The following is a 57671-nucleotide window of genomic DNA, read 5'->3' as shown; positions in this document are numbered from 1 at the left end:
GAAAATAGCATTACCAACAATAGAACCTTTCGCTAATTGAATCTCTTTTGTTGCTTCGGAAAGTGTTTTTTCCTCAATTTCTTTATTAGTATAATAGTCTACTTTTATCGTACTATCTTTTTTTATTGTGTCAAAAAAAGTTAAATTACCGTTGCTGTCAATTTGTACCTCTCCCGTAGCTGCTGGCGCTCTGTTTACCACCTTATAAGCTTTGCCATCTACTTTTACCACAATATCATCTAAAATGCCATCAGAATCTCCATCATCCAACAAGACTGATTGTCCATCTGCAGTTTTTATATTATTCAAATTAAACGTCTTTGAATCTGCCGTAACAGCTATTGTTTCGCTTTTCACGCTCCCCGTTTTCCAAGTAAGAGTTTTGTCAAAATCACCAGTTATAGAATGCAATCCCTTTGTTACATCAATTTTTTTTGCAGGGTCTTTTGATATTCCTTTCGCTGGATCAATATCATCGGTACTTACCTTTGTCGCAGCCGATGCTAACTGTTTTACTTCTGTTATGGTATAGGAAGCCATGCTTGCTGAACTTGTCGCTGTAGCTGTTACTTTCGCTTCGTTAGACGAAGTTGCTGTTCTTACACGGTACTTTGATGATAATTTCATGTTAAATACTTCATTTCTTAAAGCAAAAAGAAGAGAGTTCATCTCCCGATAATCATCGCGCTGCCACTCTAAAATTTGCTTTTTCTGTTTCAACTTATCGAGCGGCATCCGCTCCGCTTTCATCAAATCGCTGACGATTTGGTCGATATCCATCCCACTCGCTAGGCCGCCAATGCGCATGTTGCTTGCCAATTCCACTCACCACCATTAAATTTTTTTATCGACAATCAACCCGACAAATTCCATCATCGCCGCGTACATATCCAACAGCTTTTTCGGCGGAATTTCGCGAATCACTTCATGTGTCCGTTCATCGACAATTTGGACGTAATATTCCTGCAGTTCGTCATGCAGTTCAAACTTGATAGACGTATGGCTCGGCTGCAAGAATTCGTTTAAGCCTTTCACGACTTCTTCCAGCTTTTCTTTCGGGAGGTCTTGCTGCAGAGTTTCTGAAGTGCTGGCATAGTTCTGCGTTTGCGATTCTATCACGCTACTTGCCTTTTCATTGCGAATACGTTCATAGAAATAAGATGGAGAATGCGAAGATACCCGTTCCACCGACATAAACGCTCGCTCCTTTGCATGAACACTATCTATGTTTTATATCGGATGGAGATGGGGAGTTGTGAAGGGGGAAAGAAAATAAAAAAGCAGGGGATTATTTCTTGTGTACAATATATTCATACTCTCCCCCAAATCCCTATAAAATATTGCTCTTCTACCTCTATTTGTTCCTTGCTTGTGTGAAAAATATATAATTCCTTTTCCGGAAAAGTTTTGTGCTGCTGCTTATAACCATTCCATGCATCGGACACACTATGATACCGATCGATCACGACCATTTCCTCAATGATACGTTTTCCATTTTGCGAATAAGCCGAAATAGCCTCTACCAAAACAAATTGATTCGGATATTGCTTACGTACCTCTGACCATTTCATTTGTTGGCCTCCATTTCTTTTTATTTATTTTATCGCTAATCACCTTACACACATATAAAAAACAACATCTTTAATTTAAACGATGACAGTTTTAACCCTAAAAGTTTCCCTCCTTCAGTAACAATGAGAACAATGAACATTAAGCTGTATCCCATTACTAATCAAAAGGGACACAATTCTACGAAATCCATTTTCCCGAAAATCATCAGGCATGATCGCAATCAACGTATAATCGGCGATCGAATGGTAAAACTGCATTTTTCGGCCCGCCTTCTCCGTATACCACTTGTAACGCGTCGAACCATATAGTCCGAAATACTCGACAATCCACTTTCTGCCGTTTTGCTCGATCACCCAGTCAGGGATGTATACTTCGTCATATTCATGGTTCACAAAACGACATCCTTCTCTTTCCACTTTCCCATCAACGACCGCGCGAATCAAAAAGTTATGGATTTCTAGTTCTTCTTTTGAATCGCACAATTGCCCGTCCACGCCTACAAGCAAGCGAAACTCCTCAGGGGAAAACGTGTATTCCGGGTAGGATTCCATAATCCAACGGTAAAATTTGCTGTCGTAATGGCGATCGACCATGCTGATAAACCGCGGGAAATGCTTGCGAAAATACGCCCGGTTTAACCGCGGCAACTCCTCGCGGCCGATCCCTCGTTTGACACAAAACGTCCGCAGCGCCTGCGCCCGGTTTTGCGGCGAATGCCAATGTTGGTTTGGCACACGCTGAAACTCTGTCACATCATACTTACCCGGAAACACCGCCTCTATAATCTCAATCGGCGAACCGTGATATTCATGCAACAGACCAGTCAACCCTTCCTCCATCAGCCGCTGTTTCGTCATAAAGCGCGGGACATCCTGCTCGGCTACTTTCTCTCTGTCAATCAAATCCATAATTGCCCGTTTTACATTGTCGATATCTTTCCAGTAGCCATTTGGTTTGGTGTGAAAATCATCAAGTGAAAACTGATCGGGGAAAAGATATTGTATAAACTCTAGAGGCGAATTACGGTGATGTTTTAAAGCTGCGCTAAAACGATGCTTGATGAGCATTTGCTGCGTCACTTTCTTCGGCACGTCTTCGAACTGAATCTTTTCCTGACGAAGCATGTCCATAAACTGTTCTCTTAAAAATTCGCGGTTCATTGCATAACCTTGAGGAATTTTTTTAAAATCCGTTTCTTTAAAACGGCCGGGGTATAGGGCGCTTATCAAGCGAAATGGGGAGTAACCGTATCGCTTTAAAGGATTGGAAAATCCCCATTCGACAAGCACATATCGATTTACTTTTTGAGGGATCTCCTCAATCTTGATTCCCTCTTTATCCAAATACCACTCCAAACGTTTACGTATATTTTCAACATTACGCCAATAATCAACCGGAACACGGTAGAAGTCGAATTCATTATATTGGTTAGGGTAAACAAACTCAATGAGCCGACGGGGAGATTTAAACCGATTCAAAACTCCCCAAAGTTTTTGTTCTCCAATAATCTTTTTATTTATCTTCGGAATTTGTTCCCTTGATAAACCAAGTTGTACTTCTAGCACATAGCGTACCAAGATGATGACATTTTCGTCCTTTTCCCATGTCCCTGCCGGAAGCGCCTTTCTCTTTCCAGCTAGCAATTCTTTGTACACACCTATAATCGGGAATTGTTCCAATTCGCAACAAGGAATTGTCCGATATTCATTTGTATCCGTCACTTAAATCACCCCCTTCGATTATAGCATATATACAAACGTATGTTCTATATGCTTTTAAAATTTTTTGTCTTATCATCCTAACAAAAAACATACCGAGGAAGCCAAATGTCCCTCGGTATGTTTTCTCGTATTAACGAAGCAATTGCAATACTCCTTGTGGTTGTTGGTTGGCTTGCCATGCCTCAACGTCTTTCGAACGTTGTGTAGACTACATCTTCACCTTTCCAGCTTGTCGCTGGCGAAGGGCTGGGCGCTTCGGTTCGGCGCTTGCCTCCCCTACGGACTTCATCACCATAGCGATTCGCCTTAGGTGGTATGTCCTAGTCGTTGAACCTTCTCCACCCTTTCGGGACAGGAGCTTGGCTGCTGATTGCCCATTGTTCCATCTTTCCTTTTTTCAAGCCATCACGCCTGCCGTTTCCAGCTTCGTTGTGGCAAGGAAAGCTTTAGGGCTTCCCAGCAATTCACCCAGTGATCCTCTTAGCCGTTTCCAGCTAAGACGCCCTTCCAATCAAATTACCGAAGCAGTTGCAACACCGCTTGCGGAATTTGACTAGATTGAGCCAACATCGCTTGTGCTGCTTGAGAGAGGATGTTGTTCTTAGTGAACTCCATCATTTCTTTGGCCATCGTGCCACCCTCACTTTCGTGACGGGACCAGACTACATCTTCACCCTCAGCTTTACCTGTTAGGGGCCGGGCGCTTCGGAATGATACAGGACGATGAAGGAATCCTGTTCACCCTACGGACTTCATCGCCATAGCTGCTCGCCTTAGGCGGTATGTCCTAGTCGTTGAACCTTCTCCACCCTTTCGGGACAGGAGCTTGGCTGCTGATTGCCCAATCCTTTGGCTTTTTTCGCCGTCACGTCTGCCGTTTCCAGCTCCGTTGTGGCGCCAAAGGCTCTAAGGGGTTTCCAGCAATTCACCCGGTGATACTCCTAGCCGTTTCCAGCCAGGACGACTGTGCCTGTCGCCATTTAAGCGGCTAAGGCATAATCAACGTCACGGATACGAGACTCAGCTGCAGTTAAGTTCTCAGCTGATGTACCTAAGTTGTTGATAGTGTGCTCTAAGCGGTTTTGAACAGCACCTAGTTTTGCACGTTCAGAAGATACAGATTTAATAGCTGCGTCTAATTTTGTTAAAGCTTCTTGAGCTCCCACTTGTGTTGAAATATCAACTCCAGAAATTCCGAGAGCTGTTGTTCTCATGTCATTAATAGAGAATGAAAGGCTTTGCCCTTTGTTAGCACCAATATGGAAAGTCATCGCCCCATTTCCGGCGCTCTCCATAGAAGCTTTGTCAAGCCCTAGTTTACTTAGTGTATTTCCATTTGTAACGTCTTCCAACTGTACTGGACCACTTGGGCTTGTAATTACTAATCTTCCATTATCCACTTTTACTGTTACGTTTTTAATATAATCAGGATCACTTGATGTCCAACCTGCATTTGTATTATAGTTTGCAATTTCAGTATTTATAGCAGTTTCTAATGCAGCAGCATAAGTATTAGCATCACTACCTGCTGCTCCTGCAGGAGATGTGATTTCCATAGTATGTCCGTTAATCGACAGACGGAATTTATCAGTTCCCGCAATTGCATCAAGGATCTGATTAGTTCCATTATTAATAATTACGTTTCCATTCATCTCTGAACCGGCACCAAGGAATAAGTCAAACACAGAGTTTGATCCTTGTGCATTAGTAGTACCATCTGCTAATAAAGCATTACCTGAACTATCTCTATATAAATCAATTTTCGAGTTATTACCTTTTGTGCCACTTTCAATTTTAAAAGTACCAGCTGTTGCATCAGTAATTTTAATGTGCGCAATACCAGTACCAGATTCATCGATAGCTTGGTTGATTACGCGTTCCATGATGTCACGAATTTGACCACTCTCTGCTTGCGTCATAGTAGCAGAAGAGAAATCTTTTTGTAGAACAGCTTTATCAGCATCTGTTAAATATTTGTCCCAATCAATGTCAATTCTTGTTCCATCAATGACTAATGAATCAATTTTTGTAGTATCTAAACTACTAGCATTAACACTAGAAGCGTCTACACCCGTTAATGAACCAGTTGTTTGTTTAAAAACTTGGGCACCTGATAAGGTGTTAATACTATTAGTTCCTCCAGCACCTGATAAATTACCATTCAATAGTTTTTTAGTGTTAAACTCGGTTGTATTACCAATTCGATCAATTTCTTCTTTTAATTGTTTTACTTCGTCTTGAAGAGCTTTACGATCATCATCTGTGTTTGTACCGTTTGCAGATTGAGTTGATAATTCACGCATACGTTGAAGGATAGAATGAACTTCGTTTAAAGCTCCTTCTGCTGTCTGGATGAGCGAGATTCCGTCCTGTGCGTTGCGAGCTGCTTGCTCTAATCCACGAATTTGTCCACGCATTTTTTCAGAAATAGCAAGACCTGCTGCATCGTCACCAGCGCGGTTAATGCGAAGACCAGAAGATAATTTCTCCATTGATTTGGAAGCAGCATTCGTACCAGCAGCTAACTGACGGTACGTATTCAAAGCCGCAATGTTGTGATTAATTCTCATCTTCTTTTCCTCCTTGAAATTTTTTTATTCCACGTCCTTGTGGAAACAATTTTTTAGATTGGTAGATAGCAGATAGATAGAAAGTCGGCCGCCTTTCGTCTCTATCCTGCTTTCACCTTTATTATCGTCAGTCAGTTGTCCTTGTTTAATAGTTTTATAGAATTTTTTTATAAAAAATTGCCCATTTTTTATAAAAGCAAAAATCCCTCTAAGTGCTGTTTAGAGGGGGGCGTTTCATTTGCTCATTTAATTTTTGCAATAAATCCCTAGAGGTGAGAGACGCTTCACTATTTTCTTTTTGGATGGCGAGATAGACTTCTTTGCGATGGATTTCAACATGTTTCGGCGCGTTGATGCCAAGCTTTACTTGATCGCCTTGGATGGCGAGGACGGTGATTTCGATGTCATCGCCGATTTGAATCGCTTCTTTTAGTTTGCGTGTTAGTACAAGCATGTCTCCCGCCTCCTTTATTTCGCCTCGACCTTTTCAGGGAATAGCCGATGTTTCGTTTTGTACGGTGTATTCGTTAAAATCACTTGTTTGCCGAGTTTCTTTTCATAGTTCAACACAATTGGCGCCTGCAAATTAGCCGTCGTTTGTTCAAACGGATCGGCCACCGTGAGAATGACATATACTATCACTTCTTTTTCTGAAGAAAGTTCAAGCTGCGTTACCGTTTGCTCATCAAGTTCGATATCGTAATCTGGAAAATACACGAACGGATCAATCATCGCAAATCCGAGCGCTGGTGTTTTTACTGACTGTAAAATAACAAATGGCGTATCCTCAAGCGGCAATAAAACGAATTGTTTTTCGTCTAAAAAGCCTGGAATACCGTGCTCGAAATGAAAAATATCCTTTTCGCTAATTTCAATTTCACCATGATATTTTGTACGAAGTTTCATCGTTTCACACCTTTTTACTAAATGGAAATTTCAAAATTAGTACCAACAAACCGTAAGTTGACGAAATCGATTTTTAATGAATTGCGCTGTGCAAGATCTATCGTCACTTTTCCCGGCGTATAGTGAATCATCGGCTTGTTTATTTTGGCGCGAATAATCGGTTGATGGACTTTTACATCTATGTGCACTTTCGCTGGTTCAAAATTCGTTTTCACACTGAAAAGAGAAGGAATCCAGCCAATATTGAAATCATATATCGGGCCTTCACTGTTTTCTTTTGCCTGCTCAGCAAGCGGATTGCCGCCGTCTTCAATCTTCATTAATTCATCTCCCTGTCGAGACACGCGAGCAATACCTTCCAGCCAGTCTTCATAACCTTGTTGCGCAAATTCTTCAATGCGGCGGAAAATATGTTTCAAATCCATGTCTTCCCATGCTTTCGTTTGGTCAATGGTTAGTTTGGCTGGTATTGTTTCAATCTTCATTTCTGCCGGTGGTTGTCGCAGGTCAAGCTCTGCTGGCGGCTGTTTAATTTCCTGCACAGGCGGCGTCGTCTTGATAGAAATTTTCGCGACTGTAGATTGTAAACGAATTTGCGGCAACTGCATATTTTTCTCCCTCCTAGAGGAAAAGCTATCTTGTCCTCACAAGATAGCTTAACGCAAAAAGTCAAGAAGCGTCGGCTGAATAATGCGGGCACCGACACCTAGCGCGGCGCGATGCACGCTTTCTTGCGTTTTTAAATCAGTGATAACGCGTTCAATGTCGACATCTTCATTATCGGAGAGAATCTGATGGGCGATGACTTCCTGCTGATCTATTCTCTCTTCCATTAACTCTACTCGATTCAACCGAGCCCCCAATTCCGCACGAGTACTAAGTAAATTATTAATATGCTGATCAATATAACTAAGGTACTGGCTTATATCTTTTCCTGATTTTGTCGCATCATTTAAGTCGCTATTTAAAAATTCTAAATCACTAAATAATCCGTTTCCTTTTGCCGTATTGTCGTAATCAAATACTTTTGTCGGATTCACGTTTACTGGAATATAAATCCCTTTGGACAATTCGATTTTTATTTCATCAGTGTTCTTCGATACAACTGGTGGAGTTTGGCTTAAATCTACTGGTTGTTTTAGTGTATCCGTACCGTTGAAAATATATTTATCTCCGACTTTTGTATTGGCAATAGAAGCTAAGTGTTCTGTTAACTGTTTAATTTCCTCCGAAATTGCTGCACGTTGGCTTACTTCATACGTATCATTGCTCGCTTGGACAACAAGTTCGCGAATGCGTTGCAACGCTTGCGTCGCTTTATCAAGTGCTGCATCTGAGTTTTCAATCCAGCTGTATGCTTCAGAGAAGTTTCGCTTATACTGCTCAACTTCCGTCAAGTTAGTGCGATATATCATCCCTTTCATTGCAATAACCGGATCATCTGAAGGACGATTAATCTTCTTTCCTGTCGCTAATTGATCCTGATATTTTCCAAGTCGCGCATAGCTGGCACTTAAGTTCCTAAGAATATTCCCTGTCAACATCCCTTGCGTTACGCGCATCTTAGTTCACCTACCTTCCTACGACGCCCATGTCGTTAATAATTTTATCTAACATTTCATCGATGACGGTAATTTGACGTGCCGCCGCGTTGTAAGCGTGCTGGTATTTAATCATATTTGTCATTTCTTCATCTAGTGATACGGAGCTGACCGATTGCCGACGTTCCTCTACAGACTGACGTAACACTTCACTGTTATTTTTCAATCGCTCAGCTTGCTGTCCATCAACACCGAGTTTGCCAATCCATCCTTGGTAATTGGATTGAATCGTACCTGATGTTAAAGGAAGCGAGGACGGCAAACTTATTGATACATCTATTAAGTTCACTGTTCCAGACGACAGTAGTATTTTTCCGACACTTGCTAAGTTAAGAGCATTGTTTCCATTTCCAGAGACGCCCTGTTTGGTGGAAGCTGCAATGTTAGAAAGATCATCAATTGCCGATGATAACTTAATGTTCTTAGCAGCTCCTGGAACTGTTAATGTTGATTCATCGAAGAATGCAGGAGCTTTTGAAGTGCTGTTAAGTCCGTAACCCTCTTTATGAATAGCGTTGAATACTGTTCCAAACGTATACGCTAGATTATCCAAGTTGCTAATCGCCTCAGGGTAAATCCCTTTATTAACGATAGTTCCTCCACCACTATCATATTTATAGCCAAATGCCTCTATTAATCCACGTAATTTTCCACTTGGAAAAGTAACCCCAAAAGTAGGAGAAGGTGCAAAAAAAATGTCATTCCCTGCTAGTACTAACTTTTCAACATTACTTTCTGGAACATTATCTCCATTACTATCTTCAGCAATTGGAAAAGAAAGAGAATTAGCTGTACTTCCTTGGACTAAGTAAATTATATTGCCGCTACCATCCTTAATAGGATTGCCATTGCTATCGACAAGGTAAATATTATACATTCCTTCTGCAATCTTTAACGCGTTTCCACCGCTTGGAATTTTCTCAACCTGTACGTTCACTAATTTTGACAATTCGTCAACCAAGCGATCACGCTCATCGTATAAATCATTTGGCAAGTAGCCGTGTGGCTCGATTTCGCTGATTTGCTGGTTGATTTTGCTAATTTGCTGTGCCAGAGAATTGATTTCTGTAATCGTGACACCAATTTCGCTACCTAAATCCCTTTTAATTTGCGATAATGAATCATGCAAATAATGAAACGTTTCCACAACTGCCAATCCGCGTTGGCGAACGACCGAACGCGCTCCTTCGTTTTCTGGATTTGTACTCAAATCTTGCAGCGCTTGCCAAAACTGATCCATCGTTTTCGCTAAGCCATTGTCAGATGGCTCGTTCATGATATCTTCCATTTTTTTTAGGGCGTCTGCCCGTGCTTCCCAGTAGCCAAGCTTATTGTTTTCCCCGCGATATTGCAGGTCTAAAAAACTATCACGCACCCGCTCAATGGAACCGGCTTCGACCCCTGTCCCCATCTGTCCCGGAATTTGCGGACGGTTCATCGAAGCTGGCGGATACGGTTCTGTTTGCACAAAATTAACGCGCTGGCGTGAATAACCAGGTGTGTTGGCGTTAGCAATATTATGCCCAGTTACATATAACGCTGATTGTTGCGTAAACATCCCCCGTTTGGCTACCTCTAAGCCATGAAACGTTGATCGCATCACATGTTCCTCCAATGCTTTAAACTAAGCTTTTGAATCGAATAACGAACGCCCGCTTTCATATGGATTCGGCACTTTGTTCGGTGCTGCATAATTGATAGTTGGCGGTTGCGGCATAAACATATCTAACATTGCATTGACGAACTGTAATGACTGCTGAGTAAGTTGCTGGTTTAATAGATTGATATTTTTCAACTCAGAAATGACTGCTGTTAAATCATCCCGCAGTCTCTCAAGCATTGCCCGTTCCGTTCCTTCTGTTTGCGAAATGCACGCTGTTAATGTCGGTTCGTTCGATTTGCTTACCATCTCGTTAACAACGCGAATTCGTTCCCGCTCAACTTGATTAACTGCGGCAATATATTTTTGTTCCTCTTTCACAATTTCATTCAGTGCTTCCATATCGCCTTTCTTTAACACTTCTGTTTTCTTGTTCGCTAACTCCAACAAGCCTTTATGCAGTTTCACATGCTTTTCTAGCAACTCTATTAATTGTTTGGCAGACAATCCAATCTCTCCCTAAAAGTACATAAAAATTAAACCAGTATGATGTGAATACTGATTTAATTTTCAAAGTAAAATTTGTATATACTTTTCGCGATGGCCTTCACATCAATTTGATATGTTCCGTTTTGCACTTGTTCTTTTAACTTGCGCACTTTCTCTTGACGTTCGACCGTCGATTGAGAAATTTGCTGCAACTCTTTCGCCGCCGCGGAAATTTCCACTTTATCTTGATCTTGCTTAGCTACAGGCTTTTTCGCCTGCATCTCTTTATCGAACTGACGTCTATAAGGATTAACGCCCATCAAGCCGAATTTGTCAATTCTCATGAAAATCCCCACCCTTTTCCATGTCTCTATGCCGCTTCCATATCTCCTACCTATATTATCGGCAACCGAAAAAGATTGTTTACAAAAAATCGAAATTAATTCCCGTCATCCTCTTTCGTCGTATAATAAACTTTTTCTACATGACGCTGTTTTTTCATTTCTTCTTCCTTTTGCAGCAATTCTAATTGTTTATTTAAGTCTTTTGAACAGTTTGCGCACATTCTTCCTTCACGAATCAGCGTACCGCAGCGGTCGCAAGGGTATCCTAAATTCGGGAATTGGGCGAGTTGTAGACGTCCGCTTTTAATGAATTTAATCAGCAGCGATTCCTTCACACCTGTTGCATCTATAATTTGCGCCATTGTCGCCATGCGATTTTCCCTTTTGCGCAAAAAGCGATAAACTTTATCGAAAGCCTCTTCTTCTTCTCTATAACAGCTCTCGCAAATATGGCGAAACTGATTTTTTACAAATAGGCGTCCGCAGTTTAGGCAATTTTCTAGATTCATTGTTTCCCCTCCCAATACTTCTCTCTTTCCTTGATTATAAGACAAATAAAGAACGCTTACGTATAAATATTGATAATTAATCCTTGAATTTCCCCGATGGTGCTTAAAAGGTCAATTCCTGGTTTTTCTTTTTGCAATACGGCATTCGTTAAATCAATTAGCCTTTTGTCCACTTCCTTCACAATCTTATATAGCCGCGAACGCCCGCTCCAATTGAAACCGTGCTGTTCGGATAATTGCAAACCGTTTTTCACCACGTCATCCAGCAACTTTTTCACAAGCTTTTTATATTTCCGCAAATCTTCCACCGAACGGGATTCTGCTAAAATTTTTCCTTGTTCTTCAATTTCTTTTGCAAGTTGCTGAAACCGTTCGAGTGCGAGTTCTTCGTTTTTCTTTGCTACGACTTCGGCAAACGATACAGACGCTGAAGCAGTTGCTTCTTTTTTGCTTACGTTTATCATGTTTGCTTTTGTGACTTTTTGAATTTCCACATGAATCTCCCCTATTGTTGTTCAATACTCTTAATTAATTTTAAAATTTCGCCAATGACTGCATAGAGCTGGGAAGGAACGCGATTTTCCGGATCAGCTAAATGCTTGACAAGCGATGAATCGGTTTGCATGGGAATGTTTTGTTGTTGCGCCTGCTTAATGATTTCGTTTACAGTATTGGTTTTAGACTCCGACAGTTGATCAGCCCCTTTTTGATAACTTGTCAACGCGGAAAAATATTGTGGATAACCGTTTTTCATACCGTCCAATCATAACCTTTCTCTCTGTTGGTTTCTTTCGCTTCCGTTGTTTCTGCCGCTGTTGTTTGTTCTTCTTGTTCATTCATTTTCGCAAAAACAATTCCTTTTACATTGTAGCCGATTGCCTCTAGGTTTTCTTTAGTCATCTCCGTTAACGGCTTCAAGCCTTCGACAAGTTTTTCATTGTCCGTTTTAATGGTCAGCGTTAAATTTCGTTCCAATGCCTGAAGCAAAATTCCGATTTTCCCGTATTTTTCTGTATCGAGTAAAAAGTATAGGCTGCAATTTTGCCAATCAAGCTTTCCTCCATCATTTCGGGAGTTTAAATAAACATGGACTGTTTCAATTTGATCATGCAATAACACCGGCAATTGATAAAACATTGTTTGCATATGATTGTTTCCATCAAATTTGCTTAACAGCTGCTGGCCCGTTATATTCGCTAAAGCGTGCTCGGCTTGCTGTGCGATCATGCCAGGTTCTCCTTGGCTTAATTTCATTAACAACGACTTTATATTTTGCGGTTCCATGGCTGGCTGCTTCAACCATAAGGCGCGGGAAACATCTTGTTCATGCTGAAACCCTAATTGCCGAAATTGCTCAAACATATTTCTTGCTGAAACTTCTTCGCCTAGCGGAAGCTTTAATGTTCTTGCCAGTTGTGAAAAAAGCTGCTGCTTCGGCATCTCTTCTTGCGCATTGAAATGAAAAGCGGAAACAAAATGCTTTATTTTTACATCCGCCGGTTGAAAGCGAATCCCTCCAAGCAAATTTTTTACTTCATTTACGACTTTTAAAGCATCGCTCTGCTTTCCCTCCGTAAGCAGCTGCTTCGCTTCCGCCAATTTCGCACTTGCCTGAAGCATTTGCTTCTCCGTTTTCATGTCGGTAAAAAGCATAAATTCTCCTTGCAAAATAGCGCGGTCTAACGTATTGATCACGGCTTCGACGAATTGTTTTGCTTGCTGGCGCGCCAATGTTTGTCCGCTGTTCAACAAAAATGCTGCGTTTTCTAGCTTCTTATTCATCTCTATTTGCAGCTTTTTAAAATCAAGCGCCGCTTGCGACAGTTTTTCCGTAATCGTCTTAACAATTATATCTTTTGTTTGGGCGGGGATAGTTTGAAACCATTCCTCATTCCAATAAGGCAGTTCCGTTTGTTGTCCGTTCGTCGCTTCTGTTCCTGCAGAAATGCGATCTTTTTGCGAAATCCTTTGATCTTCTAATAAGTCTGTTTTCGTTTGAGAATCGAAAATCTCCTCTCCGCTGTTATTGTCCTCCTCCAAATACGGCAAATGTGGCAAGAGATCGAGATGATCTGCCAACTTCGTTAATACCTCGCCGAATGGCCCGCCGTGCAGCACTTCATGGATGGACTGTAAATGCAATTCGGTCACTTCCAACTTTTTATGCGCAAGCGCCTGTATCGTTTCCAATTTTTCATTCAGCGTTCCCTTTGCTTTTTCGAAAAAACGCCTTAATATCGCTTTCTCTTCCTTAGATAGGCGAATTCCTTGCGACAGCAAGATTTGTTTCGCTTTCTCTAATCCGCTGACAGGAAGCAACCCGGTAGCTGCGTCATTCGTTTCCGCTGTTTTCGGTACGGCTTGCACTTGTAAAACATGATCTTTTATGCCGATAATTTGCACAGCAAATTGATCTTCATTCGGGATTTCGCCTTGAAAGCGAACGTGCACATCCTGTCCTTTAATAGTGATAATCGCTTCATTGTTGCTTAATTTTTCCTTCATCGTCGCGAAAAATGTTTCTCCCTCTTTCAAGGAAAACGGGAATGTATTTGCCATTGGCTCGTTCATGATCAAATTGTTGCGAATTTGCATTCATTTCACGCTCCGCTCTATCCTTGCTATTTTTTATATCGGCATGTTTGCCCTCGATATTAACCTCTTGCCAATGTGAACGAAGAAACAGAAGCGGCGCCCGCCTTGAGCAGTACCTTCGCCGCATGCCTTAAGGTCGTTCCAGTTGTGTAAATATCGTCGATTAACACAATTCGCTTGTCTTGCAAAGATGTTTTTCCCGAAAACTGAAAGACGTTTTCCGTCCGCAACCGCTCACGGCGCGATTTTTTCGATTGTTTTTCTAGGTGATGACGTGTGAGGATATCGTGGATGGGGAGATTCAATAGCTCGGCAAGCGCCTTTGCTTGGTTAAATCCGCGTTCGTATAGCCGCTCGGCGCTGAGAGGAATCGGAACGATCAGAAAGGTATGGTCAAAATGACGATAAAATTCATGGCAAAACTCTTCTTGAAACGCTTGGACAATCGCATAGTCGCCGCGAAATTTCCAAAGTGCAACCACTTCTTTCATCACTTCATTGTACATATACACGGACCGATTTTTCGTTAACACGTCTTTCCACTCGCCGTCCTCTTGCCAGCGAACACAATCCGTGCATAATTGTCCTTGACGATGCGATGGTTCCAAACCAGCGAACGGACGGCCGCAAATATCGCAAATTTCTCCGTTAATTCTCATAAACGCATTGCGGCATTTCGAACAAAGACAATCCTCTTCTTTTAATGTCAGCAAATACCGCCAACTCAGCATCGGATTGTACGGCGTATGACAAATTAAGCAATTCATTTCGCTTTCAACAGCCCCCTTTCCGCCGCCTCCTTATTCATTCTCTCAATCTGCTTTTTCGCCGCGACCATCTCCCGCGTCTTTCCATAATGGAAAAAGCGGACGTCGCCGCTCGGATGCTGGGCGCTCCTCCCGACGCGGCCGGCGATTTGCACGAGCGCGCTTTCCGTAAAAATGTTGTCTTCGGCGCCAAGCACGGCGACATCGATGTTCGGAACAGTCACACCGCGTTCTAAAATGGTCGTCGTGACAAGAAGCGGAATGCGTCCGTCGCGGAACGCTTGCACTTTCTCGGCACGCTGCGGATCTTCCGCGTGAACGCCTTCAATCCGCTGGTCCAATTGCTTTAGGATACACACGACTTGTTCGAGCTCATCGATATGGGGGACGAATAAAAACGCTTGTTTGCTTGCTTCGATGCGGGATTGGACCCAGGCCATGACATTGCGGGGAAGACGCCTGCGCTTTAACTGCTTGCGCCAGTTGCCGCACCATTCGAAGGACGGGACAGGAAGGGGAAACCCGTGGTAGCGGGCGGGAATCGTCACCGCTTGGCGCTTGCCATGGCGGACGTCTCGCTGCCAGGAGCGCTTCGGAGTCGCGGTTAAATAAATGAGGCTGGACGTCTCTTTGCACGCTTTTGTGACGGCATATTCCAGCATCGGTTCGACGGAATACGGGAAGGCATCGACTTCATCAATGATCATCACATCAAAAGCGCGGTAAAACCGTAAAAGCTGATGGGTGGTGGAAATAACAAGCGGGGCGAATTTGCCGCGGTCGTCGCTGCCGCCGTACAGGGCGATCAATGGAACGCTTGGAAATGCTTGTTTCAAACGAGGGGCAAGTTCGCGCACAACATCGGTTCTTGGCGTGGCGATGCATACGCGCTTTCCCATCTCCAGCGCCCTCGCGATTCCTGGAAACAATACTTCCGTTTTGCCGGCTCCGCAGACCGCCCATACCAACAATTCGTCATCTTGCACGACCGCGTCCTCCACCGCATCGGCAGCTCGCTGCTGGCCTTGGGATAATGATCCGTTCCAGGAGAGAGGGGAAAGATAGCGATCCTGAGGGAAAGAAAAACGGGATACGACTAGCGCGGTGCATGTGCTGACACGCCCCATCATAATGCATTTGCGGCAATACGTACAAACCGTTTGGCAGCGGGCACAGGGAAATGAGGCGAAAAAATGATCCTCCTCGTTGCCGCATCTCATGCAGCGCCATCCATGTTTTGTTTTCACTATCCCTTTTTCGTAAGCAAGATAGCCGTGTTCATAATGTGCTTGAATAATATCAAGGGGAAATGGAAGTTCCTCAAGGAGAAGCTGTTTTCCTTCCAGAAAAGAAAGAAGTTCTAGGGAGTAAGGAAACCCGGGGTGCAGCTGGATAGAAGACGTGACATCAATATGGCTAATCGGTTTAGCAGCTTGGTCATTGGTGTTGGCTAATACTTCGGGGACCAACCTTCCTTCGTCCACGATAAAACGCATACATTCCCTCCACTTTCATAATTGTTGATCCCTATGCCGCATAAGGCTTTGCGGCATAGGGATCAACAAAATTACGGCTGATACCACGTTAACCCTAACGCGCCTTCGCCAAGATGGGTGCCGATGACAGGTCCGAAATAGCTAATGATAAACTCCACATTCGGATAAAGGCTCGATAATTGCTGCTTCCATTGTTCCGCCTCGTCTGGACGATTCCCGTGAATAATCGACGCTTTGAGCGGCACTCCTTTGGCAGCGTCTTCAGCAAACAATTCTTCAATGCGTTTCACTGCTTTTTTGCGCGTGCGAATTTTTTCAAACGGAACGATCACTTTATTTTCAAAACAAAGAAGCGGCTTAATTTGCAGCAGTCCGCCGATGAACGCCTGCGCTCCCGTCAGCCTCCCGCCGCGCTGCAAATGCGATAAATCGTCGACCATAAAGTAAGCGCGTAGCGTTTTTTTCACTTCATCGAGCCGTGCGATAATTTCCTCAGGTGTTTTCCCGTCCAGCGCCATCTTCGCCGCTTCGATCGTGTAAAAGCCTTGGGCCATGCAGCTGATTTCCGAATCGTACGCGTACACTTGCAGACCATCGACCATATTTCCTGCCGTTAGCGCACCTTGGTATGTCCCGCTAATGCCGCTCGAGAGATGGATGCTAATAACCGCATCGTAGCCTTCCTCACGGAGCGATGTAAATAATTCGACAAATTCGCCAACCGCTGGCTGGGATGTCGTCGGCAGCTCCTTTTGTTGCCTCACCTTTTCGTAAAACTGCTCGGTCGTAATATCGATTTCCTCGCGATACGTCTCTGCGCCAAACACAACGCTGAGCGGAATTATATGAATCTTGTATCTATCGCGCACTTCTTTCGGAATATAAGCCGTGCTATCAGTGACAACAGCAGTTTTCATCCGTTCCTACCTTCCCCGTCTACATAGTCTTTAATGCCTATTATAGCGAAAAATGGAACGAATTTCATTATCGAATGGCAATAAACCAATGACAATCTTCACGGGCAACTAACGAACTTCGACCCAGCCATTTTTGATGGCGACCACTACTGCTTGTGTGCGGTCATTCACGTTTAGTTTTTGCAAAATATTGCTAACATGATTTTTCACTGTTTTTTCGCTAATGTATAGCGCTTCGCCAATTCCACGGTTGCTTTTTCCATCCGCTAACAGCTGCAACACCTCGCATTCGCGGCGCGTTAACAGATGGAGCGGCCGGCGCACTTCCTGTTTTCCAGTTTTGCTTTCGCCCTTTCCTAAGGCCAAGCGGCGGTATTCGCGAATTAAATTATGGGTCACTTTCGGATGCAAGTATGATCCGCCTTCTGCGACGATTTTCACCGCTTCAATTAATGTGTCAGCATCCATCTCTTTTAATAAATAGCCTGTCGCACCTGTTTGCAGCGCGCGCATGACATAATTTTCATCGTCATGAATGGAAAGAACGACGACTTTCGTCTCAGGATACGCTTCAATCAACTGTTTCGTCGCCTCAACCCCATTCATGTTTGGCATATTAATGTCCATCAAAACGATGTCTGGCCGATATTGCTCGACAATGGAAAGCACTTCACTGCCATCCGCACCCTCGGCGACAACTTCAAATTCTTCCTCAAATTCTAAAATGCGTTTAATCCCTTCACGAAATAGTTGATGATCATCAATGATTGCGATGCGCGTTTTCATTCATTCCTCTCCTCCCTTTTTTCATCCCTCATCGGAACATTTAGTGGAATGCGAATAAATACCGTCGTGCCGAATCCAACTTTGGAACGAATCGTTAACGTTCCTTCTAGCAATTCGACGCGTTCTTTCATGCCGATCAGCCCAAAGGCGTTTTCTTTTTTGACCGTTGTATCAAATCCTTTGCCGTTATCTTTTACCATAACGAGCAGCTGATCGCTATTGATCTCCATCTTTACTTCAATGTTTGTCCCCTCCGCATGCTTAAGGGCATTTTGCACTGATTCTTGGACAAGGCGAAACACCGCCACTTCCATACGGGACGGCAGTCTTATTTCTTCGCCGATGTGAACAAAGGAGACGGTAACCCCTTTATTATACTCTTCGATAGTTTGTAGGTATTTTTTAAGTGTAGGCACTAAACCTAAATCGTCAAGAGCCATTGGTCTTAGATCATAAATAATCCTGCGCACTTCGGAAAGAGCGGAACGAACCATCTTTTTAAAATCGCGAATTTCGGCAATCGCCGCATCGATGCCCCGGTCTTTTAATACTTTCTCTAGCAGATCGGAACGAATCATGACATGGGCCAGCGTTTGCGCAGGACCGTCATGAATCTCGCGCGACAACCGCTTTCTCTCCTCTTCTTGGGCCTCAATAATTTTAAGACCAAACTCCTGCTTTTGCTTTGCTCCTTCAATAAATTCTCCCACTTGGCGGAAATCGCTGTCTAAGTAATGAAGCACAACGGTAATTTGCCCGACTAAATGTTCCGCGCGTTCAATGATCTCTTTCAATCCTGCTAAGCGCCGCTCAAGCTCATCGCGCCGCAGCCGCAGCTGTTTTTCCCGTTCGCGAACCATTGCCAATTCCATGTGTAATGCATGTGCCTTTTCGTATGCTTCACGAATTTCTTCCTCGGAATGAGAGGAAAAATTTTGGCTCACTTCGGAAAGATGACGGCGGGAAAGACGCGCTTTTATTTCGAGCTGGTCCGCTTCTTCAATCGTCTGTTTGATCTTCCGTTTCAGTTCGATTAGCTCCTGCAGCAACTGATCATGCTCCTGACGTGACTGTTCACCTATGCGAAAAATTTCATCCTTGCTATGTTGAACCGTGTCGATCATTTTTTCGACAATTTTATCCAATTGTTTTACGTCTATATGTTTATCTGTAGCCATATCAAATCCCCCATAAATGCCGCGTTCTGTCGCTGCCAAGTTTTATGTACCAGCGCCAAAAAAATTTATTTGAAGGAAAAATGTTGTCGATTTATAATAAGAAAAGCATCTACTTTATGTATGAATATTTTCTCTTTATCAATCTATTAAAATTAGTATAACATGTTTTTGTGATAAATTAGCCAAACTTTTATGGAAAATTACAGCTCGTTCCTCTTCCAGTGAGGTGATTTTTGTTTTGTTGCAAAAATATTATACCGTAAAAGGATATGGAGAAAACGAAATTATTATTGAGAAATCCCGTTTTATCTGTTATATCAATAGAGCAACAACGGAAGAAGAGGCCGTTCAGTTTATTCAACAAATCAAAAAGAAGCATTGGGATGCGACCCATAACTGTTCTGCTTATATCATCGGCGAGCACGATCAAATTCAAAAAGCAAACGACGACGGCGAACCGAGCGGAACGGCGGGCATCCCAATGCTTGAAGTACTGAAGAAAAAAGGGCTAAAAGACACTGTTGCCGTCGTCACCCGCTATTTTGGCGGCATTAAGCTTGGCGCTGGCGGTCTTGTCCGCGCTTACGGAAGAGCCGTATCCGAAGGATTGAAAGCTGCGGGCATTGTCGAACGCCGCCTTGTGCGCGTCATGCATGTTACCATTGATTACACATGGCTTGGAAAAGTGGAAAATGAATTACGGTCTTCGGTGTATGCTATAAAAAACATCCATTATGCTGAAAATGTGGAACTGGAAATTTTTGTGGAAGAGGCAAAAAAACAACTGTTCGAGGAATGGATGACAGAACTCACCAATGGAAGAGCCGAAATAAAAGAAGGCAAGACGGAGTATTTAGAGGAATCAATCGAAATATAACTGAATATAAAGAGCCTGTTAGGAACGGTGAATGTTTGACAAAAATTAACTGAAAAGAGGGTTACTGTATGATGGAACCACGGAATATGAGAAAATTAATAAAAAAAAAGAAGAAGAAAAAGAAAAGAATCCGTCTACTTTTACTCATGCTATTTTTCCTGTTCATTGGATCATTGAGTGTGTTCGGATATAACATATATTCGGCAACAAAAAAAGCTTCGGAAAAAATATATCAGGAGCTCAATTCGTCTAATTTATGGAAAAAACGTGATAAAAAAATTGAATTTCGAAAAGACCCTTTCACCGTTTTATTGGTTGGAGTAGAAAATCAGTACAAAGATGAAGAAGGACGTTCCGATGTCATTATGCTTTTAACCGTGAACCCAAAAACAAAAAAAGTTTATTTATTAAGCATCCCTCGTGATACGCGCGTTTATATTCCTGCAGAAGGCAGAAAAGATAAAATCACACACTCCTACAGCCATGGCGGTGTAGAGTCCACCATCGCTGCTGTCAACGAATTAATTGATGTTCCAATTGACTATTACATCACAACCGACTTCGAGGGTTTCGAAAAAATTGTCGACTCTCTTGGCGGAATCACAGTGGATGTTCCTTTTACGTTTAAAGCTCAACTGACCGGCTCTTTAAAATGGCACACCTTTCATAAAGGCAAACAAAAACTGAACGGAAATGAAGCACTTGCTTATGTACGAATGAGAAAATCCGACCCAAGAGGCGATTTTGGAAGAAACGAACGTCAGAAACAGGCCATCAAAGCAATAATCGAGAAAAGCACTTCTATCACTTCCTTGCCGAAACTCGACGATGTTATTTCGGACTTAGGAGATCACGTACGTACAAATATTCCGCCTTCTGATTTGTTATCTTTTATTTATATTTATCAAAAAATGAATAACGCTCATGTCGAAAATCTCCATCTAGAGGGCTACGATGACACGATCGACGGAGTATATTACTATATCCCAGACGAACAATCTGTCAGCGCCATTACAGAAACGTTGCAACAAGCGCTAAACAGCGAGGAAAACACTTCTTTGACCAAAAACGACTCCGATTCCGATACTGCCACGCCAAATTAATGACAAAGCTTCTCTCGTCAGCTGATGAGAGAAGCTTTTTTCATAAACATTTCATCATATCACCTCGATACCCCCTCGTAAGGGAAATGCCTCCACATATCTTTTTCTGCTCATATCCATGATTCTTCCATTCTAGTGCATCCCTCCACTTTTTTATTTTCCTAAGTATATAGCACTTTATTCGTATTGGAAATTACGACAAAATTCGCTATTATAGTATAGAAAATACCAAAGCACGGGGGGATACCATTCGTGAAAAAACTCATCATTTCTACTATTCTCGCAACTTATTCCCTATGGCCCACGGTTTCATTGGCTGCGGAAAATGCTTCAGCCAATCCGTATCCAACGCAAATGGTGGCGGAAAAAGATTCTTTGCTAAGAAGGGGAGCGACTCAATCCTATTCCATTGTAGGTTCCATTCCAACGGGACAGGAAGTTACTGTTATCGATGAATTTAAAAACACATTTGGCGAAGTATGGTATCGTGTTCAATTTGGAAGCATGTCAGGATGGTCATTAGCGGAAAACTTTACGGCGAAAAAAGACGCCGTCATCGGCAAACAGGCGGTTATATCCGAAAATAATGTTGCGATGCGAAAAGGTGCTTCTTCTAATTACAATCTTGTCAAAACATTAAATAATGGTGATATCGTAAAAATTGTCGATGTGTTCACCAACTCTCTTCATGAAAAATACTTCCAAGTAGAAACAGCGGGAATCAAAGGATGGGTAAAAGCCGAACAGGTGCACATTGCCGAACATCTTCCCGCATTTTTACCTACGTCCATGAAAGTGACACAGCCTTCTCCTGTACGCCGCGGCGCAAGCATCTATTACAGTACGGTAGCAACATTAAAAAGCGGCCAAGTGGTGACTGTTATCGATATATTTGTCACGAAAGAGAAGGAAATTTGGTATCGTGTGGACCTCGGAAAAATAAAAGGCTGGGTTCCGGAAAAGGTATTAACCAATACAGTTGCCGTTTCTCCGCCAAACTTTTTATCGGACTCTTCTTCGCAAAAAGAAACTAAAGTTTCTTATCAGCTTGTCATTAATGTTTCTGTTGCCAATGTCCGCGAAGCACCTTCCTTGAACGCGAAAGTGCTAACGCAGCTAAAAAAGGGCGTGCTGCTGCAAGGAATTGCCAGCACTACGGATAAAACAGGAGCAACATGGTATAAAGTTTCGTTGCCAAATAAACAAATTGGCTGGGTTCATGCAACTGTCGTTAAAAAAGTGGATAGTTCTACACCCGCACCATCGGGAGTGAAAAAAACTGTCACAACGAATAACGCTGCGTTATATTCAAAGCCGTCTTTTAGCGCGGCGGTGATTGAAAAAGTTGCAAAAAATAAACAAGTTACAGTCAAACAAACGACCTCAAGCTCGCCATTTAATTGGATACAAGTAGTATCCCCGTCAGGAAAAACAGGCTGGATGCCAGAATATGAAGTAAATACTACATTCAAATACGTATATGCTAAAAGTTCAGGTACCCCATTACGGCGCGGGGCATCCAACAATTATAAAACGATTAAAACATTAAGCGCCAATGAACGTTTAGTATATCTTTACGAGTATAACGGATGGATCAATGTCGAAACGTCCTCGGGATTACGGGGCTGGGTAGAGAAATCTGCCACTTCTCCAACCGCGTTAAACAGGTTGGCAAGCCCGACTAAGCAAATGGTTGGTACAGATACTTATTTAATTTGGAAGAAAACTTCTAATTTCACGGTGTCATATACGATTCTTTCTGAAAATCGTTTAAAAATTACTGGTTCTTTCTCGGACGCAGAGATTCCATCTTTTTCTATTCAGGGCATTCAATCCATTGAACGAATCAACAACTCATTAATTATTACATTTGCCCCAGGGTATACATTTACGATTCGCAACTATACTGATCGGCTGTCCATTAAAGTTATTGAAAGAGGCTTAAAAGGGAAAAAGATTATTATTGACGCCGGACATGGCGCTCACGACACAGGGGCAATCGGTCCGACTGGTTTGAGAGAAAAAGATGTTAATCTTGACACTGCTCTGTTGCTGAAAGAGGAGCTGGAAAGAGCAGGCGCCATTGTGAAATTAACGAGAAGCACCGACGTATTTTTGGAACTGTCAGAACGCACCTTTATTGCAAACAGCTCCGATTATGATGCGTTCATCAGTATTCATGCTGATTCGTATTCCAGCACATCCCGCGGAACGACAACTTACTATAATGTTTCTACCAACTTTAACGGACCAAAAAGCGAGCAGCTGGCCAAAATTGTACAGAAGCATCTCGTCGCACAGTTGGGTACATACAATAGAGGCTACAAACAGCAGGAATTTTATGTAAACCGCAAAAACGAACTGCCTAGCATTCTTGTAGAATTAGCTTATATATCTAACCCAAATGAAGAAGCCCTTTTAAAAACAAAAGCGTTCCGGCAAAAAGCAGCGGTAGGCATTCGGGAAGGGTTGGAAGAGTACTTTAACAATTTCTAATTATTTATGGTTTCCAAAAGAGAATAATAGCTATTAAAACCAAACAATGGCTATTATTCTCTTTAATTTTAATAAACGGAGGGAATAAAAATCATGAAAACAAAAAAATGGGCCATCTCTATCGGACTGACTGCTGGAATGATTGCAGGTTCGGTTCTTTTCACTCCATCAGTGATGAAAGCGTCCGAAGAAGTCATTCTCGCCAGCGTGGACTGGGTAACATCACAGCTAACCCCTATTAGATCGGACATCAATGCCTTAAAAGCGAAAGTCGAGCAACAGCAAAAAGAGATCGATAGTCTAAAGCAACAATTAGCCAATAACCCCCCAGCTGTCTCATCGCCGTCCACCGTATATGTTAAGAAAAATCATGTCGCTATTCGCAGTGGGGCATCGGTGCAATATAAAGTAATTGCCTATAAAAATGCTGGAGACGCGTTAAAAGTCATTCAGGTATTTACGTCTGCTCAAGGGTTATGGTATCGTGTTGAACTTTCTTCTACCTTAAAAGGCTGGGTGTATTCCGGCGATGTTTCCACCTCCCTTGTCAGCGGTAGTACCACCAAAAAAGTCATTACTACCGATAAAGTAAATATTTACAAAGGAGCTACGACCGCATATCCAATCATCGCAACTTTAGAGCGCGGAACAAGCCTGATCTATATACAGCCATTTACCAATAGCAAAGGGGAAGTATGGTATAACGTCCAACTAGCAAACGGTCAGCGCGGCTGGATGCCCGCCAAGTTCGGTGAGGTGAAATAATTCGTGAAAAAAATATGTTTCTTTTTATTTCCTGTTATCTTCTTTTTGTTTTTTCCCGTTTCTTCAAACGCTATGGAAATTATCACCTATGAAAACCCTGTCAATGTCCTAGTATACAAAGGGACGAGTGTCACAGTTTCTGTGAATGGAAACTATCAAATTTTAAATAAAGAAAAAACGACAATTACGCCATTGGCAAGTGGAACAACATTAACTTTCCAGTATTATCCGTCGAAAGTTTCTGTCACATACAATTCCAAATCTGATTTTTCTAGCACTGGATTTATTATTCAGGAAGCAAAGGGGGCCGCGCCGCTATCCTTAGTAACGGTTAACAAAACCCGTTATCGCGGCGGACTAGATATCAGCACGCAAAACAGCTCCCTTCAAGTAGTGAATATTTTAGGGATGGAAGACTACTTAAAAGGTGTCGTTCCAAGCGAAATGCCTTCTTCCTGGCCAATGGAGGCATTAAAGGCACAGGCGATTTCTGCTAGAAGCTACGCTTATGTAAATAGAGACAAATTAACTACTAAACCAAATACCCAAACGTATAAAGGGTTTGACGGTGAAAACCAAAGAACGAATCAAGCCGTCGAAGCGACGAAAGGACTGTATGTCAAATATCAAGGCAAGATCATCGAGACAATTTATCATTCTACCAGCGGCGGGAGAACAGCTAATGTTGGCGATGTATGGGATTCAAGTCAAAGTGCCCATCCTTATCTCGCCAGCGTTGATGATCCATATGAATCATCGCCGCATAGCCGATGGTCTTTTACCTTTTCTCCTAGCACGATTTTGCAGTCGTTCGGCATTCTTAATCCATCAGCCGCTTTATATAACATGTCCATCACCAAAACTGGGGCGAATGGGGAAGTAGGCGCCGTAACGATTGAGACTTCGGAAGGCGCAAAGACAGTCAAAGGAGACGAAATGCAAATCCGCAAGCTGTTTCCTCTTGGCAGCGGATCATATTACGGAATACTGCCATCTAGTTGGTTTGATATCCAAGTAAATAAAGAAGGCAAGCAATTATATATACAAACATCGCAAGGAAAAAAAGCCGCTACCTCTTTAAAAGGACAAACGGTGCAGACTGCCAACGGCACAGTGACGATATCGGAAGACGTAAACGTACAGACTGCCACAGGGGTCACTTTGGTTTCTTCTGACCCGGCAAAAGTCACTTCCATTACGGTAACGGGAAAAGGCTGGGGACACCGTGTCGGCATGAGCCAATATGGAGCGAAGGCATTTGCAGAGAAAGGCTGGACAGCAAAACAAATTCTTGAGCATTATTATAAAGGAGCAAAAGTTTCTTACTAAAAGACGGAAGCATGCTTGGCTCTATTTTATAACATTTACAGTTCGTACGGATGAAGCGGCAAAAAAAGAAACCAGTGTGACCGGCATGGACACGCTGGTTTCTTTTTTATCTTTTATTCGGAAAGATGTTTTAATAAATCGTCTACAATACGGCTCCATGAATATTCCTCTACCGCCAATTTCCTTCCGTTTTCCGACATAGTACGGTATTCCTCTTCAGAAATTTGCATTAGCTCACGTATAACGGCAGCAATTCCTTCTGGTTGCTCTGGAGGTGCAATTCTTCCACAATAATACGTTTCCAAAATTTCAGCGCTCTCTCCGGCTCCACAATAAAGAACCGGCGTTCCTGTAGCGATAGCTGGGAAAATCTTGGATGGCCGCGCCCCTTTAAATAAATCAATATTACGCAGCGACACAATACTGTAATCCGATATAGAAAAAATGTCAGGCATTTTCGATACAGGCACGGAACCGTAAAACGTAACATTATCAAGACGCAGCTCTTCTTTTAACTGGATTAATTTTTCCCGCTCCTGGCCATCGCCGACAAAGAGAAAGTGAGCGTTTGGATATTCGTCTTTAATTAAAGCGGCCGCCTGCAAAACGGAGTCCAATCCTTGTGCATATCCCATCGTTCCGGCATAAGTAAACACCACTTTGTCTTCTAATCCTAACTCCCTTAATAGCTCTTTATTTTTTGGCAAAGGTTTAAATACATCTGTGTTTACCCCGTTTGGCAATAAAAAGACATCGCGCGGCGCTTTCCCTTGTTCAATCATATAATCGCGAATGCCTTCTGTCGCTGCTGCGATTTTCCATGACTTTTTGTATAAAAATAACTCAAGCCATCTTGCCATCCGGATAAATGCTTTATTTTTTAATATTCCTAGCTCTACCGCAGATTCCGGCCAAATATCGGCAACATTAAATACAAATTTTGCCCTTTTTAGCTTTGCCCCAAGATAGCCGGTAATTCCCAAAAACAAAGGCGGGGAGTTGCAAATAATAACATCTGTCGGCTTCGATTTAAAAAGGGAATAAAACGAGCTGAATGTAAAAGAAAAGTAAGAAGCCAATCTTTTCCAAAAACTCCCTTTTGGTGATGGATAAATCCATGTGCGATGAACAGGAATACCGTCCCATTCTTCAAATAAATAAAACATTCCGCGGTATTCTTCTGGAATGACTCCTTTCGGATGATGTGGAAACGCCGTCAACACTTCCACTTGATGACCTCTTTTGATCAATTCCTTGCTCACTTCATATACTCGAATTTGCGGTGCGCCCGTCTCAGGTGGAAAGTGCTGGCACAAATAAATGATTCTCATAATTGCTCCAGCTTTTCCTTTAAGTATTGTTGTAACTTCTCTTTTAAATCCGGGCGCTTTAACGCAAAATCGATGGAAGCTTGGAGAAATCCAAACTTATCTCCCACATCGTAACGCATCCCTTTAATAATGCAGGAATATACTTTTTCCTTGGACAATAATCGATCAATCGCATCCGTTAACTGGATTTCCCCTTTCGAATCGGGAGACACTTGCTCTAGCATATCAAAAATCGCTGGAGTTAAAATATATCGGCCAATGATTGCCTGGGTGGACGGTGCTTCTTCGACCGATGGCTTTTCGACAAGACCTTTAACCATGAATAAATCCCCGTCTTGTCCATTATAATCAACAATTCCGTACTTATTCACTTCGGAACGTGGCACTTCTTTTACCCCTAGAATGCTTGACTGAACGCGTTCATACTGTTCCATCATCTGTTTTAATGCTGGAACATCGCTGTCAATAATATCATCGCCTAGCAATACAGCAAACGGCTCATTTCCGATAAACTTTTTCGCACATAAAACAGCATGTCCAAGACCAAGTGGTTCTTTTTGGCGAACGTAATGAATGTCGACTAAATTCGAAATCGACTCAACAATTTTCAGCATATCATGCTTTCCTGTCCGTTCCAAAAGCAATTCTAACTCGACTGATTTATCAAAATGGTCTTCAATCGCTCGTTTGTTTCTCCCTGTCACAATAATGATATCCTCAATGCCTGAATGGACAGCCTCTTCTATAATATATTGAATGGTCGGTTTGTCAACAATTGGCAACATTTCTTTCGGCTGCGCTTTTGTAGCTGGTAAAAAACGCGTACCAAGACCCGCTGCTGGAATTACTGCTTTTTTAATCATCCTTCACACCTCATTTAATGTTTGCTTGTATAAGCGAAGCATCCTCATTGCATTCTCAGTCCAATCGTAATGTTCTTTCACATGAAGAACCCCGTTTTCTCCCATTTTCACGCGCAACTGTGAATCACGTAAAAGTGTTTCAAACGCTTCTGCCAACTTTTCTGGATTCTCTTTCGGTACCACGTATCCAGTTACTCCATCTCTCACCACTTCCGGCAATCCTCCTACATCAGATACGACTACCGGAACGCCGCAAGCCATTGCCTCTACCGCTGCCACACCAAAACTTTCGCTATCTTCCGTTGATGGTACAGCGAAAATGTCCATTTCGTTAATGTAAGTTGGTACATCTGTATTCGGAACACGTCCGGTGAATGTCGTCACACCGCTAATCCCCAATCTTTCTGCCAATTCTTCGTATTCTTGACGCTGTGGACCGTCACCGACAATGACTAAATTCGTATTTGGATAATCTTTATGAACGATCGCAAATGCTTTGATCAAATCAGCGATACCGTACTTGTCCGAAAGCGCTTTGACCGTGCCGATTGTGACAACGTCTTTTTCGCGCTTTTTTAGTGGTTTAAACTTTGTTAAATCAACGCCAAATGGAGTTACTTCAATATGTTTGTTCGTATATTTTTTCGTTTCAATCGCCATGACATGGCTCGTCGAACAAATCATGTCTGCTCGCTCTAAGGCAAGCTCGACAATACGTTTATTTATATTGCTTTGTTGCGGAAATTGATAAATATCTCTTCCCCATACGGAAACATAAAATGGATGATAATTGGAAAGAGCACCGACAAACCCATAACTCGACACATAATGAGCATGTAAAATGTCAGGTTGAAACGATGTCAATAGTCTTTTTAGCGCGAATATGCTCGAAATATAGGATAATTTCCCGGGTAACAATTTCGGTAACACTATTGTTTCGACTTCTTTCGCGTTTTCTGGCGAATAGTGGTCTTTAAAAGTGACCACTTTGACATCGATACCATTTTCTTTATAAAACAATGCCCATTTATGGGTGTGGATCGATTTGCTCGGGGCTAGCAGCAGTACTTTCATTCATCTTCCCCCATTAACGTCTTTTTCACTTTTTCTACTCTTGCCTCCCATGAATGCTTTGCTACAAACGTTCGTACAATATTGTCACGGTAGCTATCCAGCGATTTCATCATCGTTTGAATGGCCTCCGCCATGGAATGTTTATTATCATCACAAATAATACCGTACCCATCCGCTTCAATAAAACGCTTTTGCGCCAAACAGGATGTAGCCACAATTGGCAGTCCATTTGACAAATATTCAACAAGTTTGACAGGCACGGAAAAATCATTATATTCGCTGCGAATTCTTGGAATAAACGCAAAATCCATCTGTGCATACAAACGATCTAATTTTTCTCCACTAATATGTTTTACCTCAACTTTCAATTGCTTGATGCGTTCCTTTTTCGAAACAGGTAAAGCATCATATTCATTTTTACGACATACGACAGTTAAATGAACAAGCGGTTTTTCCCGATTTACTATTTCTAATGCGTCAAGAAGTAAAAACAATCCGTAGTCATCATTGTTAATGCCGCCAACATAAATCGCTTTGGAAATGTTGTTATCGCGCTGTTTGAGTGGAATCGTTTTTCGCTTTCCTCCCGGCGGCAAATCTGTCATCGGACGCCGGATGGAAACGTACTTGCCCATCTCTATGCTAGGTAAAAAAATGACATCACAATATTTTTCATAAAACCGCTCTTCCCACCGATAAACAGTTTGCATAATTTTTTTCTTCCAGCCTTTGAGCGGGTAGAGCTCATCAAACTTCCAATACACATCACGATAAAAAACACCTACGGGAACATGATGTTTCTTCAAATACCGTAATACTTTCCAATCAATCAACGGTTTTTGCGGTTTATGTCCCGGGTCGGTCAACCATAAAGGAATCGTTTGGTTTTCCATATAGCAGAACAAAAGATTTGTCAGCTTCCCTTCGTTCTGAAGCTGACAAAATTGCTTTTCCCGCTCTGCTGACGTACCAGAAATAAGAATCACTTCAATTTCCTCTTTGACACCCCATTCACAAAACGCTTTATACATTTCGTGTGGTCTTAACTTAGAACCGCTATTCGGTTGTTTCGCGAGCGGAAAAGGATAGTAAACAAGGACCTTTTTCATTCTAAATCCCTCATCGACTGTTAAATTTTTTTGTAAGCATTAACCGTATATCGTCCTTTATACGCATAAACAGTGCCAATCCCCCAAACAGGGTTATAAGCAATATCCAAATCGGATTGAATAAGAAATCGGTAAAACCTCCAACAATTGTTCGAGGGATGTTGATCGAAAAGTAAACAAACAGACTAAGAAATATTGGATTTTTCGGCAGACGGAGAAAGAGAATATACAAAAGCTGAATTACCGCTCCTACGTATAGGGTGCCAATAATGATACCTAAATAACCAAAGTTAGCGTATGCTTCCGCGACAAAGAGCGTATTCAATACTCCCCCTGTTCCATCTTCAATCCGCTCTGGAAATACGTGAGCCATTACCATTCGCGCGGAACGAACATTGTCGATATCAAACAATCCGGTTAAGGCTGAAGGTAAACTTTTTCCATAAAGAAACGGCAATGCTTCTCCAAATATATTCAAGTGCAAAAATGTTGGCGCGATTTGTGCTAGGATTAATCTGCCAATCGGTCCTTTATTGTAGGATAAAAATGTTTCAATATTATTGACTCCTTGAATGACAACATACATCCCGACAAGAACAGCGCCGCCAATGATTCCGTATACTGCTAATTTTACAGGAGAAAATCTCATTTTCCCAATATATATACGAACGAGGAAAAACATAATAAAGTAGAAAAAGATCGGAGATTTAGCTAAATCATATACATTAACAAACACGGCGCCGGCAAACAGAAACACAAAAAGCAGCTTCCATCTAAGTTCATTGGTCAACACAGCAAAAAGATAAACAATAATCGATAAAACAGGAGTAAGAGTGAGAGCAAAAACATTTCGAAACAATACGTTTCCATGAAAATGACGCGATGCTTCCACGCGTAACTCCGCCAAACTTTCGTCCGTACCTTTTAACAACTCAAAAATCGGAATATCAGGCGTCTTCCAAACCATATAAATAATAGCTAAGAAACTAATCGCTGATAAGGTAGAAAACAAATAAAATATTTCGTTGCGATTGGCAGCCATATTCTCAATTGGTTTTTTTAAATAATCATTAAATTCTCGCTTCGCCTCAAACCCGCACAGTTTCGAAACAAAGAGCATCGATAGCGGCAGAAACACCATGACAAAACAAATAACAACAAATCCAATCATGCGGTATTCATCAGGGCGAAAAAGTTTCCTCGTCATATAATAGTCGTCTATACCTAATGCAATGAACAACGCACCGATAAAACTAGAAACTAACAGTGAATAGTAATAGACAATGGAGACAAGGTTCGGCTTCGTAAAAGAAAGTGTTCCTGCCACATAACGAAACAGTAAAGTCGATATACATAATACGATCATCCAAAAGAGCACATAAAGCATAGAATCGCACCCTTACACTTGTTCAATCGCCGCAGCAATTTTTTCTGCCGCTTTTCCATCACCAAATATATTGGCATACACAGGGTTCACCACTTTTTTTACCGCTTCCACAATCTTCTCTACATCCGTGCCAACCAAAATATTCGCTTCCGATTCTAATGTTTCTACCCATTCCGTTTGTTCACGGACAGTTACGCAAGGCACTTTCATAAAATAGGCCTCTTTTTGCACACCGCCGGAATCAGTAATAATTTTTTTGGCATTGCTTTCTAGCGTTAACATATCTAAATAACCGACAGGCTCAATGATCTTCAGGTTAGGAATGGATGCTGCATCCAATCCGTATTCTGCCAGTTTATGTTTTGTCCGTGGATGAATCGGCCACACTTTCATTTCATCGATTTGCGCAAACGCCTCTAATATATTTTTCATATTATTGATATCATCAGTATTTTCTGCACGGTGAATCGTAATTAAATGATATTGTTTCGACTGCAGCCCTAAATCGGCAAGAATTGTCGATTTTTGTTGTGCCAATCCTTGATTATATAGTACCGCATCGTACATGACATCCCCAACATTGATCACGTTTCGCGTAATGTTTTCTTTTTTCAGATTTTCTACCGCGGTATCCGTCGGACAAAATAAAAATTCTGATACATGGTCTGTCATAATTCGGTTAATTTCTTCCGGCATTTTTTTGTTAAAACTGCGCAATCCCGCTTCAACATGAATAACAGGAATGTGCAATTTCGCAGCTACGAGCGCGCCGGCAAGAGTGGAATTAGTATCTCCGTACACTAATACATAATCAGGCTTCTCACGCAACACGATTTCCTCTATCTTGATTAACATTTCCCCGGTCTGCTTTCCATGAGTACCAGAACCAACACCTAAATGATAATCAGGTTTTGGAATGTTTAACTCTTCAAAGAAAATATCAGACATATTCGCGTCATAATGTTGCCCAGTATGGATAATTAATTCTGTATGTCTTTGACGCAGCACACGAGAAACAGGCGCTGCTTTAATAAATTGCGGTCTTGCACCTAAAACGGTAACAATTTTCATCGTAACACCTCCTAAAAAATCGGTTCCCATTGATATTATCTTTTTCGGTGATTACCCGTGTTTATTCGGCGGTACCCCCGTGAAAATGTGACGGCTTAGCGCGAAAATCCGCATCTACGCGGCTAATCAGCACTATGAGCAGAAAGTAGATCCATCCAAGTATAACCCATCCGTCATGTATTTTCGTTTCTTGAATATACACAATAGCCACTAGGCTAATCAGCGCGTTTACAAATAAAAAGGACATTTTCCCAAATGAAACTGGCACATAATAAACTTTTTGGCTTTTTCGGAAAATAAACCATATCGCAAAAGCGTAAGTAAAAATATTTGCGACAACCGCTCCCCATCCAATCCAAAAAGGAACGAGTGTCAAATTTAAAACAATATTGAGGAACGCCGCGATCATAAACACACGGGTAATGTACGCCGTCTGCTTTGTAAAAAAGAGACCGGCAGAAATAATTAGATAATAAAAATTTAAAAACGTGACACACGAAAGAAATGAAACATAAGGATATGCTTCGTAATACTCTGGAGCAAAAAACGTTTTCATAATCCATGGACTAACCGTTGCAACCGCTATAATTCCGAAAAGCCCCAACAGCAATAAAGCCATATAAATTTTTGCAAACAGCCATGGGCTGTTTTCTTTATCTTTCATTGACATAGAATAAGGACGCCAAGCCATTTGTACGCCGCTTGTAATCAACGTAATCATCATTGCTAAGCGCAATGCTACCCCAAATACCCCCACTTCCTCAAGGGAGGCGAACTTTTGAATAAAAAATGTACTCGAATTGGCAATTACCCAAAACGCTAAAGAGGTTGGCGCCAATGGAGCGGCGTAAGCGAGCAGTTCTTTAAGGACGTCCCGTCTCACATGAAACTTTAAATACTTTCCCGTAATATACAACATAAAAAAGAAAATAATGCCGCTGCTTATTAATCTACCGAGAAACAACCCTTTCGGAGTCGGTTCAAAAAATTTCAACGCTGCATAGGAAAGAACCGCAACGAGAAGCATTTTTATCAGCGTAAATAAAACAACTTTTTTTGTTTGAAATTCAAATCGCATGACGGTCGTCACAACAACAAAAATGGTATCCAAAAGCAGCGTAAATAAATTAATATACAATAAATCAACATAATGAGGATTTTCTAGTAGCGCTTTGGCAATCCATGGCCCGGCTAACAGGACAAGCACAAATAGCAAAAAAACGACAAAAAGCCGGAAATACATGACATTTCGTACATACACAAGGCGCTTATTCTCATCCTTTGTGTCGTAGTAATAAAACGATAGCGCCGAATCTGTGCCAAAAATAACAAGGAAAGTCAACATCGATGTCCATCGATCTAAAATATCGACAATCCCATATTGGGCTCTCGATAAAAAGCTCGTGTATACCGGCAACATAATAAACGCGATAAGTTTTGTTCCCACGTTCATAAACGCGTAAAGGAGCGAATCCGCTCCTAAACGCTTTAATTGCGAAAACAATTATAACAACTCCCGTTCATCTACCATTTTGCTGAATCTCGCCGGGAAGCCTTTCACAACCGTTTTCGGCTCTGTATCTTTCGTTACGAGCGCTCCTGCTGCCACAAATGTCTCCTCGGCGATTGTAATTCCAGGCAGAATGATAACTCCGCCTCCGACGCGGGCTCCCCGCTTAATCGTCGCACCTTTAATTTTCGAGAAACGTTCTTCCGTACGTCCCATATAGTTATCATTCGTCGTTGTCACGCAAGGCGCAATAAAGACATGGTCTTCCAATGTCGAATATGCTGTAATGTAAGAGTTGGATTGAATTTTTGTGCGGTCGCCAATTTCGACATGGTTTTCAATGCAAACGCCACGTCCAACGATGACGTAATTACCGATTTTTACGTTTTCCCGCACGCTTGCAAGGTCTGCAACTAACGTGTTTGCCCCAATGGTTGCACCGCGGTAAATGACCGCATTCGCGCCAATGGTACAATCTTCACCAATCACAAGGGCAGGAATGTCATCTGAAAGCTTCACCGTACTTGTTTTCGCCGGTTTTGGCGGTTTACCAAGCACAGCACCATCGGCGATGGTCGTGCCATCACCGATGATGGTCCCTTCATGAATCGTTACGCGGTTGCCGATTTTTACATCATTGCCGATTTTTACGTTTTTTTCGATCACGGTAAAATAACCAATTTCGACGTTTTCGCCTAACACGGCAGACGGATCAATAAAATTCATGTTTCCTTCTCCTTCATCACAATTTTACATATTTATTCGGCTTGTGAACATCTTTCATGGCGTTGCGTGTATCGAAAATAACCGGGCTGTTTTGCGCAATCATTTCATAATCGAAATTAGAATGATCCGTTGTAATAAGCACAATGTCCGATTGCTGCAGTAGCTCCGGCGTCAGTTCCACCGTTTCGATCACACGGTTGCAAGCGCGGAACGAAGGAACATATGGATCGACTACGGTAAATTGAGCACCGTATTGCTCTAGCAATTCTACAATTTTCAAAACAGGGGATTCGCGCACATCATCGATATCTTTTTTATATGCTACCCCTAACACCGTCACTTTAGAGCCGCGGAGCGCTTTTCCTTCTTCGTTGAGAATGAGCATCGTCCGATTCACTACATACTCTGGCATCGCATTATTAATTTCCCCTGCGAGCTCGATTAAACGGGTATGATAGTTATACTCACGGGCTTTCCAAGTCAAATAAAATGGGTCAATAGGAATGCAGTGGCCGCCTAATCCCGGGCCTGGATAGAAAGCCATAAATCCATATGGTTTTGTTTTCGCTGCCTCAATTACTTCCCAAACATCGATTCCCATTCGTTCACACAAAATGGCCATTTCATTAGCCAATGCGATGTTAATATGGCGGAACGTATTTTCAAAAATTTTCTCCATTTCCGCAACAGCTGGGCTTGATACTTCATGAACATCGCCTTCGAGAACAGAACGATAAAGAGCCGCTGCCACTTTCGTACATTTTTCTGTCACACCGCCGACCACTTTTGGTGTGTTTTTCGTTTTAAATATTTTATTACCAGGGTCAACACGCTCTGGAGAATACGCAACAAAGACGGTTTCTCCTACTTTTAGACCTTTTTTCTCAAGCGCTGGTTTCACGATTTCTTCTGTTGTGCCAGGGTAAGTCGTTGATTCAAGAACAACTAACATTCCTTCGTGCGCATATTTGGCAATTTCGTTTGCAGAGTTCTCTACATAAGATGTATCTGGCTGATGATGCTCATCTAATGGCGTTGGAACGGCAATTGCCACTGCATCGACTTCCGCAATGCGCGCATAATCTGTCGTCGCTTGTAAATAACCTTTTTTCACCATTTCATGAAGGTCTTCATCTACGACGTCACCAATATAGTTAATTCCGCTATTTACTTGATCGACGCGACTTTGTTGAATATCAAAACCGATCACTTTAAAGCCAGCTTTTGCTTTTTCCACCGCAAGAGGCAAGCCAACATATCCTAACCCTACGACACCAATAACCGCTTCTTTATTTTCGATTTTCGCTAATAAACTTTCATAAAAGTTCATCGTTGATGTCTCCTTCCATTACGATAATGTGACTTTTTTACCCGTCTCCGCCGATTCTAAAATCGCTAAAATGAGCTTAACAGGAGCCAAGCCATCTTCGCCTGTCACAATTGGTTCACGATCTTCACGAATCGCTTGCACCATATCTTCGATAATCCATTGATGCCCAGGCTTTCCAAACGGATCTGCGTTAATTTCATCAATCAGCTTCGCCTGTTCTTCTTCCGACACGCCTTCTATATCCCATGTTTCAATAAAATTAGCCGTTCGGCCGCCAATTTTAACAGAAGCTTTTTCGCCAAAAATAGCGATGGATTCTTCCAAGTTTTTCGGATAAATCGTCGTTGCCGCTTCAATGACGCCGAGCGCACCGTTTTTAAATTGAACTACTGCCGCTGCAACATCTTCTGTTTCAATGTTTCGCAATCTTGTCGCCGCCATGGCTTGCACCGCTTCAACTGGTCCCATTAGCCAAAGCAATAGATCCAAATTGTGAATAGCTTGATTCATCAGCACTCCGCCATCAAATTCTTTCGTCCCCCGCCACGCAGCTTGGTCATAGTAAGCTTGGTTGCGATTCCAGCGCACAGTGGCGTTTGCATGGCTTAGCTTTCCAAACGCTCCTTTTTCCATTGTTTCTTTCAGCTTTCGGATCGCCGGACGAAACCGGTTAGGATGAACTACTGCCAATTTTACTCCGTTCTCTTTGGCAACGCGAATCATCTCTTCCGCATCGCTAACTTTTAAAGCCATCGGCTTCTCTACAATAATATGGCGCTTGTAATTCGCGGCTATTTTCGTTAATGGTGCATGCAACCCGGAAGGGACGCATATATTAACAACGTCAATATCTTCATTTTCCCTTAACATCGCTTCCATATCTGTATATGTTTTTACTTTACCAGCAAAATCGCGCAAACGTTCCGGATTGGTATCGCACACAGCAGCCAGCACGGCCCCTTCTGCTTTTTCAATCGCCTCAATATGTTTTTTGGCGATATGGCCCATGCCGACGACAGCAAATTTAATCATGTTGATAGTACCTCCTAGCATCGAGTACGTACTTCATCAAAATTAACATGATAAACGTAAGGAAAATTCCTAAGACAACGCCAATCGCGATGAGTTGCCCTACATACGTTTTCGATTTAGAAACGCTCTCTGATAATACAGATGGCTTCTCATAAAACACCAAATCACTGCGAATCTTATTCACATCTTCCATCGCATCCGTTAAATTGTCTTCTGCCTCCACAAGCAAATCGATTATGCTCTCCTGCTGATCTAACGTTAATTGTGGTGAATCCAGTTTTTCGTTACAGTACTTTATTTCCTGCTGCAAAACGCTTATTCGTTCATTCAGTCCATGTAAACGTTCATTTGTAACATCTAGGCGCTGCTTAGAATGATGCTGCAGTTCATGATTATATTCGGAAACAATCTTCCGCAGTTCGTTTTGTACACTAGTTTTATCGTCGCCTTTTAAGGTGATCTTCACATATTTTTCCTCTGGCACAGCAACATCTAACGCATTTTTGACGTGAGGAAACTTTGCCTCAATATTTTTCGGATCTGTTAAATCCTTTAGGTTGATAGAACCTGTAAAGATAAGCGCCTTGCCCGTGTAATTATACTTATGCAAAAAAAGCTGCCCCACCAGCACAGATATGAGCGCCATTGCTAGCGGTACAATCAGAAACCAAAATTTCTTTTTCCAAAAAAACAGCAAGTATTCATAGAGCACAAATTTTTGCTTCTCTACTGTCAAAAATGCCACCATCCTTTAAAATACCAAAGTTTCATCTATAAAACAAATAATACCAAAGAAAACGCCCCCTGCGCATACGCGGCGACGTTTTCTTTGTACAGCGCCATGATACATTATTTTTTGTAAAACTCAGCGATTTTCGCAACAACATATTGTTGCTGTTCCTCTTTCAGTTCAGGGAACATCGGAAGGGACAATGCCTCTTTCGCTGCTTTTTCCGCTTCCGGTAAGTCTCCTTCCTGATATCCTAAATCTTTAAACACCGGCTGCAGATGCAATGGAAGAGGATAATATACCATGGTCGAAATACCATTTTCCTTTAAAAATGCCTGTAATTCATCACGTTTTGGCACACGAATCGTATACTGATGGAAGACATGATAACAATCGTCAGCTTCCACCGGTGTAACAATCATATCGCCTACTGCTTCGTTTAACAGGCGTGTGTACGTAGCCGCATGTTTTCTTCTTAATTCCGTCCACTTATCCAAATGCGGAAGCTTAACGCTTAAAATCGCTGCCTGCATTTCATCCAAACGGCTGTTATAGCCTAATATGTGGTGATAATATTTCGGTTTGCTTCCATGGACGCGGATCACCCGGCATTTTTCTGCCAACTCATCATCGTTCGTAACAATCATTCCGCCGTCTCCATACGCGCCTAAGTTTTTCGTCGGGAAAAAGCTGTATGTAGCCGCAGTTCCCAGTTCGCCAACCGTTTTCCCTTTATATTTGGCACCGATTGCTTGCGCTCCATCTTCGACAACTACTAACCCATGCTTTTTAGCGATTGCCGCGATCGCATCCATATCTGCCATCTGTCCATATAAATGGACTGGAACAATCGCTTTTGTCTTTTCCGTAACAGCGGCTTCTACTTTTTCCGGATCAATATTAAAAGTGACAGGATCAATATCTACAAACACCGGCTTTGCCCCGGCGCGAACAATCGATCCTCCTGTGGCAAAAAAGGTAAATGCCGTAGTAATGACTTCATCGCCAGGCCCTACGCCGGCAGCCTGCAATGCAATATGTATTGCGTCACTTCCATTTCCGCATCCAATTCCATGCTTAACATTGCTGTAGGACGCTATATCATTTTCTAGTTTCTTTACATAATCACCTAAAATAAACCTTGATGAACTCATCACTTCGTCTAAAACGCCAAATATTTCGGATTTTAGCTGCTGATATTGTTCGCTTAAATCCAACATAGGTACTTTCATCAAAAATTCCCCCAAATCATAAAGAAAATTAATATTGAACATGTTTAGTTTATCACATTTTTACAAAGATATTATTACGCTTTTTTGACAAAAGCAACGCAAAAGCGTAAAGGTAATGAAAAATTTTTAAAAAATAATGTATATTACCAAACAAACAAGGAAATAAATTTTCAATAGTAATTTATTATTCCCCAAAAAAGCCGTTTGTACCTTTTCGACACAAACGGCAGGAAAAACAATGGAGTTGTTGTTCATCGATCATTCCCATATACTTTTCTTCCTCCGCGCAGCAGTTTGCGGATGAATGTCATAAACGGTTTATACTGATCGTTGACAAGACCGATCAGTTCCGCCAAAAGCTCTCCGACAACGACAAGAACAAAAACAATCAGGATCGATTGCCATAACGTCGAAGCGGAGAATAGAATGGCACTCACCCCAAAAACAATGCCAAACGCATAAATCAATAACACGGTACCGCGGTGAGAAAAACCAAGCGCCAGCAGACGATGATGCAAGTGTGATTTATCCGGCGCCGAAATAGGCTTTTTGTTGACAATCCGGCGGATAATCGCAAAGGTGGTATCAAAAATGGGAACACCAAGAATAATGACCGGAACGACAAAACTAAACAAAGTTACACTTTTATAAAGGCCTAAAACCGACAGGACGGAAATCGCATAGCCTAAAAACAGCGCTCCTGTATCGCCCATAAAAATTTTTGCCGGATGGAAATTATAGAATAAAAAGCCAATCACGCTACCCAATATAATAAGGGATAAAGTAAAGATCAGCATTTTACCCGCCATACCGGCCATCGTGGCAATCGTAGCGATGCCGATTGCTGAAATGCCCGCAGAGAGACCGTCTAAACCGTCGATCAAGTTAATGGCATTCGTAATACCGACGATCCAAAAAACCGTAATGGGGTAGCTCCACAGCCCCAAATCAAATGTGCCGACAAATGGGATCGTCAAAATGTCCACTTTCAGTCCAGATGCAACAACAACAAGAGCGGCAAGGAGTTGTCCACAAAATTTGACTTTGGGCGACAGCTCATATAAATCATCAAGCAACCCGACGATGACAATTAAAATCGCCCCTAACGTAATTCCCGTCACTTGTTGATGATAAATCCCGCCAACGAAGTAACCGACAGCCGCACCGATGAAAATCGCCAGTCCCCCAAGCCTCGGCATAATCCGTGTGTGTACTTTCCGCTCATTTGGTTTATCCACCGCTCCAATTTTGATCGCAAACTTTATGACAAATGGAGTGATCATAAGCACTGTTATGAAAGAGGCGAAAAAAGCCAAAACCGCTTGCATATTCATCATAATCACCTTGACTTTGCGTAATAGTAACACACATCATCTTTATGTTACCACATACGACAAGTAAATCAATCTTTTTTTATTGTCTCTTTGTTCGAAAAACATTCGGCAATTCTGGAAATTTGTTTTTTCATCGCCAATCGAGAGAAGAATATTTGAATTCTCCGCCGATTTTTTTATGGACCATTCCATTTTTTACATTCCTCTGCATGATGGATATGTTATGTTATAATTAGTTTTTAGAATAATGAACGTAATTAGGAGAGGAAAATATATATGTTAGCAAAAGTAAAAGAACTGTTTAATGAAAGCCATCGAGATATCAAACGGCTTTATAAACTTGTCCATCAAGTAAACGAATTAGAACCATCCATCGCCTCTTTAAGTGATGAGCAATTAAGGGAAAAAACAGAGTATTTCAAACAACGTTTAAAAGATGGGGCTACACTCGATGATATAAAAGTGGAAGCATTTGCGGTCGTTCGCGAAGCAGCAAAACGTGTTCTTGGACTTCGCCACTATGACGTGCAGCTTATCGGCGGATTCGTCTTACACGAAGGGAATATCGCCGAAATGCAGACGGGAGAAGGAAAAACGTTGGTGGCTACGCTGCCGAGCTATTTGCATGCCCTTAAAGGAAAAGGAGTACATATTATTACGGCTAACGAGTATTTGGCGCGGCGCGATTACGAACAAATGGGGAAGGTTTTTCAATTTTTAGGCTTGACTGTTGGGTTGAACATCTCGCAAATGTCTCCGCAACAGAAAAAACAAGCATATGCCGCTGATATCACCTACGGGACAGGAACTGAATTCGGTTTTGATTATTTGCGCGATAACATGGTGTACGATCTTCATGATAAAGTGCAGCGCAAATTACATTATGCGATTATCGATGAAATTGACAGCATTCTTATTGATGAAGCCCGCACCCCGCTTATTATCGCGAATAAATCAAGCATGGGGGCAGAATTATTTCGCATTACCGCACAAATAGTGAAACATTTCCGAAATGGGGCGGAGTATGAATTATATCCTGAAACGAAGCAAATCTTTTTAACCGATGAAGGGGCGGCAAAAATTGAAAAAGCATTCGGCATTGATAACTTATATGATATCGAACATCAAGTCTTATTGCATAATGTCATGCAATCATTGCGCGCTTTTGTCATTATGAAACGCGATGTCGACTACATTGTAAAAAACGGAAAAGTAATGTTAGTAGACCCATTTACTGGCCGGGTGATGGAAGGCCGGACATTTAGCGATGGACTGCACCAGGCAATCGAGGCGAAAGAAGGAGTAGAAATTACGGAAGAAAACGATATTCAAGCCACTATTACGATCCAAAATTATTTTCGCATGTATGACATTCTATGCGGGATGACGGGAAGCGCCACACCTTCAAAAGATGAATTTTGGCACACCTATCATCTCCGCGTCGTCACGATACCGACCAACAAACCTTCCCGACGCATCGATATGGAAGATCTTGTATACCGTACCTATGAAGCAAAAGTGCGCAAAATCGTCACGGAAGTACAAAAAATGAATAAAATCGGCCGCCCAGTTTTAATCGGAACCACCTCGATCGCCCAGTCAGAACGGTTATCGGAATATTTAACGAAAGCAGGCATTCCTCATCAACTTCTCAATGCAAAAACCGAAGAAGAGGAAGCGCGCATCATCGCGCTAGCCGGCCAAAAAGGGCAAGTCATGATCGCTACGAACATGGCCGGAAGGGGAACGGACATTTTACTCGGAGAAGGCGTTGCGGAATTGGGTGGATTGCATATTATTGGCACAGAACGCCATGAAAGCAATCGCATCGATATGCAGTTGCGCGGCCGCGCCGGCCGCCAAGGGGACCCGGGCTCTTCGCAATTCATTATTTCTTTAGAGGATGACCTATTTCGTCTTTATGATCAAGAAGAGCTAGAAAAATGGTTAAAGAAAGTACAAACCGACGAGGACGGTTTAATTACTTCTCCAGACCCTATCAAATTTGTCAGAAAAGTACAAGAAACGATTGAAAACGCCCACTATTCGGCGCGGGCTCATTTGCTCAAATTAGACTCTGTCATTGACCAACAAAGCAAGGTTGTCTATCAAATGCGCGATCACGTTTTAGCGCTTCAAAATGAGGATATTATTTTGGAAGTCCTTCAGCGCATCAAAAACTATTTAATGCAGACAATTGATAAATATTGCCAGCCGGACATCTTTTTCGAAGACTGGAATATCAAAGGGCTTCATGAAGAATTAAGCTTTGCCTTTTTGCAATTTAACAAAACGATCGATCATTTTAGCGGTTTGGAAAAAGAAGAAATTACACAATTAGTATTGGAAGAATACGAGTCTCTCAAATCCGAAATGCTGGCGCTGCAGCACAACGAAGCGAACACTCTACGCTTGAAACATTTCATGATTCAAACGATTGACTCGAACTGGATTGCCCACCTTAATAGATTAACCATTTTAAAAGATGGCATCCATTTGCGCGGTTATGGTCAAGAAGATCCGTATCGCGCCTTCGAAATGGAGGCGTTCCATGAATTTGTCCGTTTTCAACAAAACATCGACGCCGAGACGGCCATCCAAACGATAAACTATTTAAAAAGCCAATTGGATGTCGAGCCACATCGACTAGAGGAGGATTTCTATGATTTTTAAACGAAAAAGAAAACAACAAACTGATCTTTTGGATCCAGCGCCTGTCCAAGATGACGATAGGAAGGAAGAGAAAGATTTCAAGACGACATTATCATTCCATCCCGATTGGGATTTATCTCCTCAAGAAAAATATGTGTATCAATTTTATCACGAGCAGCTTCCGCCGTTGAAACCTAATCAAATTTCCATTTCAGGCATGAAACTCATCGAATATAACGACGGATTCGTCGTTGTCGCATTTTTGCGCAGCACTCTTCCTAAGCCGATTCGGTTGGAACGCATTCGTTTATTGCTGCTCGATGAAAACGGACAAGCGATTGCGAGAAAACAATTTGACATGGACAGCTTTGGCGAACTCCCGCCAATGACGGCAAGGCCGTGGAGATTTCTTTTCTCGCCAGAAGATAAACTTGTCGATAAAATCCCGACGGAAAACTGGAAAATAGCCTTTGAACTAAAGGAATCTAATCCTTTACCGCATCGCCTCGATTTAGAAGAGAGCTGGGAACGGTCCTTGTCAGCACAGCAGCGCGAACATTTGCAAAAATTAGTAGAAACATTACCGCCGCTTTCTGCCGGGGAAATTAACTTTATGGGGATAGAAGCGAAACTCAATGAGCAGCGCGATTTAATCGTGACATTGCTTATTCGCAACGGCAGCGATAAACATATTCAGTTAGAACAAATTCCATTAATCGTGGAGGACGCTTCCGGAGAAGTCGTATGCAAGGGGCTGTTCGAACTGAAACTCGAGGTCAAAGCCAATACGAGTAAACCGTGGACGTTCATTTTCCCTGCTAATCTACTATTAAAGGAAAATATCGATTTAACAACCTGGAGAGTATATCCACCGCAATCATAATGCCGAAAGGCTGCCCTGAAACCTAACGGGCAGCCTTTGCTTTCAGATCTCCAGCTTACGGATTCGTATGACACATAGGCGCTTTATTTTGCTGCACTAATTTCTAAAAACGCTCCTTTCTTCATCGCGACCCCGTCCTTGCTCTTAAACAGAGGAGGAATGACCAATAAATAACTTTCCCCTTTTTCTAGTTTTTCCGTTGGTTTTACCACTAATTGCGTTTCTTTAAGAATCTGAACGGTCACTGGCACTTCCTGTCCACCAATATGGTATAGTTTTACCCCATTCAAGCTCCCATTGGCCAACGGGCGAGAAAATTTAATAGTAAATGTTTTATCTACCGGAACATTGCGCAGTTTTCCGAAAGACTGGTAGCCTTTCAATTGCTGCACAAGCAAGTCGCGATGAGCCGCATATAGCTCCTTGTTAACCGCCGTCACGATGTTTGGTTTTACCCCAATGTTATGAATAGGAGTTCCTTTTGGCGAGAAAAAGTGTGCAACCGTCAACTTCAACATGCTTCCGTCCGACAGCTCAAACATTTCCTGCATCGAGCCTTTGCCAAATGTCCGCTGTCCATACAGCATTGCGGCCTGTTGCTCTTTCACCGAAGCGGCGACCATCTCCGAGGCGCTGGCGCTAGAGGAGTTTACCAATACTTTGATCGTTCCTTTCATTTGAACAGGCTGGACTACCGCTTGATAAATGTCCGGTTTATTCGAACGATCGCGAAGCTGAAACGCATATTTCGCATTCGGGAAGAAGCCGATGATTCGCTGCGCTGCATCCACGTAGCCGCCTGGATTGTCACGCAGATCAAAAATCCATCCTTTTACCCCGGAAAGGGAGCGGATTGCCTTCTCTATATCCCTTACCGAGCTTGTATCAAAACTGTACAGCCGAATATATCCAATGTTTCCTGCCAATCTTTTAGATTCGACATTTGGCCAGTCCAGTTTTTCACGATTGACCGTCACCGAAAACGTTTCGTTCGTTGCCGGACGAAAAACCTTCAAATGGACCGCTGTCCCTTCCTGGCCGGAAATCAAGCTCAGTACGATTTCTTTCGCATCATTTGCGACCGGACGGCCATCCACTTCTGTAATGATATCCCCCACGCGCAATCCGGCGCGCGCCGCCGGCCCATTTTCCAAAACGGACATGATTTTAATCCCTAAATCATCTTCTTCCATCATAATTCCTATTCCTACAAATTCCATATCAATCGATTGCAGAAATTGCTTATACTCTTCCGCTGTCATATATGTAGAATACGGATCTAAATGTTTAACAATTTCCTGCGGGGTAGTTCCTTTTAATACTTGTTCATTCACCGGCTCTACGTAATACTCTTGAATAATCTGGCGTACTTCATCTAATACTTTCGACGAAGCAGGTTCTGCGGCACGGGCGCTTACGTCTAGCGTTGCAAAAACAGAGAAGCAGAGAAACAACGCTATCATTATCCTACTAATTTTTTTCATGTCCATATCCCTTCTTTCCGAAACAGTGATTATTCAATATCCAACACAGCCGGCGTTTTCAATTCCTGAAGATACACGCTTAACTGTTTACGTGTATTAGCGTCTTGCACTTTCGGCAGCCACTGTTCGCATAAAGCAAGCAGCCGCTCCGCTCGATTTATATCGTCATTCTCATAAGCATCGATAATTTTGTCCATCGCTATCATGATGTTGATAGGGTAAAAAATGCGTTGTTTTATCGCTTCTGCCGGGCGCTCGAACGCCGCCGCCATTTTCTGGCGAATAGCCGCGTCGGAAACTTTCGAAATCAATATCGTCGTCTTTTTCAGCTGCTGGTTAAAAGATGGATATACATCATACAAAGTATCTAAGTTTCCTGACCGAAGCGCTCGATCTAACTGCGATGTCAAAGCGGTTAACCGCTCTCCGCTTTCCACTGCACTAATATAGTAGGAAGCCCGTTGAATCGTATGATAGCTGTTTGCTATTCTTTTAGAATACCGCTGCCTATCCGTCTTATTGTTTATCCGCGCCATCTCTTTTTTCGCTGCCTCATAATCTTTTTTCACCTGATTGTAAAGACTATATGGCTTGGAAAGACGGCTTGCTTTCATTGTTTGCTCCAGCTGGGCGGCGTGTTTCTCCAGCCGCTCTAGCGCTGGAAACGAAGCGGCTTCTGACCTTTCTGCAATTCCTCCCCATATAAAAGGCAAAAATAGTATGAAAACGATAATCCATATCCGCCAATGCCCTTTTCCGTTGTCCCTCACCATTGTTCACCTACTGTCTATAAAAATATAAAAATTATATTTAAATTTTAATCGAAAGCATAAAGAAATAAAACAGATAATTTTTCAATTTTTCTATTTCCTGTCTTTTCATTCCAATGGCATACATCGCTATTCGCATCTTCTTACGGCTGCTAGCCAGCCATTTGGATTCCCAATAAAAAAACTGACTCTTCAGTCGTGCGCCACGACTTCATGAGTCAGCTTTGATTAGCTAAAATCCGGCCAGTTTATTTGTTGCTTGTCTCCATCAATTTTCGCCAATGTGCGATACCGGAATGGTACAAGCGCTTCTTTCGGTTTATCCAAAAACGCCATAGCCAGTTCAAAAGGAATCAAGTCGAATTGATCTTTGTTTTCAGCAATTAAATACAACCCAACAATTTTCCCTTGTTGCGATAAATCTATGCTAAGAAAGGCGGGATAATACGTACGGTCACGCGCCTCCAAAACGGCCTTAGCGATAACGACGTTATTTTCCTCCTCTTCCACATCAGGATTATCAATCTTTTCCAGAACCTTAACCGCCCACCCTTGCTTTTTGTATCCTCCGATTAGTTTAGGAGGGTTTTTTTGCAATTCCTTTAATAACTCTTGATCCATAGTAACCATTGATTCCCCCCTTATCATTCATAAACGGGTTCTGCTTTATAATACACATATTTGCAAACGAAATGCAAATTACTTATTATGGAAAAAGAAAATGGGGAAAATATACTCCTATTCATGGTAAATTGCGCTTATATTATCTACATATATAGTTCCCATGTTTTTGTTTGCTTCATTTACTTCCATATATCGCACCGGTATTTCCAGTACGATTGGAAGCGTTAAATGAGCAGGAACCGTTGCAGTTACATATTTCCATCCTGTCCAATTCACGCTTTTGGCGAAATCCAGCCATACGCGTTTTCCGCTGCCGTCTTTCAGCTGTGCGCGAAGCCAATGGCCGCCGCCATCTCCGTATACCCACATGCCGATTTGTTTCGGATATCCTTTTAGTAAAATCCCTTCTTTTCTGCTTGCATACACACCAGAAGTTCCTTTCGTGCCGCGGAAGTCATACGATATTTGTAAAGAGCGTCTCCCTGTTTTGGCGGTCTTGTCCGTTACAGAAACAGCAGCGGAAACATAGCCTACCCCCGATGCAAGCCATTGTCCTTCTTCCGTCTGCTCAAAGTCATCAATCATCTCATCTTTTTCTATGCCAACGTTCGGATCTCTTTCTTCCTTATAAATCACAAGAAGTGCATTAGCGACAGGGCGAGGCTTGCCGTCTGACGGCTTATTTTCAATGACAAGACTTCCGTCTTTCTGGCGTGCGACAAACGTCGAAGAGCCGCCGCCATCCAGCGTCATCGCCTCTACTGCACCAAAATCTTTCATCAATTTTGCCAATTCATCCAATGTCAAACCATTGCTATGATTTGGATTTCGGCCGTCCACGACCACCATCAATACATTTCCATTCGAATCAATTCCAATCGCTGTCCGAGGATGAGCCCCAGCGATAGGAAACGATTGTACTACCCCATTAGCAACAAGACGATACCGCCCGCCTACCGCTTCTTGAACGCCATCCCATGCTTCTTGATCATAATGAATGGAAATTTCCACCGTGTCTCCTTCTTTTGCCTGCTGCAAATACTGGCTTGCTTGTCCATGTCCTGATAAAACAATCTCCCCTGGAAGCAGCGGCTCATTCCCCTTGCCGACAATCACCTGTTTTACCGTTCCCGTTAATGTGCCATTTCCATTTAGTTTTCCTTGTAAATTAGTTAGTACTACTTCTGTCCCAAGGGAATTCGTTTGCGTCGAACTCGAAAAATATGGAGTGTAAATGACTAAATGATTGGCAAAACGCGGTTTATTGATCGAATCTACCCGATAGCTGTTTCCGCCATTGATTTTCATCTCTATCATTACGTCTGGATTGCCAATCATCGGCTTTCCATTAGAATTCATTCCAAAAATTACTCGTTCTTGAACAGGAGTCGTATTTGTTGTAATAATTTCTCCCTGATGAACCATTAAATCAACAGGCGATCCATTCGCTTTAAAATAGTCGCCATTAACCGCCCCAAGGACATAGCGCCCATTTCCGTTATAACGGTTTGCCTGCTGAAGAACCGGCTCCAGTCCGAGTACCTGTTCGTTTGATAAAGCCGTTTCAATCGCAATCTTTTCGTCCGACAATTCAACGTCCAGTTTATAAACGTGCTGCTTGCCTCGCGGACTACGAATCTCTAATTCTGATTTTTCCACCCCAGGCATGATGGAAGAAGAAGACTCTTCCATAACGGTTCCAACCGATAATTGTTTTAATCCATACCATTCTGGATTAACTAGTTTCAATTTTTCCCTAGATGGCGTTTTATATAGAACGTACCCTTTTATATTCGTAACGTAACATCCGCTGCCGACACCGTACTGCCCCCCGAATGCGGAATCATAGGAATAAACCCGGTATTGCTCCCCAGGCTTTAAAATTCGAACTAATCGCAGCTTTCCGTTTTCCCTTTTCCATAGATTAATTGGCTTTATAATTTCCAGTTTTCCAATTTGTCCTTTAACGAGCCTCATCCCTTCCCAATACACAACATTTCCCGCCGCCTTTATTGGCTGTTCAGGCCAAAAGGCAAGACAAAGAAGCAAGGTGAGGCACCATACGATAAGCTGCCTTCTTGTCACTGGACAACTCTCCCTTTATTTCTATATTTTTCGACATACGTTTCTTATTATACGACAAATTATCCTAAAAAGGGTATCATTTCCATACGTTTTACAAAAAAAATTCTATTTCGACAGTTCTTATATTCTCGAACACTGCGCCGTCTGCATTGGTTCCCTTATTTTTCCTAGTTTCATAAAAAAGAGACTAACTTTAAAAGAGAAATACTCCCTATCTGTTAGTCTCTTTCCAATCAAACTTACGGGGTATAAAAATTTTGCGTATAGTACGGTTGTCCAAAAGAATTAAAAGCAACGCCTACCCCTAGCCGCTGATAATTAGGATATAAAATATTTTGCCGATGTCCAAGTGAATTCATCCATGCCTCATGAACAAAAATGGCGTTACGTTGTCCCCAAGCGATATTTTCCCCAGCATCGCTATAGGAAATGCCATTGCGCTTCATACGGTCAAACGGAGACAAGCCTTGCAAATTGATATGGTTAAAATATGCGTGTTTGGCCATATCTTCGCTATGCTTTCTCGCGGTCAGCGCTGCTTTTCCATCCCACGATAAAAGCGGAAGATGATTTTTCGAACGAACGGCGTTCACCAAATCAAAAATTTGATATTCATACGCTGTTCGCAACTCGGCGCTGGCCGTCCCATAAAACTCTGCCTTTCCGTTCTCCAGCTCTTCTTTCACAATCTGAACAGCTGTAACGTGATTATTATTATATTTGTCATAAAAAAAGGTGACATAAATTCCATCAAGCCGGTATGTATCGTATTCCTCACTTTTTATCATATATAGAACATTTCCTTTTTGAATATATGTAAGCGGTGTGCCATATTTCGACTCGACTTCTTGCTTCGACGCGCCAAGCGCCACGCCTGTTTTTGTACTCACCATCGGCTGATTCGTATACATCGCCGCGATGCGATCATGCTGGTAGCTAATCATCACAAAATCCTTATAACTCCCGCGGTCATACGCTTCCCAATACAATCCATAATCATTCCGCGTCTTCCGCTTTGCTTTCCCATAGATGGCTTCCACTTTAGAACGCGGATCACCAATGGCCAAGCGATTCATGGAAACAGCCGCGCTCGTCCGCTTTGCTTGCTGAATGCAGGCAACCATCGCCAATTTAGCTTTCGAAGGCGTTTCAAATTTGATATTTCCATCCCGCTTAACGTAATATCCCCCGCCGACGTTGAAATAATCGGACTGAATAGCATAAATACGGTAAAAGCTTCCTGGATACAATGTCCGTACCACAACAGGAGTGCTGCCATCAAACTTTACTAAACTAGTTTTCTTTAACACTGTTAACCGGCCGATTTGCCCCGGTTTCAGCTCTTCTCCATCCCACCAGACTTTTGCATTTCCTGTATACGATGCGCAGCTTTCCGCCTTCGCATCCGAAAAAGAAAATGGCGCAATCAAACTGCCAGCAACAAGCAAAATAAACACAAGGCAAGCACGAATGATAACCATTGATTCTTTGCTCCTCTCTTTTCCTTCTTTGCTTGGTTCCTAGTCTATTTTTTGCACACCTCTTTTTTTAATAATATTACTCTTTTACAATGGAAAACAATGATCAATTTTCAAAAAACAACCTCTATTCCTTAACGAGGAATAGAGGTCATAGTGATGATGCTTATCGTTAATTTCGCTGAATTTGATGTTGGAACAGCATTGCAATCAGAAAATACACTTAATTGTAATATTTATTAATTTCCTCTAACTGTTTTAACTTCGTCTTCGATGGGGTTTCGTATTTCACCGCTGCATCTTTCTTCACATAATAGCCGCCGCCAACACCATACATGCCATTTTTATAGCTATATACTCGAAGTTCTTCTCCTTTTTTCAATTTACGCACAGACGTTAGCTTTCCTTTGGCATCCATTTTCCATAGATAGGTGTCTTTTAGTACCGTCACTTTACCGATCTGTCCTTTAATTAATTTTACTTTTCCCCACCATACGCTTGGTTTTGGAGCGGTGACGGTTAATGTGTACTGGTCGTTGAATATATGCCAATCGTTGTCTTCTACTACAATATAGTATTCTCCTTTATTTAAGCCGATTTCCGTGTAATATCCGTCATAATCGGTACTTGGATCCGTCGAGAATGATGTTAATTTGTTATTATCTTTATCATATATAGAGACATACTTGCTGTATCCTGTATTGCTTAACAGCACTTTTACTTTTGTAGGCTGCGGAAGCGTAATTTTATAGTAATCCTTGTCATATTCATTTTTAACGAATCCTTCAATCTCACTATTTAATTTTATAGGATCCGCTGTTCGTAAGCTATCGTTAAATTCTTTTTCATAATTGTCCCCTTCTTTGAAAGTAAGTTCAACTTGGTAGGGAGAATCGCTTATGCGCCAATCATTATCCTCTACTTTGATATAAAATTCCCCAGCTGGTAAGCCGACACTAGCAGTAAATGCCTCATAGGCACTTTTATTATCGGTATAAAAATACGCCAATTCTCCATGATCTTTTGTTAAAATGCTGATTTTTTTGTTCGTACCCTCATTTGGCATTGTAAACGTTAATTTTCCTGGCTTCGGCAAAATGATTTTATAATAATCATCATCAGAATCGCTCTCAATAACTCCTTCAATCACATTATTTACGTTAACCAAAGTAGCTTCAGCTAAATTTTCATTTGGCTCTTGTTCATACGTATTTCCCGCTTTAAAAGTCAATGTGAACGAATACGGTGCATTATTTATATAATAGGAATTCCCTTCTACTTTTACAAAGTAATCGCCTGCTGCTAAACCAACACTATTTTGAACCATATCATATGCACTTTCCGGGTTATTAAACAAGTCAGCCTGAGTATTACCATTTTTGTCAATAATACTAATTTTGAAGTGCTCCCCTTTATTAGGAAGTGAAAATGTAACAAGTCCTGGTTGTTCTAAAGAAAATTTATAATAATCGTCGTCGTCACCATCTTTCACAATACCGCTATACGTGTCATTTACCGTAATTGGTGTAGCATTCGCCATGTTGCCATTATCTTCTGTTTCATACCCTTCACCATGCGCAGCAGAAGGGGCGAAAAACAGAGTGCTTGAAAACAACAGACCAGCTGTCATAGCCCCCGAAATCCATTTCTTCATACTATTTACCCCCCATATAGATTTATTTTCTACCGTAAATGTTAATATAGTTCTTTATTACCATCAAGCATTTTTATGTAAAAAATTCTAATAAATCTTTATTCTACCATTTTATTATTAATCTAACAGTTCACATTAAGTCCTTTTCTGAATCAGTCTGTTCCTGTTATGTATCTTCGCCATTTAGCCAAAATTCCCAACAAAAAAGAAAAAGCAGCTCCCGAATGACCCAAAGGTGCTGCTCTACTCTTTTTTTGCTTCCTTTAATATCATCAGCTATAAAATTCTCATTCGTTCGGATATAACGCTTTTACCTTATCTAACAACCGCTTTGGCGGTGTTTCATATTTAACGTGCGAAGGTATTTTCGTGACGTAATACCCGCCGCCTAAACCGTATTGTCCGCCATAGCGGTTATCATACTTATATACACGATATTGTTCACCTGGTTTTAACACCCTTACAAAGTGCAGCCGATTCGCCTTATCTCGCTTCCACAAGTTAATCGGCTTAAGAACGGTAATTTTCCCTATTTGCCCTTTTTTCAATTCCTCTTTTCCCCACATCACAATCATTTTCGGATTCGTCTTGATCGCAACTAATTCTACGTATTCCGGATCGCCGTAATCTAAAGACGGATTTTCCCATTTTATCAACCCGACATGTTTTGCATAGTAGCGATATCTTCCATCGCTTTCTTTTACTTCCACAACATTTTTAAATGTCCCCGCTTTTGTTTTCACTGTTTTGGTTAATGACGTGATCGTGCAAATGATTTTTTCTCCCTCGTCATTGACATAAGACCAAGTTGTTCCTACCTTGACCGGATAAACGAGATGGGTAAAAGAATAACCGTAATCGAAATTCCCTGATCCCGATACGAGCCCATGTTCATCTTCTCTATAGTATACGGTAAACGGGTCGTCTTCTTCACCATAGGAATAAATGCCTTTCCATATATAAAGGCCATCTTTCACATGGCTAAACTCCTCGATGCTAATTCCTTCGTAGTAGGCGTACGTCAAAATTTTTGTTGGGTCGGGCATATAGCTATCATATCCACTTGCAAATGCTTTTTCGGTAAACGGCATGGCCGTAAACAATACGGCGAAAGCAGCCAGCAAAGATAAAATACGGAAAGCAACAACTTTTTTCATTTCTTCTCCCTCCTTGATAACAACGTTATTCATAGGAAGAAAATCATATTCCTATTTCTTAACATAAAAAATGGCCTCTATTTCCAACAGGAAATAGAGGCCATAGAAACTACCATGTCCTTTTACCATATACCATCATATACGATACCGTGCCTGATGATATAGTTCTTCTTATTTCTTAACGGTAACTGTTATTTCGATACTATCCCCATAAGCTTCCGGCTCGAATGTTAAAATTTCCTTTCTAATGAAATTCATAGGAAAGAAGTTTCCCATTAACTAAATGCTATTTGTTACTTAAATACAGAATAAGGTACTTTCACTTCAGGCATCCCCTCTGAATAAGGTGCAACTTCGTATTCATAAAACTTAATGACTATTCCGTTCGAAGTAAAATAAAATGGACGGCTATTATTCACTTCAATTTTTGGCAACTCTTCTGTAAAAATGGATTCCCCCCGATTTGCTCGGTTTGTTAAATCGATAATCGCATATTGTTTAATCTTATTAAGAGCAGACTCGCTTTTTGCAACATCGCTTAAATATAAACGTTGACCTGTCAAAACGTTAAAATTATACGCAGTTACCGTAGACATTCCGTGTACGCCGCCAGTATACATATAATCGTAAATTAAAATGCTAAGCAGATTGTTTTCATTATATTTTACTTCATAAGACACTTTATATTCGTAATCGAACATAAACTCTGGCAAGTCCCCGCTAGATTGCTCACGATCTTCTTGTTCCATTTTTTCCAGTTCCAAATAAGCGTTATAAGAGGCACGAACGTGCTTTTTGAGTGTTTCGTTAATTTTATCTTGAGCATCCTTGCTGATTAACCCTGTCACTTGAGGATAATCAAGAGTATTGTTATAGGTACGTTTGACAATTTTTACTCCTAACGCTTGAAGTTTTGCCTTTGATGGAGTTTCATACTTGACTCGATTGTCCCGATCAACAAAGCATCCTCCGCCAAGCCCGAGTTTTCCCGGAAGAAACGTGTAAATGCGGTACACTTGACCTGGATTTAATTTCCGAACTATTTTCTTTTTGGTTCCATTCAATTGGTACAGCTCTGTTTGTTTCAAAATGGTTAGTTTGCCGATTTGCCCTTTCTTTAATTCCATTCCGTCCCATAACACTTTCGCTGATGCGGTATTATAGAGAGAATTCCCAAATACAAACAGAAAACAAACAACTACAGCTACAATCCGCTTTTTCAAAAATATTCCCCCTTCATAAAAATAAATGATGGTGAACAAATTTTACCTTATTTTAAATATAATTACAAATATATTTTTACAAAGATGGTATAAAAGGAATAACCAAATCGTAACTATTAAGTCCATCGCTAGTTAATTTGATAGAAAGCAACACAAAGTTGGAAGCTGAATAGGTTACTAAAGCTCTTTCTTTATTTCATACGTGTTTATCGAAATTGAAATTTATTACATTAATGTTACATATTTTGCAATTTTAAATCATTTTGTTTTCGTTTATACTAAACTAGTATTATTTTGAAATGGGGGTTATTATATGAAAAAATTGATTCCTTTTACTATTGCCGCATCTCTTGCCATCACAACATTGCCCGCTTCTGCGTTTGCGATTGAATCCAATGATCCTGAGCTTCAAAGCTATCTAAACGAGATCGGCATGACATCGGAAGAATTGAAAGAATATTTGGACTACGATGGCTACACATTAGAAGATTTTCAAGATGTCGATGAGCTTCGCAACGAGCTTGGCGAGGTGCTGACAGAAGAAAATTTACAACAATTACTTGAAGATTATGGTTTAACGAAAGAGGAGTTAAAACAACTTCTTATCGACAACGGGGAACTAGAACCAAACGAAGAAATTACGGACGCGTTTAAGTTTTATAACGACTTAGAGGAATACCTCGATTTTGAACAATCATATTTAACACCGATTACCGAAGAAACACTGGCTGATTTCTTGCAAGAACGTGATATGACAAAAGAACAATTGCTCGCACTTCTTAACAGCCATCATGAATCATTAGAAGACTACAGCTCCATCGGCGAATTGGCTGATGCGATCGATTATTATCAAAGCTTAACCCCGCTTACGGAAGAAACATTAAACGAACTTTTAGACGAACTTGGACTTACCCGACAACAACTGGAAGAGTTGCTTGCGGAAAATAACGATTCGTTAGACAACTATACGACAATGGAAGAACTATCTGAAGCCATTGTCGACTACATGCTTCCTGATTTAGAAGAGCTTGGCCTGACAGACGCTGAACTGGAAAAATTGTATAATCACTTCGAATCACTGAATATGGAAGACCCGCAATTCGCAAGCAAAATGGAAGAGCTCGGCAAGCGGCTGGAAGCCATTAGTTTGTACGATTTTGAAGGAGTAAAAGAGCTGTCTCCAGCACAAATAGCGGAAATTGCCGATGTGATGAACGATATGCTTGACACTTTCCAATTAGACGTGAAATTTTATTTGACGAAAAACGGGGAGAAAAAGCCATTAAGCCTATCCGCGCTGATGACGATGGAATCAACTAACGGCTATGACCTCTTTATCGAAATTTATAACAAACAAGGGGAACTGCTTGCCGACTTCATATTGACAGAGGACATGTTCAACTCTGATTTATTTGAAGACGTAGGCGAAGATGTAGAGAAAACGGGAAAAGTCGCAATGATTGAGAAAAAGATTGAGAAAAAAGCACAACTAAAACCGGTAAAAAGAACAGTAAAAGGAGCAAAACTTCCAAAAACGGCTTCCCCTTATGCAGCGAATATGCTGCTAGGCATTGCCTTTATTGCGATCGGTGCTTTCCTATTACGCTTCAGAAAAGGAGCAGAAGCAAAGTAATGCAAAAGCAACGAATCGTTCGCTTTCTTGGCATTAGCTTGATAGCAGTCGGTTTCGCACTCGTCCTGCTCTATGGCTACAAATTTGGAAAAGGAATCAACGCCGCCAAACCGTTGCCAAAGGAAACTGAAACAAAAACAATCGCTGCACCGTCGAAGACGGCTGCAGCAATTTACCTACGCCAACCGAGAATGGGAGAACATATTGGCGAGCTCATCATTCCGAAGCTGAACGCCAGTCTTTCGATTTACCACGGCACCAATGAAGAAGAGCTGGAAAAGGGAGTCGGACATTACGCCGGAAGCGTTCTGCCGGGAGAGCCGGATAACTGCGTACTTTCAGGACACCGTGACACCGTCTTCCGCAAACTCGGCGAAGTGGGAAAAGGTGACTTGCTGGTGGTCAAAACGGTTGCAGGCGAGTTTACCTACAAAGTCCGTAAAGTGCGAATTGTAGATGCCGATGACAGAACCGTCATCGTGCCAAAGCCAAAAGCAACATTAACCGTATCTACTTGTTATCCGTTCGGCTACATCGGCGCGGCACCGAAGCGGTATGTTCTTGTCGCCAACTTAGTAGAGGCAAGGGATTGATGGCTACCTATTTCTTCACTCCCTATAAATCATTTTACATGCAATAATCCCACAGGAGTTTCTGTGGGGTTTTTCAAAGCGTTGAAAAAGTCGGACGTTAAGGAAAAGTTCACAAGGAGTGTGAACTTTTAGCTTGTCGGCTTTGTCGACAAATTGAAACCCTTGCGTGGCAAGGGTCAGACTGTAGACAAAATAGAGGCTGTCCTCAAAAGGTCGTTTTACCGACCTTTTGGGACAGCCTCGTTTTTCAACAGTCTGAAAATCCTACTCGTTTTGAGTAGGATTTTTTATTATTTTGTAATCTGCTTTTGAAATATGGATTATTACCATAATTTAATGTATTATAAAAATATTGGTATAATTAACATTTTCATATACTTGAATAGGGGGATTAGTAATGAAAAATTGCTATCACTTTTTGTTTTAATTTTATCCATAGGATTATTAAGTGGATGTGTAAAAGGTGTTTTAATAAGGATGGGAGTACAGACCTAATTATGATGTAGGATTTGAGAGTACTTTACTGAGGCTTGCTAGCTCAGATGGTCAAAATCCGATTGAGGGAATACGTAAACAAGCCGAAGAACAACGATTTACAGTTGCTAACTACAAAGAGAACGGATATGCAGGAATAAGAGCGAAAAAGCATGTTGATAAATTAAATGATGTTCCTATTTTCTATACTACGGCGAACAGTAAAGACGAAAAACCTGTAAAAATTGAAAAAGTTTTTTTAGTATGCGATACGTATTGGATACACAACTCGATCTAAGTGATATGACAATGGATTCGGTTCAAAGATATAAAATTAATATATAAATAAAATATACGCAGCAAGTTGCACCATAAACATGCTTTCACCTACTTTCTTTTTTCCAATTATAAGATGATGTATAAAATTTTGTGTCAAGCATTTGGCTAGACCAAAAGAAAAAGGTAGGGTATTCTCTGATTTGGCCAAAAATCTTAGAGAAAGGAGAACCCTACCTATGTCTAAAAGTATACCGAATTTAGACTGGCTCAATCAACTGGAAAACGCCATTCGTCAGTTTGTAAAGGAAAAATTAGAGTTGATCATGAAGGAA

At 41.7% G+C, this 57671-nt stretch carries 51 protein-coding genes and 2 pseudogenes (1 of these 53 running past the window's edge); 10 read left to right on the top strand and 43 right to left on the bottom strand.

Annotation, left to right across the window (positions count from 1 at the left end):
• The 22 genes from AC1WMD_RS09885 to AC1WMD_RS09780 form a co-directional block, all read right to left on the bottom strand.
• A protein-coding gene (locus tag AC1WMD_RS09885; RefSeq protein WP_494257044.1) for a flagellar hook-associated protein 2 crosses the window boundary here: on the bottom strand, positions 1-819 show its beginning. Its footprint begins 1278 nt before the window's first position; only the first 819 of its 2097 coding nucleotides appear in the window; its start codon is at positions 817-819; the stop codon falls past the left edge of the window.
• Positions 820-834: 15 nt separating this feature from the next.
• Complete coding sequence (gene flaG / locus AC1WMD_RS09880; RefSeq protein WP_494257042.1) at positions 835-1194, bottom strand: flagellar protein FlaG; 360 nt, start codon at positions 1192-1194, stop codon at positions 835-837.
• A gap of 116 nt (positions 1195-1310) precedes the next feature.
• On the bottom strand, positions 1311-1571 hold the full coding sequence (locus AC1WMD_RS09875) for a hypothetical protein (RefSeq protein WP_494257040.1): 261 nt from the start codon (positions 1569-1571) through the stop codon (positions 1311-1313).
• Between the two features lie 114 nt (positions 1572-1685).
• Entirely contained in the window at positions 1686-3293 is a 1608-nt protein-coding gene (locus tag AC1WMD_RS09870; protein WP_494257038.1) for a DUF4046 domain-containing protein, read from the bottom strand.
• A gap of 516 nt (positions 3294-3809) precedes the next feature.
• Entirely contained in the window at positions 3810-3923 is a 114-nt protein-coding gene (locus AC1WMD_RS09865) for a flagellin (RefSeq protein ID WP_081823197.1), read from the bottom strand.
• A 350-nt stretch (positions 3924-4273) separates the two neighbouring features.
• Entirely contained in the window at positions 4274-5863 is a 1590-nt protein-coding gene (locus tag AC1WMD_RS09860) for a flagellin N-terminal helical domain-containing protein (RefSeq protein ID WP_494257036.1), read from the bottom strand.
• A gap of 208 nt (positions 5864-6071) precedes the next feature.
• Positions 6072-6317: a carbon storage regulator CsrA gene (gene csrA / locus AC1WMD_RS09855; RefSeq protein ID WP_494257034.1), complete on the bottom strand. Its 246-nt coding sequence runs from the start codon at positions 6315-6317 to the stop codon at positions 6072-6074.
• Between the two features lie 14 nt (positions 6318-6331).
• The gene (fliW, locus tag AC1WMD_RS09850; protein WP_494257032.1) at positions 6332-6769 is read right to left on the bottom strand and encodes a flagellar assembly protein FliW; all 438 of its coding nucleotides are present in this window, start codon (positions 6767-6769) and stop codon (positions 6332-6334) included.
• A 17-nt stretch (positions 6770-6786) separates the two neighbouring features.
• Positions 6787-7377, bottom strand: coding sequence for a DUF6470 family protein (locus AC1WMD_RS09845; protein ID WP_494257030.1), 591 nt, complete (start codon positions 7375-7377; stop codon positions 6787-6789).
• A gap of 48 nt (positions 7378-7425) precedes the next feature.
• Entirely contained in the window at positions 7426-8331 is a 906-nt protein-coding gene (gene flgL, locus AC1WMD_RS09840; protein ID WP_494257029.1) for a flagellar hook-associated protein FlgL, read from the bottom strand.
• Between the two features lie 10 nt (positions 8332-8341).
• Entirely contained in the window at positions 8342-9970 is a 1629-nt protein-coding gene (gene flgK / locus AC1WMD_RS09835) for a flagellar hook-associated protein FlgK (RefSeq protein WP_494257028.1), read from the bottom strand.
• 24 nt (positions 9971-9994) lie between these two features.
• A complete protein-coding gene (locus tag AC1WMD_RS09830; protein ID WP_494257026.1) occupies positions 9995-10477 on the bottom strand; it encodes a flagellar protein FlgN in 483 nt (160 codons plus the stop codon).
• A 56-nt stretch (positions 10478-10533) separates the two neighbouring features.
• Complete coding sequence (flgM, locus tag AC1WMD_RS09825; protein WP_494257024.1) at positions 10534-10803, bottom strand: flagellar biosynthesis anti-sigma factor FlgM; 270 nt, start codon at positions 10801-10803, stop codon at positions 10534-10536.
• A gap of 95 nt (positions 10804-10898) precedes the next feature.
• Complete coding sequence (locus AC1WMD_RS09820; RefSeq protein ID WP_494257022.1) at positions 10899-11312, bottom strand: TIGR03826 family flagellar region protein; 414 nt, start codon at positions 11310-11312, stop codon at positions 10899-10901.
• Positions 11313-11368: 56 nt separating this feature from the next.
• Positions 11369-11806: a YaaR family protein gene (locus tag AC1WMD_RS09815; protein WP_494257020.1), complete on the bottom strand. Its 438-nt coding sequence runs from the start codon at positions 11804-11806 to the stop codon at positions 11369-11371.
• A gap of 11 nt (positions 11807-11817) precedes the next feature.
• Positions 11818-12066 (bottom strand): flagellar biosynthesis protein FlhB, encoded by a 249-nt coding sequence (locus tag AC1WMD_RS09810; protein ID WP_494257205.1) that lies wholly within the window; start codon positions 12064-12066, stop codon positions 11818-11820.
• Positions 12063-13907 (bottom strand): hypothetical protein, encoded by a 1845-nt coding sequence (locus AC1WMD_RS09805; RefSeq protein ID WP_494257019.1) that lies wholly within the window; start codon positions 13905-13907, stop codon positions 12063-12065. The genes AC1WMD_RS09810 and AC1WMD_RS09805 overlap by 4 nt, the downstream gene beginning before the upstream one ends.
• 59 nt (positions 13908-13966) lie before the next feature.
• Complete coding sequence (locus AC1WMD_RS09800; RefSeq protein ID WP_494257017.1) at positions 13967-14674, bottom strand: ComF family protein; 708 nt, start codon at positions 14672-14674, stop codon at positions 13967-13969.
• Positions 14671-16170, bottom strand: coding sequence for an ATP-dependent helicase ComFA (locus AC1WMD_RS09795; protein ID WP_494257015.1), 1500 nt, complete (start codon positions 16168-16170; stop codon positions 14671-14673). Before AC1WMD_RS09795 ends, AC1WMD_RS09800 begins: the two co-directional genes overlap by 4 nt.
• A gap of 71 nt (positions 16171-16241) precedes the next feature.
• Positions 16242-17087, bottom strand: coding sequence for a fatty acid kinase binding subunit FakB (fakB, locus tag AC1WMD_RS09790; protein WP_494257013.1), 846 nt, complete (start codon positions 17085-17087; stop codon positions 16242-16244).
• A 108-nt stretch (positions 17088-17195) separates the two neighbouring features.
• On the bottom strand, positions 17196-17873 hold the full coding sequence (locus AC1WMD_RS09785) for a response regulator (RefSeq protein WP_043906110.1): 678 nt from the start codon (positions 17871-17873) through the stop codon (positions 17196-17198).
• Positions 17870-19051, bottom strand: coding sequence for a sensor histidine kinase (locus tag AC1WMD_RS09780; protein ID WP_043906111.1), 1182 nt, complete (start codon positions 19049-19051; stop codon positions 17870-17872). The genes AC1WMD_RS09785 and AC1WMD_RS09780 overlap by 4 nt, the downstream gene beginning before the upstream one ends.
• Before the next feature lie 238 nt (positions 19052-19289).
• Here AC1WMD_RS09780 and AC1WMD_RS09775 point away from each other — a divergent pair, with 238 nt between their 5' ends.
• The 5 genes from AC1WMD_RS09775 to AC1WMD_RS09755 all read left to right on the top strand — a co-directional run bounded on the left by AC1WMD_RS09775 (position 19290) and on the right by AC1WMD_RS09755 (position 25621).
• Positions 19290-19928: a YigZ family protein gene (locus AC1WMD_RS09775; protein WP_494257010.1), complete on the top strand. Its 639-nt coding sequence runs from the start codon at positions 19290-19292 to the stop codon at positions 19926-19928.
• A 68-nt stretch (positions 19929-19996) separates the two neighbouring features.
• Positions 19997-21031 carry an LCP family protein gene (locus AC1WMD_RS09770; protein WP_494257008.1) on the top strand — a complete coding sequence of 345 codons (1035 nt, stop codon included), beginning with the start codon at positions 19997-19999 and terminating at the stop codon, positions 21029-21031.
• A gap of 252 nt (positions 21032-21283) precedes the next feature.
• A complete protein-coding gene (locus tag AC1WMD_RS09765) occupies positions 21284-23527 on the top strand; it encodes an N-acetylmuramoyl-L-alanine amidase family protein (protein WP_494257006.1) in 2244 nt (747 codons plus the stop codon).
• Positions 23528-23617: 90 nt separating this feature from the next.
• Positions 23618-24292, top strand: coding sequence for an SH3 domain-containing protein (locus tag AC1WMD_RS09760; protein ID WP_494257203.1), 675 nt, complete (start codon positions 23618-23620; stop codon positions 24290-24292).
• 3 nt (positions 24293-24295) lie between these two features.
• Positions 24296-25621: a SpoIID/LytB domain-containing protein gene (locus AC1WMD_RS09755; protein ID WP_494257004.1), complete on the top strand. Its 1326-nt coding sequence runs from the start codon at positions 24296-24298 to the stop codon at positions 25619-25621.
• Between the two features lie 113 nt (positions 25622-25734).
• Here AC1WMD_RS09755 and AC1WMD_RS09750 read toward each other — a convergent pair whose 3' ends face one another.
• From AC1WMD_RS09750 to AC1WMD_RS09690, 13 genes are all read right to left on the bottom strand, one after another.
• The gene (locus AC1WMD_RS09750; RefSeq protein WP_494257002.1) at positions 25735-26952 is read right to left on the bottom strand and encodes a glycosyltransferase family 4 protein; all 1218 of its coding nucleotides are present in this window, start codon (positions 26950-26952) and stop codon (positions 25735-25737) included.
• Positions 26949-27815, bottom strand: coding sequence for a UTP--glucose-1-phosphate uridylyltransferase GalU (gene galU, locus AC1WMD_RS09745; protein WP_494257000.1), 867 nt, complete (start codon positions 27813-27815; stop codon positions 26949-26951). The genes AC1WMD_RS09750 and galU overlap by 4 nt, the downstream gene beginning before the upstream one ends.
• A 3-nt stretch (positions 27816-27818) precedes the next feature.
• Positions 27819-28889 carry a glycosyltransferase gene (locus tag AC1WMD_RS09740; protein ID WP_494256998.1) on the bottom strand — a complete coding sequence of 357 codons (1071 nt, stop codon included), beginning with the start codon at positions 28887-28889 and terminating at the stop codon, positions 27819-27821.
• Positions 28886-29998 (bottom strand): glycosyltransferase, encoded by a 1113-nt coding sequence (locus AC1WMD_RS09735; protein WP_494256996.1) that lies wholly within the window; start codon positions 29996-29998, stop codon positions 28886-28888. Before AC1WMD_RS09735 ends, AC1WMD_RS09740 begins: the two co-directional genes overlap by 4 nt.
• Positions 29999-30008: 10 nt before the next feature.
• Positions 30009-31385 (bottom strand): O-antigen polymerase, encoded by a 1377-nt coding sequence (locus AC1WMD_RS09730; protein ID WP_494256994.1) that lies wholly within the window; start codon positions 31383-31385, stop codon positions 30009-30011.
• 12 nt (positions 31386-31397) lie between these two features.
• Positions 31398-32456, bottom strand: a complete 1059-nt coding sequence (wecB, locus tag AC1WMD_RS09725; RefSeq protein WP_494256992.1) for a non-hydrolyzing UDP-N-acetylglucosamine 2-epimerase — start codon at positions 32454-32456, stop codon at positions 31398-31400.
• Positions 32457-32517: 61 nt separating this feature from the next.
• Positions 32518-33960: a lipopolysaccharide biosynthesis protein gene (locus AC1WMD_RS09720; RefSeq protein ID WP_494256990.1), complete on the bottom strand. Its 1443-nt coding sequence runs from the start codon at positions 33958-33960 to the stop codon at positions 32518-32520.
• Positions 33961-34692, bottom strand: a complete 732-nt coding sequence (locus AC1WMD_RS09715) for an N-acetyltransferase (protein WP_494256988.1) — start codon at positions 34690-34692, stop codon at positions 33961-33963.
• Between the two features lie 16 nt (positions 34693-34708).
• Positions 34709-36022, bottom strand: coding sequence for a nucleotide sugar dehydrogenase (locus AC1WMD_RS09710; RefSeq protein WP_494256986.1), 1314 nt, complete (start codon positions 36020-36022; stop codon positions 34709-34711).
• Positions 36023-36040: 18 nt separating this feature from the next.
• The gene (locus AC1WMD_RS09705; protein WP_494256984.1) at positions 36041-37054 is read right to left on the bottom strand and encodes a Gfo/Idh/MocA family protein; all 1014 of its coding nucleotides are present in this window, start codon (positions 37052-37054) and stop codon (positions 36041-36043) included.
• The gene (locus tag AC1WMD_RS09700) at positions 37047-37799 is read right to left on the bottom strand and encodes a lipopolysaccharide biosynthesis protein (protein ID WP_494257201.1); all 753 of its coding nucleotides are present in this window, start codon (positions 37797-37799) and stop codon (positions 37047-37049) included. The genes AC1WMD_RS09705 and AC1WMD_RS09700 overlap by 8 nt, the downstream gene beginning before the upstream one ends.
• 104 nt (positions 37800-37903) lie before the next feature.
• Entirely contained in the window at positions 37904-39016 is a 1113-nt protein-coding gene (locus tag AC1WMD_RS09695; protein ID WP_494256983.1) for a DegT/DnrJ/EryC1/StrS family aminotransferase, read from the bottom strand.
• 251 nt (positions 39017-39267) lie between these two features.
• Complete coding sequence (locus AC1WMD_RS09690) at positions 39268-40350, bottom strand: glycosyltransferase family 4 protein (RefSeq protein WP_494257199.1); 1083 nt, start codon at positions 40348-40350, stop codon at positions 39268-39270.
• A 276-nt stretch (positions 40351-40626) separates the two neighbouring features.
• On the opposite strand from AC1WMD_RS09690, the gene secA2 reads away from it, so the two are divergent.
• Together secA2 and AC1WMD_RS09680 are read left to right on the top strand one after the other, a co-directional pair.
• Complete coding sequence (gene secA2 / locus AC1WMD_RS09685) at positions 40627-43023, top strand: accessory Sec system translocase SecA2 (protein ID WP_494256981.1); 2397 nt, start codon at positions 40627-40629, stop codon at positions 43021-43023.
• Positions 43013-43885, top strand: a complete 873-nt coding sequence (locus AC1WMD_RS09680; RefSeq protein ID WP_494256980.1) for an accessory Sec system S-layer assembly protein — start codon at positions 43013-43015, stop codon at positions 43883-43885. Before secA2 ends, AC1WMD_RS09680 begins: the two co-directional genes overlap by 11 nt.
• A gap of 83 nt (positions 43886-43968) precedes the next feature.
• Here the strand turns inward: AC1WMD_RS09680 and AC1WMD_RS09675 are convergent, their stop codons facing one another.
• The 8 genes and pseudogenes from AC1WMD_RS09675 to AC1WMD_RS09640 form a co-directional block, all read right to left on the bottom strand.
• Positions 43969-45369, bottom strand: a complete 1401-nt coding sequence (locus tag AC1WMD_RS09675) for a S41 family peptidase (RefSeq protein ID WP_494256979.1) — start codon at positions 45367-45369, stop codon at positions 43969-43971.
• 29 nt (positions 45370-45398) lie between these two features.
• On the bottom strand, positions 45399-46139 hold the full coding sequence (locus AC1WMD_RS09670) for a hypothetical protein (RefSeq protein ID WP_494256978.1): 741 nt from the start codon (positions 46137-46139) through the stop codon (positions 45399-45401).
• A 228-nt stretch (positions 46140-46367) separates the two neighbouring features.
• Positions 46368-46769 (bottom strand): hypothetical protein, encoded by a 402-nt coding sequence (locus tag AC1WMD_RS09665; RefSeq protein ID WP_494256977.1) that lies wholly within the window; start codon positions 46767-46769, stop codon positions 46368-46370.
• Between the two features lie 108 nt (positions 46770-46877).
• Complete coding sequence (locus AC1WMD_RS09660) at positions 46878-48848, bottom strand: phosphodiester glycosidase family protein (RefSeq protein ID WP_494256975.1); 1971 nt, start codon at positions 48846-48848, stop codon at positions 46878-46880.
• Positions 48849-49087: 239 nt separating this feature from the next.
• Positions 49088-50329 (bottom strand): CAP domain-containing protein, encoded by a 1242-nt coding sequence (locus AC1WMD_RS09655; protein WP_494256973.1) that lies wholly within the window; start codon positions 50327-50329, stop codon positions 49088-49090.
• Between the two features lie 220 nt (positions 50330-50549).
• Positions 50550-51980, bottom strand: a complete 1431-nt coding sequence (locus AC1WMD_RS09650) for a hypothetical protein (RefSeq protein ID WP_494256972.1) — start codon at positions 51978-51980, stop codon at positions 50550-50552.
• A 287-nt stretch (positions 51981-52267) separates the two neighbouring features.
• A pseudogene (locus AC1WMD_RS09645) lies at positions 52268-52549 on the bottom strand (alpha-amylase); the annotation flags it as partial.
• Between the two features lie 881 nt (positions 52550-53430).
• Entirely contained in the window at positions 53431-54360 is a 930-nt protein-coding gene (locus tag AC1WMD_RS09640; RefSeq protein WP_494256970.1) for a DUF3298 and DUF4163 domain-containing protein, read from the bottom strand.
• A gap of 313 nt (positions 54361-54673) precedes the next feature.
• On the opposite strand from AC1WMD_RS09640, the gene AC1WMD_RS09635 reads away from it, so the two are divergent.
• The 3 genes and pseudogenes from AC1WMD_RS09635 to AC1WMD_RS09625 all read left to right on the top strand — a co-directional run.
• On the top strand, positions 54674-55993 hold the full coding sequence (locus AC1WMD_RS09635; protein ID WP_494256969.1) for a processed acidic surface protein: 1320 nt from the start codon (positions 54674-54676) through the stop codon (positions 55991-55993).
• Complete coding sequence (gene srtD, locus AC1WMD_RS09630) at positions 55993-56586, top strand: class D sortase, LPxTATN-specific (protein WP_494256968.1); 594 nt, start codon at positions 55993-55995, stop codon at positions 56584-56586. Before AC1WMD_RS09635 ends, srtD begins: the two co-directional genes overlap by 1 nt.
• 989 nt (positions 56587-57575) lie before the next feature.
• A pseudogene (locus tag AC1WMD_RS09625) lies at positions 57576-57671 on the top strand (transposase); the annotation flags it as partial.

Source organism: Parageobacillus sp. NEAU-HV-2 (genome assembly GCF_059115485.1).
Note: the sequence above shows the minus strand (reverse complement) of the source record. Positions and strands in the feature narration are given on the sequence as shown.

Bases quoted from the DNA above. Each gene is read 5' to 3' on its own strand.
- csrA (WP_494257034.1), bottom strand. From the start codon at position 6,317: ATGCTTGTACTAACACGCAAACTAAAAGAAGCGATTCAAATCGGCGAT.
- AC1WMD_RS09695 (WP_494256983.1), bottom strand. From the start codon at position 39,016: ATGAAAGTACCTATGTTGGATTTAAGCGAACAATATCAGCAGCTAAAA.
- AC1WMD_RS09740 (WP_494256998.1), bottom strand. From the start codon at position 28,889: ATGAAAGTACTGCTGCTAGCCCCGAGCAAATCGATCCACACCCATAAA.
- AC1WMD_RS09680 (WP_494256980.1), top strand. From the start codon at position 43,013: ATGATTTTTAAACGAAAAAGAAAACAACAAACTGATCTTTTGGATCCA.
- galU (WP_494257000.1), bottom strand. From the start codon at position 27,815: ATGATTAAAAAAGCAGTAATTCCAGCAGCGGGTCTTGGTACGCGTTTT.
- AC1WMD_RS09820 (WP_494257022.1), bottom strand. From the start codon at position 11,312: ATGAATCTAGAAAATTGCCTAAACTGCGGACGCCTATTTGTAAAAAAT.
- AC1WMD_RS09750 (WP_494257002.1), bottom strand. From the start codon at position 26,952: ATGAGAATCATTTATTTGTGCCAGCACTTTCCACCTGAGACGGGCGCA.
- AC1WMD_RS09735 (WP_494256996.1), bottom strand. From the start codon at position 29,998: ATGAAAAAGGTCCTTGTTTACTATCCTTTTCCGCTCGCGAAACAACCG.
- fakB (WP_494257013.1), bottom strand. From the start codon at position 17,087: ATGAAAACTGCTGTTGTCACTGATAGCACGGCTTATATTCCGAAAGAA.
- AC1WMD_RS09770 (WP_494257008.1), top strand. From the start codon at position 19,997: ATGATGGAACCACGGAATATGAGAAAATTAATAAAAAAAAAGAAGAAG.
- AC1WMD_RS09800 (WP_494257017.1), bottom strand. From the start codon at position 14,674: ATGAATTGCTTAATTTGTCATACGCCGTACAATCCGATGCTGAGTTGG.
- AC1WMD_RS09845 (WP_494257030.1), bottom strand. From the start codon at position 7,377: ATGCAGTTGCCGCAAATTCGTTTACAATCTACAGTCGCGAAAATTTCT.
- flgK (WP_494257028.1), bottom strand. From the start codon at position 9,970: ATGCGATCAACGTTTCATGGCTTAGAGGTAGCCAAACGGGGGATGTTT.
- AC1WMD_RS09730 (WP_494256994.1), bottom strand. From the start codon at position 31,385: ATGCTTTATGTGCTCTTTTGGATGATCGTATTATGTATATCGACTTTA.
- srtD (WP_494256968.1), top strand. From the start codon at position 55,993: ATGCAAAAGCAACGAATCGTTCGCTTTCTTGGCATTAGCTTGATAGCA.
- wecB (WP_494256992.1), bottom strand. From the start codon at position 32,456: ATGAAAATTGTTACCGTTTTAGGTGCAAGACCGCAATTTATTAAAGCA.
- AC1WMD_RS09665 (WP_494256977.1), bottom strand. From the start codon at position 46,769: ATGGTTACTATGGATCAAGAGTTATTAAAGGAATTGCAAAAAAACCCT.
- AC1WMD_RS09810 (WP_494257205.1), bottom strand. From the start codon at position 12,066: ATGAAAAACGGTTATCCACAATATTTTTCCGCGTTGACAAGTTATCAA.
- AC1WMD_RS09710 (WP_494256986.1), bottom strand. From the start codon at position 36,022: ATGAACTTTTATGAAAGTTTATTAGCGAAAATCGAAAATAAAGAAGCG.
- AC1WMD_RS09650 (WP_494256972.1), bottom strand. From the start codon at position 51,980: ATGAAGAAATGGATTTCGGGGGCTATGACAGCTGGTCTGTTGTTTTCA.
- AC1WMD_RS09655 (WP_494256973.1), bottom strand. From the start codon at position 50,329: ATGGTTATCATTCGTGCTTGCCTTGTGTTTATTTTGCTTGTTGCTGGC.
- AC1WMD_RS09705 (WP_494256984.1), bottom strand. From the start codon at position 37,054: ATGATTAAATTTGCTGTCGTCGGCATGGGCCATATCGCCAAAAAACAT.
- AC1WMD_RS09875 (WP_494257040.1), bottom strand. From the start codon at position 1,571: ATGAAATGGTCAGAGGTACGTAAGCAATATCCGAATCAATTTGTTTTG.
- AC1WMD_RS09860 (WP_494257036.1), bottom strand. From the start codon at position 5,863: ATGAGAATTAATCACAACATTGCGGCTTTGAATACGTACCGTCAGTTA.
- secA2 (WP_494256981.1), top strand. From the start codon at position 40,627: ATGTTAGCAAAAGTAAAAGAACTGTTTAATGAAAGCCATCGAGATATC.
- AC1WMD_RS09865 (WP_081823197.1), bottom strand. From the start codon at position 3,923: ATGGCCAAAGAAATGATGGAGTTCACTAAGAACAACATCCTCTCTCAA.
- flaG (WP_494257042.1), bottom strand. From the start codon at position 1,194: ATGTCGGTGGAACGGGTATCTTCGCATTCTCCATCTTATTTCTATGAA.
- AC1WMD_RS09715 (WP_494256988.1), bottom strand. From the start codon at position 34,692: ATGAATTTTATTGATCCGTCTGCCGTGTTAGGCGAAAACGTCGAAATT.
- flgL (WP_494257029.1), bottom strand. From the start codon at position 8,331: ATGCGCGTAACGCAAGGGATGTTGACAGGGAATATTCTTAGGAACTTA.
- AC1WMD_RS09635 (WP_494256969.1), top strand. From the start codon at position 54,674: ATGAAAAAATTGATTCCTTTTACTATTGCCGCATCTCTTGCCATCACA.
- AC1WMD_RS09690 (WP_494257199.1), bottom strand. From the start codon at position 40,350: ATGAATATGCAAGCGGTTTTGGCTTTTTTCGCCTCTTTCATAACAGTG.
- AC1WMD_RS09675 (WP_494256979.1), bottom strand. From the start codon at position 45,369: ATGAAAAAAATTAGTAGGATAATGATAGCGTTGTTTCTCTGCTTCTCT.
- AC1WMD_RS09785 (WP_043906110.1), bottom strand. From the start codon at position 17,873: ATGAAAACGCGCATCGCAATCATTGATGATCATCAACTATTTCGTGAA.
- AC1WMD_RS09795 (WP_494257015.1), bottom strand. From the start codon at position 16,170: ATGCGTTTTATCGTGGACGAAGGAAGGTTGGTCCCCGAAGTATTAGCC.
- AC1WMD_RS09780 (WP_043906111.1), bottom strand. From the start codon at position 19,051: ATGGCTACAGATAAACATATAGACGTAAAACAATTGGATAAAATTGTC.
- AC1WMD_RS09805 (WP_494257019.1), bottom strand. From the start codon at position 13,907: ATGCAAATTCGCAACAATTTGATCATGAACGAGCCAATGGCAAATACA.
- fliW (WP_494257032.1), bottom strand. From the start codon at position 6,769: ATGAAACTTCGTACAAAATATCATGGTGAAATTGAAATTAGCGAAAAG.
- flgM (WP_494257024.1), bottom strand. From the start codon at position 10,803: ATGAGAATTGACAAATTCGGCTTGATGGGCGTTAATCCTTATAGACGT.